This window comes from Pedobacter sp. AK013, assembly GCF_014205835.1.
Classification (GTDB): Bacteria; Bacteroidota; Bacteroidia; order Sphingobacteriales; family Sphingobacteriaceae; genus Pedobacter.
The window spans coordinates 1-41,785 of record NZ_JACHCQ010000044.1; the positions used below are offsets into that span (position 1 = coordinate 1).

Here is a 41,785-nt window from a genome sequence, read left to right on the forward strand (position 1 = left end):
GGGTTTGTTCGGCTTGATTCAAGGGAAGTTATAATTGTTGTAATACCACAAAGAAACAAATTATTTTATTCCCCCCAACTTTTCCGCTTGATCCTCAAGTGCTGTAAGCGGTTTTTAGCGTTAAATTATTTTATGCTCTTTTTGGTTACGATAAAATAGCCGATGATGAAAAGGGCTGAAGCATAAATCAAGCTTGTCCATATTTCTTGGGTAAAAACCGGGAAATCTAACGGATCAGCGCCTTTTTTTACTTTTGTCATCCTTAATGCCAAAGTTGGTAGAGAATAGGGGATCAGATAGGCATATTTCCAGCCTACATTTGCTGCAATAATCCCCATTATTGTTCCAACAAAACCAATTCCCATCGGTTTAAGGAAATCGCTCCATAGCAAACTTAATATAAACTGTAAGGATAGAATGCCTAGAGAAGCTAAAAATAATTTAGTGTAAGAGTTAATCAGGATATTTAATGGATTGTATTGATTAAAATTAAACTTAGGTACCAATACCTGTAATAAGTGACCAAAGGCATAGGTAAGTGTAGCAAATAAGAATAAACAGATAAATATTAATAATACAGCATAAAGGTATTTTGCAGCATAAATAGAAAATTTATTTAGGGGCTGGGCAAATAACATTTTCCAGGTATCGTTTTTATGTTCGATATTATTGACCGAGAAAGCCATAAATATTACATAGAAAGGCATAACCAATAAACCCATAACCCCTAAAGTTGATCCGCTATATTGCGCCCAAAGTATCATAGGAGGATAATGTAGCTTTAAGACATTTTCGGAGTTGGAATAAAAACCGAAAGTGATTAAGGAGCATATAATAACAGGTAATAGTATGGCTGCCCAAAATGCTAAGGTTTTTCTCGATTTGTAAAATTCTGAGACTAAAGAAATATAAAGAGCGCGCATGTTAGTTGGTTTTGGTAATATCCAGGAATAAGTTTTCGAGGTCTTTTCGCTGCTGATAAAGACTGCTCACCGTAAAGCCATTTTGGATCAGTAATGTATTGAGTTCCCCACTTTTTTCTGAGGAAGTAAATGGCACAGTAATGATCCGATCTGTTTTTGCTGTAATTTCATAGCCCGACTTTATTAAAAAAGAGCTTGCACTTTCAATCTTGTCTACTTCGATTTCGAGCATAGGTTTGCTCAGTAAATGAAGTTCGCTAATAGTACCCTGAAATAATAATTGGCCTTTGTTTATAATGCCAACATGAGTTGCTGTTCTTTCTATTTCTGCTAATAAGTGGCTTGAAACCAGTATTGTTTTCTGGTGTTTGGTGGCTAAATCGATCATCAGGTTCCGAACCTCGATAATACCGTTTGGATCTAAGCCATTGGTAGGCTCATCCAGTAGGAGTAACTCTGGATCTGAAATTAGTGCCTGCGCAATGCCTAGCCTTTGTTTCATGCCTAATGAATATTTGTTGGCTTTTTTATTTGATGCTTCAGCCAAGCCTACCAGCGACAGCATTTCATCAGCTTTTTCTTTTTTTATGCCTAATAAAATGCAACGGTTAACGAGGTTTTCTTTTCCTGTTAAGTGCCCATAAATGGCTGGTTGTTCTACCAAAGCACCTATGCGTTTAAGGGTTGCTATACGATTACTGTTTATCTCTTTCCCAAATATAAAAACCTGATCGGAGGGCGATTTTAACAGGTTCAGCAGGATTTTTATGGTAGTTGTTTTTCCAGCTCCGTTGGGGCCTAAGAAACCATATATACTGCCTTTGGGTACTTGTAAAGATAGGTCTTTTACAATAGCCTGGTTGCCGAAGTTAAAGTTTAAACCTACTGTTTCGATAGCGTAATTACCCATTATTTCTATTTGAAAATAGCACTTACTTGTTTCACAACAGAACCAGATGTTTTTGTTGGTTTTACAACTATTTCTGCATCATTCTGATTGGTGTTAACGGTAAGCGTTAAAATGATCATCATAAATACTGGTAATAATAAAAGTAAAAATGGTGATGTGTTTGCTAACTTTTTCATGATCGATAGTTTTATTTGAGCGGTTGAGAAAATACCATCAGTAATTACTGTTTGATTTTGTAAGTTGATTGTTGATGATGTTTTCATTTTGTTTTCGTTTTGATGACTCAAAGAAACTCAAGAAAAACAACCTGCTAAAATCTATTATACCAAGTGTTCAAGATTCTAGATCAACAGACATTTTTGGCGTTTGTCGATAAAATTTGCCTATTGGGCCGTTGGTAGAAAAAAAATGCCCGTTGGTAGATTGTGTAAGTAAATCGATAAAACTTTATTTATTTTGTGAGCATGAAAGAATATAATCCATATATCCTTCATAACTATTTAATATATTTCTAATGAAACAAAGTCGGGGGCCATTTATATTACACACTATTTTTTGGACAATTATTGTAATGATAATTTTTGGAGTGAGTATTTTTGATACTTCCATACATACAGGTAAAGACTATTTTATCAGTTATGTGGTATATGGGATAATCAATATTTCAATTTTCTACATTAATTATATTTTCTTAATTCCTGAACTCATCAAGAAGAGAAAAAAATATTTTATATATGTATTGGCATTCCTATTATTAATTGTGGTGTCTGTTGTGGCTAAAACAGCTATAGCCGTATTATATCCGGATGATGTATTAACTGCGATAAGCGCTAAAGGAAAACGTATAGATATACCGGTTCACAATTTTGTGATCATGGTTACGTTCTTATCGGGGTTTTTCTTGATCTGTAGTTGTATTATCAAATTTACTATCGATTGGTTTGGAAGCGAAAGGATTCAGCGTAATTTAGAAAGTGAGCGCCGAGAGATGGAACTCCAGTTTTTAAAGTCGCAGTTAAACCCACATTTTCTTTTCAACTCGCTCAATAATATCTATTCGCTGGCTTATCAGAAATCAGACAAAACCGCCGATGCGATTATGAAGCTTTCGGAGATTATGCGCTACATGATTTACGAGAGCAATACGCCAACGGTAGCGTTAAGTAAAGAAGTAGATTATTTAACCAGTTATATTGAGCTTCAAAAAATAAGGTTTAAAGACGGAGCCTATATCGAACTTACCTTGAATGGCGAAATTGACAATCAAAAAATTGTTCCTTTGATGTTAATTTCGTTTGTAGAAAATGCATTTAAACATGGCGTGGTAACCGATCCGGCAGAACCGGTAAAGATCAATATCATTGCCAACCAGAAGATTTTGCATTTTAGTGTAGTTAATAAAAAGAACCAGCAGAATAAAGATGCGCAGGGCGGAGTGGGTTTAACCAATGTAGAACGACGGTTACAATTGGTTTATCCTGATAGATATAAATTAAATGTTGTAAATTCGGCTACTCATTATACCTGTGAACTGATGATTGACATATAATCCGGCATTAACCTAAGCGGATCATAAGAAAATCATGAATTAAATAGATTAACCAAAATGAACTTAAACTGTATTGTTGTTGATGATGAGCCTTTAGCGCTTGATATTTTACAGGATTATATATCGAAAGTGCCTTTTTTAACGATGGTTAAAAGGTGCGAAAACCCTATTGAAGCGTTGCAGATTGTACAGGGAGGAGGGATAGATCTGGTGTTTTTGGATATTCAGATGCCTGAGCTAACCGGAATCCAGTTTTTAAAAATTGCGGGCAATAAATGCCACTATATACTAACTACCGCTTACCCACAGTATGCTTTAGAAAGTTACGACCTGAATGTTTCGGATTACCTGTTAAAACCAATTGCATTCGACCGTTTTTATAAAGCGGTAGAAAAAGTTCACAACCAGGTAAAACCGGTTGAAGCTCCAGCGAGTGTGGCACAACCTATTATTACGCCTGCGCCATTTTCCGGCTCTCCAAATCCGGTTCAGGATTATATTTTCGTAAAAACAGAACATAAGATTCAAAAAATCTATTTGCACGATATTTTATTCATCGAAGGTTTAAAAGATTACATTTCGATATTTACGAAAGATGAGCGTGTAATTACGCTGCAGAGTATGAAGAAAATGGAAGAAGCTTTACCTCAAGGTCAGTTTATCAGAGTGCATAAATCTTATATTGTGGCTGTTGATAAAATTGAAAGCATCGAACGTAGCCGCATTACCATCAATCAAAAAATTATCCCCGTTGGAGATACTTACCGCGATGAATTTTTTAGGGTGATTGGAAATAAGAATATTTAGAGCGGTTGACGATAAGCGTCTGTTGCTGATTAACCCATTTCCTTAAATCTATGAAGAACTATGTTGGCTAATGAAATATAAAACATGAGTATAGCCTTGATTTGTCATCCTGAGGGGTAATTTATCTTATAAAAATCAATATGGATGACAGCCCTCTCCGGGGTCGTCATTTCGAGCGGAGTGCAACGCAGTCGAGAAATCTGTCTCTATAGATTTCTCCATTTCGCTACCGGAAAAAACGGCTAGCTTCAGTCGAAATGACGATTTTTCTATAAGATCTGTTAATGGTAGCGGTTGACGATAAGCGTCTGTTGCTGATTAAGCCATTTCCTTAAATCTATGAAGAACTATGTTGGCTAACGAAATATAAAACATGGGTATAGCCTTGATTTATCATCCTGAGGAGTAATTTATCTTATAAAAATTAATATGGATGACAGCCCTCTCCGGGGTCGTCATTTCGAGCGGAGTGCAACGCAGTCGAGAAATCTGTCTCTATAGATTTTCTCCATTTCGCTGCCGGAAAAAAAAACGGCTAGCTTCAGTCGAAATGACGATTTTTCTATAAGATCTGTCAATGGTAGCGAAGTCGAAGGATCTTTTAAAGAAGAAGTTAATGTGCGAAATAGCTAACTGGACTACAAAACAGGAGCCTGTGCTATTGGTTGTCCTAAAACTTTCCTGATTTCGTTCTCTACTTCCAATGTGATGTCGTTAGGTGGTCTCAATCCAGGTTCTATCGGCTTTAAAACCGTCCATTTTAAGGCGTTTCCTGTGGTTAACGGAAACATACCAAAGCGGACAATTTTCCATGAATTTTCTATAGCCACGGGAACAATCAGCGCATTAGGCACTACCTTTAATATAGTAGCAATACCTCCAAATTGGAAGGTTTTCAACTGACCGTCTTTCGCCCGGGTTCCCTCAGGGAAAATAACAGTGCTCCAATTATTCTCTTTCATTCTACGGCCAAGTTTTATGATTTCAGAAATGGCCTGCTTGTTGTCTTTCCGGTTGATGTTTGCCCCACCGCCCAGACGCAGGTTAATAGATATAGATGGAATGCCTTTGGTAAGCTCAATTTTAGAGATAAATTTTGCACTGTGTTTCCTTAAGAACCAAATTAACGAAGGGATATCGTACATGCTTTGGTGGTTTGCAGCAAAAATAATCGGTCTATCCGTTGGCAGGTCGTATTCGTTTTTAAAACTGATCGAATTGAAAAGGAAAATCTGGCAATAAGTTAGAAAAAAATTAAGGATGTCTACAGAAATCTTATGCGCTTTGTAGCCAAAAAGCTTAAAGCACAGCCATTGTATAGGATGGAATATACAAAGGATCAATCCAAAGAAAATATAAAAAATAGGGCTTAAAATATATCCAAAAAACTTGCTCATCTGGTTGATTTAATAGGTGGCAAAGATAATAATAAATTATTCCGGTTTAATTAGCGATTATAATTAGGTAAGACAGGTTGAATAAATATTAAAGCTATCATATGTTTGCCTGAGCGCATTTATACACAGAGAAAGATTTCTCGACTACGCTGCACTGCGCTCGAAATGACGAAATCTAGGTTAATCATCGTGCGGGAATCTTAATATATGATTTTATAATTCACCATTCAACATCATTAGTTTGGCTTTTAAAATTGCAGCTACACTGATCGAATCTGTAATTTCACCATTCAAAACCATTTGATAAGCCTCATCAAAGGGCAATTTTTTTACCACGAGTTCTTCTGTTTCTTCTGGCATTGCGATACCTTGAATTAAACCAGTGGCAACATAGATTATGCTTAATTCGTCGCTTACGGAGTTGGAAAGATGCATTCTTTGTATCTCTTTCCAGTTTCTGGCACTCATTCCTGTTTCTTCCAGTAATTCTCTCCTTGCGCTTTCTAATGGCGCTTCCTCAAATGGTCCACCACCTTCTGGAATTTCCCAGCTATAGGCATTAATTGCATATCGGTATTGGCCAACCAACCAGGTATTGTAATCTTCATCTAAGGGGAGGATTCCGATGGCACGATTTTTAAAATGAACAGTGCCATAAATCCCTTGTCCGCCAGACGGATTAATGACCTGGTGTTCGGTTAAACGAATCCAGTTGTTATCGTATTTTATATCGCTCTCCAGCGTTTTCCAAGGGTTGATCTCTTCCATGCTGCAAGATAAGGAATATGATTATATCTTACTGGGGTTTTACAGGTGGAGGTGGGGGAGGAATTTTATTTACGGTAATTTTAGTGAAACGGTAATTCAGGCTAAAAGTGAAGTTTTGCGTGTTATTGGTCGAATAATTTTCCAGCCTGAAATTCTGACCTTCATTGTAAAAAGTATTGGTTCTGTTTCCTAAAATATCATTTATGGTTATGCGAAGATTTAACCGGTTACCAAAAAAGACTTTCCGGGCCGAGAAATTAGAAGACATAGAGCCTTTGTTCCGGCCTTGTGCATTGGTATTATTGGCATAATTTAAATTCGATTCGAAAGCTGTTTTAAGTGGCAATTGCATAGACAAACCAATTGCGCCTCTAAAACTCAAACCATCCCGGTTTAGCGAGCTATTTAATTGTGATTTATAATTGCTTTGGATTACGCTAAAATTTCCATTGGCCGATATCTTATTAGTAGGTCTATAATTCCCGATTAAGATAAGTGATAGCGAATTATTAGTGCCCACATTATCGTAAGTGCTCTCAGATCTCGCTGTATTGGAGCCTGGAATTAAGGTAACTGTGCGATAGCGCTCTATAACGCCCTGACTGGTTGAATAAGAAAGCCGTGGATTAAATGACCATTTCTGGCCAAATGCCCCAAAATTAATATCGAACTGATGTGTATAAGCTCGCGATAGATTGGGGTTTCCATATGAGATATTAAGCGTATCTACATTGTTTACCTGCGGGTTCAGGGTATTTTCTCTTGGCCGGTTAACACGGATACTATAAGTGGCTCCAATATTATATCTTTTGCGGTAAAACCTGTTTAAAGATAGGTTAGGGAAGATGCTTAAATAAGGTTTTACATTATAATTCTGACCAGTAGATAAATCGAAAGCTACATTGGTAAGTTCTGTTCTAACTCCTGTTTTAATGCCCCAGCCAACCTTACGGTAGTTATAAGATGCATAAGCAGCAGCTATGTTTTCATTATACAAAAACTGGTTAGATAATTTATTATTACGCACAAACTGTTGTGTTGCGAAATTAAAATTCTCGATTAACAAATCGTTATCGTTCTTTCTGTAGTTAAAAGCCAACCCAGCTTCAATGCGATCGCGTTTATTGAATATTGGTTTTTCGTAATCTAAAGTTACGTTCAGTCCCCTATTTCCGGTATTGTTATTGTTTTGCTGTAAAGTTGGGGCCGAGGCGCTGGGTTGCGCATAAGTGGTGCTATAATCCCTAAAATCGATACTCTTATTGGTGTTGAAATTTAAACCTAAAGATATTTTACCTCCGCTGGTATCCGTCTGAAGATCGTAATCTGCATTAAAAACAAAGTTATTACTGTTGCCATTACCCGTGTTATGCTGATTGCGGAGACGGTTTTCTATCCGTTCATTGCTTAAATAATGAAGATCAGTTGTGGAGTTTGAATTAGAATTGTTAAGGTTGTAATTGGTTGATAACCGTAAACTTTGTTGCGGATTAATGGTCCAATCTAAGCCCATTCTAAAATTCCCACCGTTGTTATGGTTGCGGTAAGCCCCATATTGGTCATAATAGAAAGTTGTATCAGGAAAAAAGTTTTCGCGGAAATTGTGGCTATCACCTTTGCCAACATTATAACGGTAAGCTGCGCTTCCATTTACGGCATAAGATTTTCCGCGGTAAGAAGCATTTGCATTGGTATTGCCATTACCTTGCAAGCCGTTCGAAATGCCTACATTACCGTTGAAGCCAACCTTAAAACCTTTTTTCATCACAATATTAATAATGCCTTCACCGTCGCCACTATATTTAGATGGTGGATTAGTAAGGACTTCTATCTTATCAATGGCATCAGAAGGAAGCACATTGAGCAGATCGGTGATGTTAGAGGTCATATAGTCTGATGGTTTCCCATCGATAAAAACCCTGGTATTTCTTTTTCCGGCAATGGTAGCATTCCCATCAATATCAACCTGCACCATGGGGACATTTTTTAATACATCTGTTGCAGTACTGCCTTCGGCCAATAGTGTAGAGCCAACATTGTAAGTTACGCCATCGGCACCAAATTCGATAGGCGGTTTTTGAACAGTAATGGTTACTTCCTGCAAAGAATTTTGATCAGAAGTTAGTTTTAATGCGCCAAGGTTTTTATCGAAATCTTTTTCTGTGATGGCTATTCCATTTACTTTTAGCGGGGCATAACCGACAAAACTCACCCTAATACTATAATTCCCTGTTTTCAGATTTTTAATGCTAAAATGGCCATCTTCATCTGTGGCGGATGTAACTATAGGTTGTTCAGATCCATCGATATAAACAGATATTATGGCTGATGGTATCGATAAGCCACCAACTTCTTCAACCACTTTTCCGCTGATTACGCCTTTTTCTGCGGCAAACGCAGCAACGGTGTTGAGTAAAATCAACAGGGTAAGGCAAAGCTTAGGTAAAAGTTTTTCCAATATCTGATTAATTAAAAAAGGTGTTTAGAAATATTTTTCTAAACACCTTGGTTATTAAAATGATCCCTCGTCAGGACGGTTATCCTGTTGATCGTCTTTCTTCTTTTTGGCACCGGTAAATGTGGTTTTTCCAAAGCGGTAAGAGAAGGTTAAATTTCCCATTGTCCCTTGAAACTGGCGCTCAAAATCAACAATTGTCGCCTTATCTTCGGTTGTCATGCTCCACCTTCTGGTGTTAAATACATCCCTAACATTGAAACTTAAAGATGCTTTTTTGTTCGGGAAGTCGTATTTGGCTCCACCGTCAACACCGTACATCGCGTTGCGTTTTCCCTGCGCCATCACTTCTGGCGCCCGGTAGTCGCCGCGTACCTGTAGCGATAAATTTTTAACTACCGTTAAATTTCCGGTCAGGTTGGCGTTCCAGCTAAAGCCACTGCTTGATGGGATATCAAACCTCGCATCTCCGGCAAACTTAGCCTGATATAAGTTTACGTTGGTCGTAAAATTTAAAGCCTTTGCCAGATCGAAGCGACCGATCAATTCTACTCCGCTGTTAATCTGGTGCGATAGGTTTTGAGGAGTTGAAGTAATAATCCCATTAACAGGTGTACTTCTTACGCGTTGGATCACATCATTGGTTTGGCGAAAATACAAACTCGATGTTAAGGTTACTTTTTTCCAGTATTTACTGTATCCCAATTCAAACGAGTGCACATCCTCAGGTAGTAAATTCGGGTTACCACCTCTATAGTTAAATGGTTCCGACACATCTAAAAATGGGTTGGTATCCCAAGGACGGGGACGGTTTACACGGCGTGTATAACTCAGTTGAAGCTGATTGTCGCCTTTAAATTTCTGGGTTAAGAAAACACTTGGGTATAACCTTTTATAATGGATATTTCCTGCGCTCGTTGTCAGAACATTTTTTGTGTATCCTTCTAAATAGGTGTCTAAGCGTGCATCTTCTGCTCTTAAGCCTAGTTGATAGCCAAAATCTTTAATCTGATTCTGATAATTCAGATATAATGCATGGACCTGATCTTTACTATGGAAGTTGTTGATCAGTCTATTGTCTCTCGTAAAAACATCACTTCCTGGAAGTCTAACCTGAGCAAACTGATCGTTATCACCTAAACGAATCTGACTGCGGTAGCCTGCTTCAATTTTTCCAGCCTTCCCAACAGGCAGCGCATAATCAGTTTGGATATTGTAATTAGTGTTATTCCCCGTATTATTAATCAGCTGTAAACTATCCACATTTACTGCAGAGCCATTTGCATAAGTAGTTGAGGTAAGGTAAGTCTGATCATTATTATTATCTCCGGTTGAATAGCCGAAATTAAAAGTTAATTCTTCTTTAGGTTTTTTGAACTTCTGGGTGTAATCTAAATTTAAATCATAACTCTTTCCGTCCCCTTTATTGGTGTTGTTTCTATTGCTGAGATTAACCGGATCCGAAGCTGCATTTAATTGCCTCACATCGATATATTCATTACGGTCGTTTTCTCTTGAATTAAAACCACCAGATAAACTGACCACACTTTTTGGCGTAATGTAGTAATCTATACCTGCTTTTGCATTATGGCCTTTATCTAAAGATAATGATCTGGTATGCTGATTAAGAAATGAAGTCGAGTTTGTTGGTGTTTTATAGGTAATGTCTTGAAAACCGCCTCCAACACGATTACCGTAACGATAGCCATAGTTTCCATAAATATTTACCTTGCTGTTCTGAAAGCTTAAATTGGTATTGGCATTATAGTTATCGCGGTTACCTGCAGTTAGTGCAACTGAGCCGTTAAAACCAAGTTTTGTATTTTTCTTCAGTACAATGTTAATGATGCCTGATTGACCTTCTGCATCGTACTTTGCCGATGGGTTGGTAATTACCTCAACACTCTCGATAGAGCTGGCTGGGATTGATTGAAGGATCTGCGCAACATTACCGCCTGCAATTAAAGATGGTTTTCCGTCAATTAATACTTTAACACCCGTAGAGCCACGTAAACTCACATTGCCATCCATATCAGTAGAAACCGATGGTACATTCTGTAATAAATCGCCTGCCGATCCACCTTCGCTGATTACACTCTGATCTACTGCGAAAATCTTTTTATCAATACCCATTTGCATGCCCTGTTTCTGGCCTGTTACGGTAATTTCACTCAGCACATTGCCTTTTGCCGGGTTCATTTTAATTTCGCCAAAATTTAAGGTACCTGTGGCAGTGGTAATGGCTATATTATCTCTAACCATGGTTTGGTAACCCACAAAACTTATTTTAAAAGTAAAGTTTCCTGTAGGGATATCGGTCATTACAAAAGTACCGTTTACATCGGTTTGTACAATTTTTGTATTTTTGGCCGTAGCCTTATCAATTAAAATGGCTGTAGCAAATGGAATAGTTTCTTGTGTTTTTGCGTCTTTAAGTGTCCCGGTAATTTTTGCTTTTCCGCTTGTTTGTGCGAAAAGACTAAATGATAAGCTTAAAAGTAAAAGGGTAATCTGTATTGTTCTCGATTGTAAAAGTCTCATTAAAAAATAAAATTTCGTGTGTTTTTGTAAAGGGAGACAAAGTAACGGCAACTAAGTTTAATTAATGAGCCGTAACTATTTTATTACAGCCATTTTATAGTAATATTTTTGTGGGTTAGCGTTCGGTTTGCGGTTGGCAATTGGCAGTTTTCAGTTTCTTGGAAAACAATGATGGAATATTACAGTTGAACGATCTTTCAAAATGTTACTTTTGTCCATCATATTGAGCATAGAATAACAGATGAAAAAAATATTAATTGTTGATGATTTACACCCTGCATTTAAAGCGCAGGCTATTGCTATGGGCTACGAGGTTGATGATGAACCACAGATCACCCGTCAACAAACATTAGATAAAATAAAAGATTATACCGGTATTGCTGTGCGGACGAAATTTAGGATCGATGCCGAGCTCTTTGCTGCTGCGCCGAATTTAAAATTTGTGGCCAGGGCCGGAGCAGGCTTGGATAATATCGACGATAAAATCGCTTTTGAAAGAAACGTCGAACTGATTAATGCGCCCGAAGGCAATTGCGATGCTGTTGGCGAGCATGCTACAGGTTTGCTGTTATCGCTGATGAACAATTTCCGCAGGGCAGATATCGAAATTAGAAATGGTGTGTGGGATCGGGAAGGAAACCGTGGTTACGAATTGAAAGGTAAAAAGGTAGGGATTATTGGTTATGGTTTTATGGGACAAAGCTTTGCGAAGAAATTAGCGGGTTTCGAGGTTGATGTAATGGCTTATGATAAATACAAAACCGATTTTTCTGATGCTTTTGCCCGTGAGGTAAGCATGGAAGAGATTGTGAAACACAGCGATGTGCTGAGTTTACATATTCCCTTAACAGCAGAAACCAAACAGATGGTTGATGATGAATATTTCTTCCATTTTAAAAAGCCCATTTTCTTTATCAATACCGCAAGAGGAGAGATTGTAAACACCACTGCAGTGCTTAATGCCATCAAAAACGGAAAAATTTTAGGCGCTGGATTGGATGTGCTGCAAACTGAAAAATTCCCTGCCTTAGGTGAACAGCCCTGGTATGATGAATTAAAGAATAATGATCAGGTAATTTTAACTCCGCATGTTGGTGGCTGGACCTTTGATTCGTACCGCAAGATTTCGGAAGTTTTAGCAGAGAAGTTAAAAGGGCTTAACTTTTAGCTGATAAGTTCTTGCAGGTTTATTAATAGCTTCTGAAGTTTAAAGGAAAGGGCATTACCCAATTTCAGAAGCCTTTGTTAATTAAACCTGATAGAACGGAAAGCCCGGAGCGTAGCGAGGACTTGAAGAGATGCAGGACTTTCGGAACCGAAGCACCGCCGAAGCCTGCTTTTCAAATTATTTATTACTTTTTAGGCAATCTGGCACATCTAAGCGGTAAGATTAACATTTTAGCATGTTTTAAAACCTGAAGGGTATTAAAAAAAGTTAATTTTAATTTCTTAAATTGGCTATACAATCTAACCAATTTTATTATGCCGAAAGATCATTTATATTCAACTACAGTTACCTGGACGGGCAATAAAGGCTCGGGTACAATGGATTACCGTTCATACGATCGCGATTATATAATTTCAGTAAAAGGCAAAGCCGATATTTCAGGATCGTCTGATTCTGCTTTTTTGGGCGATAAATCTAAATATAACCCTGAGGACCTGTTATTGGCTTCTATATCAAGTTGCCACATGCTCTGGTACTTACACTTATGTTCTAAAAACGAGATTGTGGTAATCGATTATAAGGATGAAGCCGTGGGGACCATGGAAGAATTGGCCGATGGTAGCGGTAGGTTTAGAGAAGTTACGCTGCACCCTCAGGTTTTAATAGCCGATAAGGCACATTATGAGCTTGCTGCATCGCTACATCATGAAGCCAATAAAATGTGTTTTATTGCTAATTCGTTAAATTTTCCGGTTAAACATGAGGCTGTTTTTAAAGCGGAGAACGGGTAACAGTTTTCAGTTGGTAGTTAATAGTTAACTACCAACTGAAAACTGTCGACTCAGATATTATTTTACTTCGTAAACATTATCTTTCGGCGTAGCATCTACATAAATGTCGTTCTCTAAGCTGACTGACTTTACTTTTTTAGTCGTGTTAAGCACTACGCTTACTTCTTTCTGGTTTGCTTTCCAAACCGCAGGTGTTTTGTGGATGGTGTCAGTTTTTCCATCGCTATAGGTAATTACCATATCAAATGGAATGGCAAAACCGCCTACATTTTTAATGGTTACCGTAGATTTTCCTTGTGCAGAAGTCACCTTAGCTATGGCTAAATCGAGATAGTTGTTGGTGAAAAACCAAATCTGGAAAAACCAGTTTAAATTCTGTCCCGCTCCTGCATTCATGGAGTTAAAATAGTCCCACGGAATAGGGTGTTTACCATTCCAGTTGCTCATGTAGGTATGCAGTGCTTTTTTGAATAGGTCATCTCCTAACATATCTTTAAGCGCCAAATAAGATAATGAAGCTTTTCCGTAAGAGTTATTCCCATAGCCTGAACCCGAAACCTGGTCGGACATTGAAATTACAGGCTGGTCCTCTTCTGTAGATTTATCGTTGATATATTTATTTACCCTGAAGTTTTTGTAAAATTTATCTGCCGCCTCTTTGCCATGTTCTGCAATGCCGATTAAATATTCGAATGTTGTGGCCCATCCTTCGTCCATATAGGCATAACGCGTTTCGTTAATGCCCATATAAAAAGGAAAGTAAGTATGTGCCACTTCATGGTCTTGAACCAATTGCGCAAATACAGGATCGCCAAATTGGGAATCGTTAACCATCATCGGATACTCCATATCTGCAAAACCTTGAAAGGCGGTGGTTTTTGCATAGGGATAGGGAATTCCTGGCCAATTGTTCGAAAACCAATCTAAGGCATTAAGGTTGTATTTAACCGAGTTGATAAAATCTGTTCCGGTAGTAGGGTTGTAGGCCGCCTGGGCACTTGCACGGCGATTGATCTTTTTATCTACAATTACACTTGCAGCGTCCCAAACGTAGTGGTTGCTCATGGCAAAAGTAACATCAGTAATGTGGTTTACCGCAAATTTCCAGGTATTCCAGTCTTTTTGCTGTGTTACTTTACCATCTTTCATTTCCTGCTCGGTAGCAATGTGGATTACTTCATCACCATTATATGATTTTTTTAAACGTGCAGAAATTTCAGGTTGTAGTACTTCATCTGGGTTCAGGAAATCGCCTGTGGCATAAACTACATAGTTTTTAGGAGCTTTAATCGCGAATTCGTAATCATTAAAGTCGTTGTAAAATTCAGCTCTATCGGTATGTGGAATGCGGTCCCAACCGTTATAATCATCGTATACCGATATGCGCGGATAGCTATAAGCCACAAAAAACGAGTTCGGATCAATCTGTCCCTCGCGACCGCTTTCTTTTGATAATGGGTAGTTCCACTCTATTTTAACCGTAATTTTCGATTTTGGCAACAATGGTCTGTTCAGCTTAACGTTTCCTACTGTTCCCCAATCTTTACTATCAACCTGATAAGTTTCGCCATCAACAGAAAAGGAGGTAATGTTTAAACCCGTACTTAAAAAGTCTTCACTTACTGCACCGCTTCTAGGGGAAGTTGGTTTGTGTAAGTTGTTTACAAAACGGATTGCAAGGGTTTTTAATGTGTCAGAACTGTTGTTGCTGTATAAAATTTCTTCATTACCGCTAACCACTTTGGTTTCGGCATCCACCTTAATATCCATGTTGTATTTACCATGGTTTTGCCAATAATTTGGGCCAGGTTTTCCATTCATAGCACGTGTACCCTTAGCATATGCTGCTTTAATATTTCTGGGCATATAAAGTTCCTGCGCCGAGGCCATATATCCGCCCAAACCGATTATCAGGGCAATAGAGAATAACTTTTTCATTTTTACGAATAATTTAAGCTAAAAATAGGACTAATGATTGAATTTTGTGTGAAGGAAAGCTGAATTTTGAAGTGTTTTATGGCTAATTACTGTGTTTTTGGTGGATTTAGCATATTCCTTGGTTGATGGATGATTGATCGAATGAGGGCGTAACGAGCTAAAAAATCACGACATAAAGTTAAAAATGCTGTAAATCTTAATCTTTTATTTGCTTTTGTAATTTCCACATTTTATCTTCGTTATTATTGAAGCAAGACTATGTAGCAAACCAACTATATAGTCTTGTTTGTTTTTTATAGCGTTTGAATAAATTAATAGAGCAATGACAGAGGTAACATACTACACCCAAGAGGGGTTGGATAAATTGAAAGAGGAAGTACATTATCTAACCACCACCGGTCGTCAGCTTATATCTAAAGCAATTGCAGAAGCAAGGGATAAAGGTGATTTATCGGAGAATGCAGAATACGATGCCGCAAAAGAGGCGCAGGGATTGCATGAAGCAAAAATTTCAAAATTGAAGAATACGTTGGCGAATGCACGTTTAATTGATGAGTCGAAATTGGATTTATCTAAAGTGCTGGCATTATCTATCGTAAAAATAAAAAATGTTAAAAACGGAGCTACGATGACCTATCAGTTGGTAGCAGAAAGTGAAGCTGATTTAAAAACCGGAAAAATTTCGGTTAAATCGCCGATTGCGCAGGGTTTATTGGGTAAATCGGTAGGCGAATTTGCAGAAATTGAAGTGCCTGCAGGTAAAATGCAGTTCGAAGTACTTGAAATTTCAAGATAAATGAATAGCGTTTGACGATAGGCGTTTTAATAATCGCTCGCCGCCAAACGCTTTACCCTAAATCCTATACCTCAAATGACTGTTTTTTCAAAAATCGTTGCGGGCGAAATCCCTGCACATGTTGTAGCCGAAACTGTAGAATATTTAGCTTTTTTGGATGTTCAGCCTTTAACAGCAGGTCATGTTTTGGTAATCCCTAAAATCGAAACCGACTATATCTTTGATATGGACGAAGATTTATATGTTGGCTTATGGATGTTTGCTAAAATTGTGGCGAAAGGTGTAAAAATAGCTTTCCCTTGCAAAAAAGTAGGTGTTTCGGTTATTGGGTTGGAAGTTCCGCATGCGCATATCCATTTAATACCGATGAATAATGTGAGCGATATGAACTTTAGCAAAGAAAAATTAAAGCCAACAAACGAAGAGTTGGCAGAGGCTGCCGAAAAAATTAGGCAGGCCTTACTAGCGGTATAAAAAAGGCCGGCTGTGAAAACATCAGCCGACCATTCTACCCGCCTAACCCAAATATTTTTATGGCGCCGGAGCAACTGTAGCACTCAGCTGTAATACAGGCCAGGTTAAACCTGGACCTTTTCCAATTACTATGCCCAGATTATCGCCTCTTTTTAAATCTGATATCCAGTAATATAAAGGCCATCCCTTATAGGTTAATTGTTTTTTGCTAATGGTGGCTACGGTAATTACGCCAACATCAGCTTTTGCAATAGCCGAAGGCACGCTTAGTACTTCAGATTCATAAACTGGCCAAATACCTTCTTGTGTAGTACTCTTTGTATAAGTATTTACGCTATTTTTATCTGGTGCAAAAGCGTATAAGGTGCGGCCTTTGCTATCAGTTAGGTAAATGGTGTTGCCAGTACCTACGGCATAAGTGCTGGTATAATTGGTGTTGTTCCCAAACAATTGTGCATTGGCCAACATTAATGAATAATCGGGCTTCGCTACAAACCATGTTCCGCCAACCCCGTCACCTTTAATTTGTCCGGCGGCAGCATCACCTGCATAATAGTAGAGCGGATAACCCCGGTAAGTGCTTTGCTTACGGCCATCAGTTCTAGTCACTTCACCAACTTCAGCTTTATTCAGGTTTAAATCTGTACTGGCATCGGCAGAATAATAAAGCGGCCAGGCTGTTTCGCAGCCACCAACACAGGTTGGCACACCTGCAGCATCAGATGCAAAAAAGTATAAGGTTTTACCATCTTTATCTGTTAGTACCGATCCGAATTTAGCATCGGTTGCCAATTGGATTCCTTTATTGTTGTTAACAGGTGGAGTTGTAGGTTCGTCTGAACTGTTTTTCTTGCAGGCAGTAAATACCATGGCTATACTCAATACCGCCAATAGATTTTTTTTTAAGTAGATTAGCATAAGATTTTTGTATTTAGTTTTGAATTAATAAATTGTTATGCCGCTATTACGCCACCAAGTTGTAAATGGTTGCTTGCAGGAATGAGATTTTTAACCGAAATGGACAAAATAAATAATTACCAAAAAAATATTTTATTAGGCAACCTTTCGTAATTTCTTACCGTAATATATTTTGAAAGGAGAGTTTGTGACCGCTAACCGCGACAGAGAAGATATTGTTATACAAAAGTATATTCAGGGCTGCATTAGAAATGAAAGAGATAGTCAGAAAGCACTATACCAACATTTCTACAGTTTTGCTATGGGTATTTGTTTGCGTTATGCAAACGATCGGTTGGATGCTGCGGGAATACTGAACGACGGCTTTTTTAAAGCTTTTAAGAATATTGATAAATATGAGCCTACAAAAGCTTTTTTGCCTTGGCTTGGACGTATAATAACCAATACAGCGATCGACTATTATCGTGCTAATCTAAAATTTGCTGATCACGTAGATATCTTGGATCATGAAAATATTGCGCAGGTAAGCTCTGTGTATGATAAATTGGCTTACCACGATTTATTGGCATTGGTGCAAAAGTTGAGCGCGGGCTACCGTACCGTTTTTAATCTGTTTGCCATTGATGGATATACGCATGAAGAAATTGCTGAAATGCTTGGCATATCGGTTGGTACATCAAAATCGAACCTGTTTAAGGCAAGGCAAAAGTTACAGGAAATGTTAAAAGATACAGCGTTAAAAACTTACCAGGTAAGGAATTCGGCTGTAGACAGGAACCTTTTAGAGGTAAGGTTAAACACAAATATGCAATGAAAGAGGGAAAAGATATAGATAAATTATTTAAGGATGGATTGGAAAATCCTGATCTTCCTTTTAATGATTTAGATTGGGATAATCTGGAGGAGAGATTGCATCCAACACCAAAAAGGAGGATAGTACCACTAATTTGGTTAACTGCTGTAGCTGGGATAGCCGCCATGTTACTGGTGGTATTTTTATTGGCTAAACCATCAGATAACGAAAAGGAAGTCAAGGCCGTAATCAAAAAAGATCAAAGAAAACAAAACAGTAATAAACCGGAAAATAATACAGATAACTTAACCGAAGTACCTACTAAACAAAACGATTCAACAGGAAACGGAGATTTAAGCCCATTGGTTTTAAATGCAAAAAGTATAGCCGATACAAATAAGCAAGAGCATGCAATTGGGTATGGTCACAAAACCATTCAAAAAGTAGCTGGCACCACCGATGTTAAGAGCAATATATTGGCCAATGTGGGCTACAAACCTGAGCTAAACTCAAAAACAGATCTTGTAACATTTAAAGATCAAGATTTAACGACCACTATTGCGGTAGGAAAACCTGAACAAATTAAAGCATTGGTTTTGAAGAAAAAATCGCGCTTTGTACTAAGTATTTTGGCCGCGCCTGATTTAACAAGTGTGCAAAAATCGGGCACAAGTAGTTTAAGCGGTAGTTTTGGGGTAGAAGCTACTTATGCGGTTACAAAAAGAATAAGTATTACCACTGGAGCTGCTTATGCAAAGAAAATTTACGATTCCGATTTTAGTTTATACAAGCCGAATAGCACTTATGTTTTCAATGTTACACCATCAAATATTCATGCCAATTGCGATGTAATCGATATTCCAATCAATGTGAACTATAAGGTTTTTGACGGACGTAGAAATTCTATTTCGGTAAGTATAGGCCTATCCAGTTATTTAATGTTAAAAGAGAAATACAGCTATTCTTATAATGGCGCTTATCAAGGCCCTCAAAATTACGAAGTGAGAAACCAGAACCAGCACTATTTAGGTATAGCCAACGTTGGTGTAGAGTTTCAACACAAAATAAATAATAATTTAAGCATCAGCGCTAAGCCTTTTATGAAAATTCCATTAACCGATATAGGTTATGGAAATGCTAGGCTGTCATCAACAGGCGTGGCCGTTTCGGTAAATATGAATTTATTTGGCAAAAAGAATTAAATAAGATTAAAATAATACGTCTTGAATTTCTGGTGTTTTATCGAAAACACTTTTTGCAAACGGACAAAGGGGGAGGATTTTTATCTTGTTTTCTCTGGCATAATTTACAGCGGCCATTACTAATTTTTTTCCTACGCCTTTGCCAGCAAAATCTTGATTTACTTCAGTATGATCAATAATGAATTTACCGGGGCCAGCCCAAACATATGCCAAAACGCCTGCTTGTATGCCCTTATCTAGAGCTTCGAACTGCCCTTTCTTTTCACTGTTAACCTGTTGTATTTCCATTAGGGCTTATTTCTTAATGTGTGGATTTTGATCTGGTAATGGCACGAAATCGGTTTCCCCAGGAACGGGTTTAAAACTTTGTTCCAACCACTTGATTTTAGCTTTTTCAATTAATTCTCTATCTGATGCAACAAAGTTCCAGTAAATAAAACGTTCTTCAGGAAAGGGCTCTCCGCCAAAAATGTAAACTGTGGTATTTTCGTGCATGGTAAATTCGCACAATTTGGCATCGTTAGCAATTAAAATTAAACGAGGTTCAAAAACATTCCCTTCACTTTCAATTGCACCATCTAAAATATAAAGTGCACTTTCGCCAAATAGGTAATCGCCAATGCTCACCTTTTGCTGCTTCGTACTTTTTAACTCTAAGAAATATAAGGGGCTATACACCGGAACTGGAGATTTATAACCAAAAGCTTCTCCCGCTATTAATTTAAAATTAACGCCATCTTGGGTCCAGCTTGGAATGTCTGCCCCTTCTACGTGGCAAAACTCAGGTTCCATTTGTTCTAAATCTTTAGGTAAAGCTACCCAAATCTGTAAGCCATGGAGCATTTTATCGGTATGGCGAAGGTATTCAGGGGTTCTTTCTGAGTGTACAATGCCACTGCCCGAGGTCATCCAGTTTACCTGCCCTGGTTTAATCACAATATCTGATCCTAAACTGTCTTTATGTGCAACTTCGCCCTCGAACAAAAAGGTTAAAGTAGATAAGCCGATATGTGGATGGGGTGGAACATCGAGGTTTTCATGATCATTCATTGCAACAGGCCCCATATGGTCAATAAAAGAAAAAGGGCCAACCATTCGTTTCTCTCTGAAAGGCAGCAACCGGCCAACCATAAAATTACCAATATTTGCTGGTCTTTCTTCGATAATAAGTTTAATGTTCGACATGGGATAATCAATTTTAATGTGGTGAATTTAAGGAAAAAGGCTGGGATTATATGATAAATATAGCATTGCCATTCTGAGCTTCAAGGCGACCAAATTTTGGGCTCAAATTTTTTGGAAAGCAGTTGCAGAAGCTTTTAGCTAACAGCAGTCCCGCTCCCGCTTCTGCCAATTTGAAGGAAATTGGCATCCCGCTTTGATCGGGTTTAGGTGGCCGCAGAAGTGCTACTTTTAAAGGTTAAATAAACCCAACCGACAGCGTTATCCCGACTTTTTCAGTTGGACTAAGCAATGGGCGGGGCTAGAGCAGCCGAAGTATTACAGGTACTGGTTTTCTAATCATCAAGAAAAGTGCTGTACTTCAGTAGGAGAGAAATTATTTCTAAATTCAATACTATGATGACACCTGACATCGCTGGTAGAACTCTCCATTTCGTTACATTTTAGGAGATGACAAAAACCTACTTATTAAAAAAGCATCCCTTTCGAGATGCCTTTCTAAACTTAAAAAGAAAAATGAAGGAAATTATACCAATTGCATTAAAGCTTCTTTACTAAAGCCTTTCAATTCTTCCGTGCGGTTATGTTTAATTTTTTCTACCCAGTTCGGATCTGCTAAAAGCGGACGCCCAACTGCTACTAAATCGAAGTCGCCCCGGTCCATTCTGCGTACCAGTTCATCTAGCGAGCTAGGCTGTGAACTTTGGCCTGCGAAAGCACCAAAGAAATCGCCATCTAAACCAACAGAACCTACTGAGATTGTAGCTTTTCCTGTTACTTTTTTAGCCCATCCTGCAAAATTTAAGTCAGAACCTTCAAATTCAGGTTCCCAGAAACGGCGCTGCGAACAATGGAAAATATCAATTCCGGCTTCGGCCAATGGTGTTAGCCATTGTTCCATTTCCTGCTCGTTTTTAGCCAATTTGAAATCATAAGCAGCAGGTTTGAATTGTGATAAGCGGATAATTAAGGCAAAATCTTCACCAACCCTTTTACGCACCTCTTTAATTACCTCAACGCCGAAACGGGTACGCTCTGCCAGCGTTTTGCCACCATAAATATCTGTACGGTTATTGGTAGCATCCCAAAAAAACTGATCAATTAGGTATTGATGTGCACCATGTATTTCAACAGTATCGAAACCCAGCGCTTTAGCATCTGCGGCGGCTTGGCCAAAAGCAGCTATGGTATCAGCAATGGCGGCATCTGTCATGGGTACGCCGTTTTCAAACCCCGGACTGTTAAAAGATGAGGGGCCTTCAAATGGTGCGCTGGGTAACCAACCAGAAGCATGATTTGCATGAATACCCTGGTGCCAGATTTGCGGTCCCATTTGCCCGCCTGCCTGGTGTACACTTTTAATCACGTTCTCCCAGCCTGCCAAAGCTTCGGCACCGTAAAAATGAGGGATGTTGGGATCTGCAGAAGAAGATGGACGGTTAATTACCGTTCCTTCTGATAAAATTAAACCCACTTCTCCAGCTGCTCTTCTTGCATAATACGCTGCAACCTCGGCCGTTGGTACACCATCAGGAGAAAAGGAACGCGTCATAGGCGCCATTACTATTCTATTTTTGATATTTAATGTTTTAAGGCTAAAAGGCCTAAATAAACTATCTGTGTTCATATGTTTCTAAATTATAATTCGGTATTGATGATTTCGCTTAATTTTTCTAAGCCTTCTTTATTGCGTTTGTAATAAGTCCATTGGCCCAGGCGTGTGGAACTGATTAAATCGGCACGCTGTAAAATAGACAGGTATTCGGAAATGGTACTTTGTGATAAGCCACTTTTAAGTTGGATTTGCCCAACGCAAACACCCACATTTTCAAAGTCGGGATTTGGCTGTTCCGGAAAATGTAGCTTTGGCTCTTTTAACCAGCTTAAAATCTGTAAACGCGTTTTGTTCGAAAGGGCCTTGAATATTTCTACTTGATCCATGGCACAAATGTATATCGACTTTTCCCGATATTCCAATTAAAAGGATAAAATTTACAATTGGATGTAAAATCCATTGATGAAAAGCGGATTGCGGTACGCACTAAAGCTAAAGATTCTTCGCTTCGCTACCATTGACAGATCCTATGGAGAAATCTATAAAGACAGATTTCTCTACTGCGTTGCCCTCCGCTCGAAATGACGACTTGTGAGAGGCAGAATGACAGAGAAAATAAAAAGGGGAAAAAGCCAAAAAAGAACGGGGATAAATCATACCGACCTATCCCCGTCATCTAAATTAACGCTCTCATATATATAAACAACCAAAAAGGTGATTTATTATATTTGATGTAAAATATTTTTTTATTTTTTTGCTGCCGGCTTTTTTACTGCTGCTTTTGCTTTCTTTTCAACTACTGGAGTTTCTTCAATTGCTTCAACTTTCTTCTTAACAGGTGCTTTCGGCTTTTTTACCTCGGCAGGTGCTGTTTCAGCCATAGCTTCTTTCTTCTTTGCAGGGGTCTTCGCAGCTTTAATTTCGGTAACCGGTGCTTCAATAATAGCTTCTTCTTTAACCTCTACTGCTGTGTTATGATTTTGTTGCAGGTAGTTTGCCAGGATCTGTCGTAAATATACCTCTGGTTTAGGCATATTGATGATGGTTCCAGGTTCTTTATCCTGGGATTGTTTAATATAAGCCGATTTAATTTTGCCCCAATCTTTAGAGTAAAGTCTGATAAACATCTCTACAAATTGTTCGTCTGTATATTTTTTAGGCAACCTGCCCAGCACTGCCTGAATTTTTTCTTCTTTTTTATGTAATACCGCCATCGATTTTATTTTGTACAAAGATAGCCGAATTTTGTCATTATCAGTTTTTTGCTTTTTTTGGCAAAATGGATAATCTAGCAGATCAAATTTGGTGGCCTAAATTGGGGTAGCCATTTCTGCTTCAGCCAATTCACTTCTTCTGTTTTTAACCAGGCGTTCGCGATGTTTTAATCCCCAATCTCTTAGTTCGTCAATTACTTTTTCAAGCGATTCACTATAAGGGGTAAGCTCGTAAGTTATAGTAACTGGAGTGGTAGAAAATACTCTCCTGACCACAAATTCATTTAATTCTAAATCTTTAAGTTCTTTCGATAATATTTTGGGCGTAATTTCTCCAAGTGATTTTTGGATCTCATTAAAACGCAGTGGTCCTTCTTGCAAGGAAATAATCAACGGAAGCTTCCACTTACCATTTAACACATAGAGCGCATCCTTTACTGCATTTAAACTTGCTCTACAGGTTTCTAGATTACGGTGTTCTTTTCTTGGTCCCATAATACAAAGGTATAAGGTTTCATAAAGGATAGCACTATCCTTTGGGATATTAGTATCTTTTGGATAGTAAAAACACCTGGGTTTGACTATTGTATAAAATAAGCGGTTACTTTTTCCATCCTTTCTGCATTTTTTTATAAGCCTTTTTACTGATTGTCGATTTCTTCTTCGATCTCGATTTTTTTTTCTTCTTTCGGGCATTAATATTGTTTACTAACGAGTTTTTAACACCCAGCTTATTCTTTTTCTTTTTCCCTTTTTTCTTTTCTTTCGCCATAACTAATTATTTACTGAATTAATTAACAGCAGATTGTGATTAAAAGTTCTGATAAAGCAATTGAGCTTTTTAACAAAGTAAATTGAGCCTTGAAGCAAAACTTTACCTTGATGATCGGCCTACCTTTGATTCTATAAAATTTAGAAAAATGAAAAAAGTATGGTTTATAACAGGTAGCTCTCGTGGATTGGGACGTGACCTAACAGCACAAGTATTGGCAAAAGGCGATTTAGTTGCGGCAACAGCAAGAAATACAGCAGCTTTAAATGATCTTGTAGAAAAATACCCCGATCAGATTTTTCCGATCACTTTAGATGTTACCGATTACGATCAGGTGTATTTGGCAGTAGAATCGGCTGTAGCCCATTTTGGCAGGGTAGACGTTTTGGTTAACAATGCTGGTTTTGGTATTATTGGTGCTGCTGAGGCTTTTACCGAAGAGCAGGTGCGCAGCCAGTTGGAAACAAATTTATACGCACCGATCGAAATCACAAGGGCTGTACTGCCATTTATGCGCAAAGAACGTTCGGGTAGAATTCTTCAAATCAGCTCAGTTGGGGGGCGTGTAGGGAACGCCGGGCTAAGCATGTATCAAGCTGCTAAATTTGGCCTGAGTGGTTTTGCAGAAGCTTTAGCTAAAGAAGTAGCCGATTTAGGTATTTATGTGACCAGTATAGAGCCCGGTGGTTTTCGTACCGATTGGGCAGGCGATTCGATGTCGTATGCGCCTGAAATAGAAGGTTATGAAAAAACAGTTGGGCAAAGGAGCGATTTTTTCAGAAGCGGAAATTTTGTAGCGATGGGCGATCCAAAAAAGGCAGCAAAGGTGATGTTGGATCTGGTAGAAAGCCCTGAACCACCCACTCATTTGGTATTGGGAAGCGAGGCTTTCGGTTTGCTACAACAAGCTGATAGAGCCAGAACAGCCGAAATGGAAAAATGGATGTCGGTAAGTTTATCAACGGATCATGAAGAGGCAGAGAATTTCCTGGTAACTGATCTGGGTAAATCTTTTACCTCAAAATAATTTCGGTACGTCATTCCCATCAAGATCCCCGTGTGCATGGGAATGACCGCCTTTAAACATAATTTTATAAATTTGATCAAGATGTCAAGCCAACAGAAACGACCCAATATCCTGTATTCGTGTTATGCCCAGAAAAGTAGTGAGGGCGAACAGTTTATTCCCAATCATTCTGTAGGACTGGTTATTGCCGGAACTTCTGAAATTTTTATTGGCGGAAAGAAATTCGTGTTTTCAGACGGCGATTTTCGTTTTTTCAGGCGGAATCAATTGGCCCGGTATACCAAATACCCGCCAGCAGGAGGAGAGTTTAAGTCGGTTAGCATTAACATCGACCAGGATATTCTGCATAACATTAGCAACGAATATGATCTGCACATGCAAAAGCCCAATCACGATATTAAAGGTCTGGCGTTAGAAGCCAACAGTCTTTTGAAAAATTATATCGATTCGTTATGGCCATATTTGAATGGAAACAACGGGTTTAATCAGGCTTTGATCGATTTAAAGGTTAAAGAAGCGGTAATGATTTTATTGCAGACCAACCCGGTACTAAAAGATGTACTTTTCGATTTTTCGGAACCTGGAAAAATAGATCTGGAAGCTTACATGAATGCCAATTACAAATTCAATGTAGATATTAACCGTTTTGCTTATTTAACGGGAAGAAGCTTAGCCACATTTAAAAGGGATTTTGAGAAAATTTTTAACCTTTCGCCCAACCGTTGGCTACAGAAAAAGCGCTTGAATGATGCCTATTATCTCTTAACCGAAAAAGGCTGGAAATCATCAGATGTGTACCTCGAAGTGGGTTTCAAAGATTTATCACACTTTTCTTTTGCGTTTAAAAAAGCTTATGGCATGGCGCCATCAAAGATAGGGGGGTAATTTATGCTGTTTCCAAAATACTAAAAAGATTGTATCATAAAGGCAATTTCTGAGCAGCTTTTGTCATGTTGATCTTGTCGAAACACCTTAAGGAGTAATTTAAAAGGTCCTTCGACAAGCTATCAATGACAGATTTCTTAAGAAGGTCGTCATTGCGAGGCACTAAGCAATCTCAATGCACACGTTAGTAGCGATCGTTGTAAGATTGCTTCGTCGGCTGAAAAAGCCTTCTCGCAATGACGATTCCTCGCGGCTTACAATACGATAAAAACCCTTATGTCACTTATATTGATTTTTATACAATAAATTAACCCTCAGGAATGACATATCTATAATTTATGATATAACCTCGTTACTAAACCTTTTTTGGAGGAAGATCAAATGCGATTGCTTCATGTTCGAAATGGCCGTTGTGTGCGCCATCGCAAAAAGGCTTGTTTTTAGATAAGCCGCAACGGCAGATCGAAAGTACTTCTCTACCTTGTAAGCCATAAGTATTTCCGTTTCTATCTACAATTTCGAAATCGCCCTCAATTTTAACAGAGCCGTTGTTGTTAATGGTAAGTTTTGTTTTAGACATGTATGTGTTAGTTTAGTACAAAACTAAGGCATATAAACCGGAATTTTCGATCAGTCTTCTATTTAGAAACATTCTCTTGTATACTTAAGCTTCTTTTTTAATCACGTAAGCAATCATATCTGTTCTGATCTCGAAACCCAGTTTTTGATAGAGTTTAATCGCGCCTTCATTATCATTTCTAACATGTAAAAAAGGTATTTCCGAACGGAGCAATATCCGCTTAATCTGCTCTTGTAAAATCTTAAAAGCATAACCCTTGCCTAAATGATCGGGATGGGTACAAACCGCACTTACTTCACGATAAGGGCTGGGATGAAATCGGTGTCCGGCCATGGCGGCCAATTTGCCATCAACAAATATACCCGTGTAATTGCTGAGTTCGATGGTTTTGGCTAAAAAAGGCCCTGGCTTGGTCAGCTCTACCAGGTCGATCATTTCTGTAACATGTTCCAGATCAAGATCTGTTATTCCTGTTGCACCTGCAGTTGGTATTTCTTTGCCCCGAAAAATAAATTGAAACATGTTGATCTGGGTTAACAATTTCCATTTCTCAGGTATGTCAACAGGTGTTTTTGAGAAAAATACGAAAAGGCTCTCTGCCGGGCTGATCTGATGAAGGATGTTCAGATTTTCCTGCGAATTATCTTTTAAGCCTGCAAATGCAGTGATATCTTCATGATAATATTTTACCTCATCAAGGCCTTTTGCAATATGGCTATGTCCGGATGTTAAGGCATAATAAATTGGATTATCCAATACGTGTTCCATCCGGCAAAGATATCAAATGCTAAATCAGGGGGAGGTAATTTTATCTAAAGGAGTTAAATCTTGCCTCATAGTTTCTTAGAAAATTCAGTCTATACTCGAACTAAATCTTTCATAAACAAATAATCATCTTCGGAAAGGCTGAGGTCTTTCGCGATTTTCGAAATTAGACTATATATCTTATTGTCAATTTCTATATCATACTCATACAACTGTGTTATAACTGTGTCGTAACAGAGGCCATATTCATGGTTAATTAAAAAATCATTTGCACTGTCTAGATCACGCTGAGGTAAACCCAGAATTTTAGCCCCCTCAATTAATGCCGCTAATTTCTTTTTCATATACCTACAGTTAATTTTTATGCAGATTAGCTTAAGACACTAATTATTTAAAAAAGTTTCTACCAGATGTGCGGTAATTTCAATTGTTTTGTCGCTTACATCCGGATTAAGATTCTCGCCGATCATAGCGCCGTGCACACCAGGCAAAATAACCAGTTGCGCATTTGTAATCAATCTCGACATTTTAACTACATGTTCGGGCCTGATCACATCCTTGTCAGCCACCATTAAAAGTGTATCGGAGGTAATTCCTTTCAGATCATCATCGCTTAGGTCGGTAAAATCGAGCATGCGCTGTTTGTCTTTTTCGAACATCGTCTGTAGTGCATTTTGATCTGGGTTTACTGCTAAAAAAGCTGTTTTCAGTGGCTCCGGCATATGGTCGATGGTTGCATCTCCAAAGCCATTATAAAAGCCGTCAATTAAGCCTTCGCGTCGATAATTGGCCGAAATAACAATGATTTTATTTACTACAGCCGGATGGTGAGCTGCTATATGTAAAGTTGTTGTTCCACCGTTACTGAAGCCCAGAAAATTGGCTTTTGTTATTTTTAGCTGATTTAATAAAGCGCTTACATCCTTTGCATCCTGTTCAAAAGATTCGGCCCCGTCACGGTCGCTGGTACGCCCATGTGCTTGAAGTTCTACTGCAACTATTTTAGTTTTTTGAGCCAAAAAAGGAATTAACCTGCCAAAGGTTGATTGTATGGTTGAGCCGCCACCATGTATCAATACCAGCGGAATTTCTCCCTCACCGTAAATTTCATAGTACATGTTAATACCATTTACCTTTTCATATCTGCTTTTTTATATGCTTCCATCAGTTTTGGTTTAAAAAATTGCTATACAAATCTAAATAAGCCAGTGGATAATAAGGTGTTGATAACAGACAAATTTAGGGTGGTTTGAGCCATTTGAAATATTACTTTTTAAGTTTTTTTACTTTTTTGGTGTAAGCTTCTAAAAATTGATCAATGCCAGCTGCTGCATATCCCAATAACCTGGAGTTTTCGCCCAGCTCGGAAGAAACTATCGTTGTTTTTTCTCTAATCTGGGTCATACAATAAGTATTTATTGCCTGTTGCATGGGTAATGTGATATATTGTTTGGCTCCTGCAATTTTGCCACTTAAAATAATCAGTTCGGGATTAAATAGTTGGATCAGAACGGCTATTCCTTTGCCCATATAAGTACCAACATTAGAGAGCAGCTGAATGGCATATTGATCACCTTTATTTGCTGCTTGAATAATCAAAGCGGGTTCAATTCTTTCGAGTTCTTCGTTAGAAAGTTTATTAAGCATCGAGTTTTTGCCCGATAAAATGCCTTCTTTTGCCATTTCTGATAAGGCATTCCCTGATGCTATGGTTTCGAGGCAGCCGTGTTTTCCGCAGTAACAGAGTGCACCATTCTCCACAAAAGGTATATGTCCCAATTCGCCAGAGAAACCACAGGTGCCTTGCCTTAGTTTTCCGTCCATTATGATGCCTAAGCCCACGCCCCAATCCATTAACAATACAAGTACATTCTTTTTGCCCTTTGCTATTCCGTGGGTGAATTCTGCCATTGATGAGCCATTCACATCATTTTGGATTACTACAGGCATATTTAGCATTTTTTCAAATGCAGTGCTTAAAGGAATGTTTTCGCCATCGCTTAGGAAATAACTATAATTTTCTCCTTTTTTCGCGTCAATTAAGCCTGGCATGCCAACACTGCAGCCAATAAACTCCTTAGCCCTAATGCCTGCCGATTTTAAGATGTCCTGAAGGTGTGCATGTAGGATATTGAAGAAATCAGTCCGGCTTTTTGATATAGGCACCGAAATCGTTTTAACATCTAAGACAAAATTATAGTTGTTATCAATAATAGCTATTTTAGTATGGAATAATTCAATGTCGATACAGAGAATCAGGATCTTCTTATCTTTTAAACGATAAAGATCGGGTTTTCGCCCACCAATAGATAAACCATATCCCTTCTTTTCTATCCAGCCTTCATCAATCAAGCCAATCAGTAGTTTCAGGATACTAGGCGTACTCATTTCCATGATCTCGCATAAAGTAGACACTGAAGATGGGCCTAAATTAAAAAGATACTTAATGAGCCTGTGTTTTTGAATCGATTGCTTATCGTTGTTGTGCAAGATTAGTTTATTTAATAGATTAAGATTCATGTTGTTAATTGCACTATTTAGATAAATATAGCCAACTTATGCTAAAAATTTATTAAAGTTTTTTTAATACGTAAAGAAATCAACGATGTTTTGTCTTTATAATAATTTCTTATTAACATTAACCTTATAATTTTAATCTAACCAGATCTATAATCCGGCTTTCCGGCATCCTAATGCCTTTGGAACCAAACTATCTACAAGTTTTTTATAACAGCAATAAACAGATGGAAACTAAAGAAGAACCACAAAAGGAACAGAACACCAGACGTGATTTTATCAAAAAATCGGCAATTGGCCTGGCGGCATTTACCATTGTCCCAAGGTATGTATTGGGCGGACAAGGGTATCTTGCGCCGAGCGATAAATTAACTAAAGCGGTAATAGGTGTTGGGGGAATGGGCAGAGGTCATTTTGGCTACGAGGGCACTCAGGTAGTAGCCATATGTGATGTTGATCAGAACCACCTTAAACAAGCTGCTACAATGCTGGATAAAGGTGTAAAAACATTTAGTGATTATAGAGAACTTATACAATTACCTGAAGTAGATATTGTACACATTGCTACCCCACCACACTGGCATGGTATAATGGCCGTAGATGCTGCAAATGCAGGAAAAGATATTTGGTGCGAAAAACCAATGACCCATACCATAGGCGAAGGAAAAAGAGTAGTAGAGGCAGTAAAGCAGCATGGTAGAATGTTTAGGTTAAATACCTGGTTTAGGTTTAAAGATACTTTCTATGGAATGGGTACAACTGTAAAACCGATTAAAAAATTGGTTGATAGCGGTATGTTAGGTTGGCCTTTAAAGGTAACCGTAAGTAAACATACCGGCTACGACTGGAAATTTTACTGGGTGGGTAAAGATCATTTAACGCCTCAACCAGTACCACCAGAATTAGATTATAATGCATGGTTAGGCCCTGCGCCATATAAACCTTACAATGCGCACCGTGTTCACCAAACTTTTAGGGGTTACTGGGATTACGATGGCGGTGGATTAAGTGATATGGGGCAACATTATATCGACCCAATACAATATTTTCTAGGTAAGGATGATACCAACCCCATTTCTGTAGAGGTTGATGCACCACAACAACATCCCGATGCTGTAGGCATTTGGCGCAGGATTACCTACACTTATGCCGATGGCTGCCAGATTATTTTGGATGGTGAAGGTAAAGATACCAATGTACCTTATATAGAAGGGCCAAAAGGTAAATTGTATCCGGGTTTTAAATCTGATATTCCTGATCTGGAACGTAAACTGGCGCAATTCCCTGATCCCGATCCGGAGATTGTAGAATTTTCGGAATCGGTGAGGACGAGGAAAAAATTCGCTTTAAATGAAGAGAACGGACACCGTTCGTGCAACATTGTAAATATTGGTCTGGCTGCCTTAAGATTGGGAAGATCATTAAAATTCGACCCGGTTAAGCAAGAATTTGTAGATGATGAGGCGGCTAACAGATTAATTAATCCAGTAATGCGTGCACCATTTTCTATTTAAAACATTCCAAAATACAAACCATCATGAACAAAAAAATATTATTGGTGCTGTTAACCATTATAATGCTTTCCCAGACATTATTTACGGTAATGGCCCTGGCCCAAGATAAAAAAGACGAGCGAACTACTACCACGCGTATTGCCGACCTGTTGGCACAATTACCTGCCCGAGATGCTGCCCAGCTAGCGCGCAATATGAAAGAAGTTGCCGATTTAGGTGAAGAAGGTTATGTAACCTTAATTACTGGTTTAACCGCTGCTGAAAAAGGAGACAACGCCCTTATTGAGTATGCGGTAGGTGGCTTTACTGCATATGCCACCAAAAGTGGTCAACAAAACTTAAGGAATATGGCCATTAGCGCCTATTGCAAAGCATTGGCTAAAGTATCGGATAAACAGAACAAAGCATTTATCATCAGTCAGTTCGATTTAGTAGGAAATGATGGCGCAGTATCTTGTTTAACAGATTACCTTACTGATGAACAACTGGCAGACGAAGCATCGAGGGCGTTGGCCAAAATTGGCACAACCTCTGCTACAAATGCATTGGTTAATGGCCTGAGTAAAGCAAATGGCAAAGCAAAAATTGCCATTGTAGAAGCATTGGGCCATATTAATGCTAAGGGAGCAGCAACAACCATTGCGCCCTTGGCTACCGGAGCAGATAAAGCATTAACCAAGGTAAGTTTGTATGCCTTAGCCAATATTGGCGATGCATCTGCCAAAGAAATTTTGGTAAAAGCTGCTGAACAGGCAGGTTATAAATACGACCAAACCAATGCTGTTGCCGCTTTATTGGTGTATGCACAGAAAAATATTGCAACAGATAAAACCGGTGTAGAGACAATAGCAAAAACAATATTAGAAAAAGCAACGGCTGATGATCAGGTAAACGAACGTATTGCAGCCTTAAAATTACTTTCGGCAACACAAACCGATCAACAGGCCTTGTTAGCTGCTATGACCGATAAACAGTTTGAATTTCGCGCGGCTGCGGTTAAATTCGCTGCTGATGGTGTAAATGATGCCAACAGTGCAGCCTGGGTAAGCCAGTTAAAAAAGGTGGATGCCCCAACTCAGGTTTCTATTTTAGACATGTTGGGCAATAGCAAAGCAAAATCTGCCTTGCCGGCCGTACTTAAACTAATTAAAAGTGACGATCAACAGGTAAAACTGACGGCAATTAATACAGCCGTAAAACTAGGTCAGGAAGAGGTTATAGACGACCTGTTGAAGTTAATGGATAAAGGAGATGCTGCAGATATTGCTAGCATTGCTAATGGTATTTTAAGAATAAAAGGAGAAAGTGTAGCCACTAAAGTTGGCGCTTATATCCCAAAAGCTAAACCAGAAGTTCAGGTTGCTTTGATTAATATTTTAGCCGCCCGTGCAGCAACAAGCCAAACTGAAGTAATTTATGCTGCATTAAACAGTAAAAAACCTGAAGTGAGAAAAGCAGCATTTCTTTCTTTAAAAGATGTTGCAGTAGCCGAAAATAAAGCACAGCTATTCGATCTTTTAAATAAAACCACCGATGCCGCAGAACTAAGTGCTGTACAAGATGCCATTATTGCCTCGGTAAAAGGATCAGCAGATAAAGAAGTGCAAACCAATGCTATTCTTCAGCAAATGAATAATACACCTGCTGATAAAAAAGTGCTGTTTTATAAGGTGCTGGGTAGCTTAGGTGGGCAGCAATCGTTAAAATCGGTATCAGAAGCTTATGCTACAGGCGATGATGTAACCAAAAAAGCTGTAATCGAAGCACTCTCTTCGTGGTCAGATTCGGGCTCGACCGATGCATTGATCGGTATTGCACGCAGCACGACTAATCCAGACTTTTTGGACCAGGCGATTGTGGGTTACTTGACTATCGTGAGAAATACAAAATATCCGGCAGAGCAACGTTTACTACTGTTGCGCAATGCAATGGCAGTCGCTAAAAGCCCGGCACAGCAACAACAGATTCTTAAGGATACTGAACAAGCTAAATGTTTTAACGCGATCGTATTTGCAGGTCAGTATTTAGACAATACTACTTTACAACAGGCTGCGGCAAACGCGGTAATGAATATTACCATGGCGGGAACTTATAATGGCGACATTGTAAAAGGCTTGTTAAATAAAACTATTGCGGTAATTACCGGAGGCAATGCCGGTTATCAGAAAGAAGGTATGCGTAAATATATTTCTGAAATGAAAGCAGGAGAGGGCTTTGTACAAGTGTTTAACGGTAAAGATTTAGCTGGTTGGAAAGGGCTTGTGGCCGATCCGATCAAAAGATCAAAAATGGATGAAAAAACTTTGGCAGAAGCACAAGCAAAAGCTGATGCCGAAGTGAAAGAAAGCTGGAAAGTAATTGACGGCGAACTACAGTTTCAGAGTCATGGCAATAACCTGGCTACCGTTAAAAAATATGGTGATTTTGAAATGCTGGTAGACTGGAAAATTATCGATGATAAAAAAGGAGAAGGTGATGCGGGCATTTACCTTCGAGGTACACCGCAGGTACAGATCTGGGATCTTGCCCGCACAAAAGTTGGTGCTCAGGTAGGTTCTGGTGGTTTGTACAACAATCAAACAAACGAAAGTAAGCCGCTTAAAGTAGCCGATAATAAATTAGATGAGTGGAATACATTCAGGATCATCATGAAAGGCGACCGAGTTACCGTTTATCTGAACGGACAATTGGTTACTGATAACGTAATCTTAGAAAATTATTGGGACAGAAGTTTGCCAATCTTTGCAGAAGAGCAGATCGAATTGCAGGCGCATGGATCGCCGGTAGCTTACCGCGATATCTATATTAAAGGAATTCCTCGCCCAAAACCCTTTGAGCTAAGTGTGCAAGAGAAAAAAGAAGGATACAAAGTATTATTTGATGGAACCAATATGCATAGCTGGACAGGTAATACCACCGATTATGTTATCGAAGACGGAAACATCGCTATCAGGCCAAAACCAGGTAAAGGATCTGGTGGAAACTTATTTACTAAAGAAGAATTCGCCGATTTCGTTTATCGTTTCGAATTTCAGTTAACCCCAGGCGCAAATAATGGCTTAGGGATCAGGGCTCCCTTAGAAGGTGATGCCGCCTACGTGGGTATGGAACTGCAGATACTGGATAATGATGCGCCGATTTATAAGGACCTGAAAGCGTACCAGTACCATGGTTCTGTTTATGGTACTATTCCTGCCAAAAGAGGGTTTTTAAAACCTACAGGTGAGTGGAACTATGAAGAAGTTATTGCCAAAGGATCGAAGATTAAAGTAATCTTAAACGGCACGGTAATTTTAGATGGTGATATCGAACCATTTAAGAAAAACGGAACGCCAGATCATAAAGAACACCCTGGTTTATTACGCGAAAGTGGACATATTGGCTTCTTAGGTCATGGTTCTCCAGTTCAATTCCGTAACATCAGGATTAAAGATTTGAGTAAGAGAGAGTCAGGCCAGAAAGAAACTGACATAAAAGCTGTCGCTAAAAAGAAATAAAGTTAAATTTAGTATTAAATACCTTAAATAATGATAGAGGATAAGGCAAATTCGAAAACCGAAAATTCGAGAAGAAACTTTATTAAAACAACAGCACTTGCCGCTGCCGGATTTATGATTGTGCCCCGCCATGTGTTGGGTGGGCCAGGTTTTTTGGCGCCAAGCGATCGCTTACAATTGGCTGGAATAGGTGCAGGTGGAAAAGGAGAAAGCGATATTGCCAGTATTGTTAAGGGAGGTAAAACAGATGTTGCTTTTTTATGCGATGTTGACGATAGAAGAGCTGCAAATTCCTTAAAAAACTTCCCGAAGGCAAAATATTACAAAGATTATCGCGAGTTGCTTGATAAAGAAGGCAAAAATATTGATGCCGTAACGGTATCTACGCCCGATCATACCCACGCGCAAATTGCCATGGCTGCTATGCAGTTAGGCAAACACGTATATGTGCAAAAGCCTTTAACGCATGATATTTACGAAGCCAGGATGTTAACCGAAGCTGCAAACCGCTATAAAGTAGTTACGCAAATGGGTAATCAGGGGGCTTCGGGCGATGGCGTAAGAAGACTTCAGGAATGGTACGATGCAGGCCGGATCGGTAAAGTTCATACCGTTTACTGTTGGACCAACCGACCAGTATGGCCACAAGGAATTTCGTGGCCAACCGGAAAAGCCGAAATACCAAAAGAACTCGATTGGGATTTGTGGTTAGGTAGTGCTCCATACAAAGAATATGTAAACAAACTGGTTCCTTTTAACTGGAGGGGATGGTGGGATTACGGCACCGGAGCCATTGGCGATATGGGTTGCCATTTAGTAGAACCTCCTTTTAGGGTGTTAGGTCTGGATACCCCCATCAGCGTAGAATGTAGCGTAGGAAGTGTATATGTTGATGAATTTAAACGTGCTTATTTACCAGAAAGCTGTCCGCCATCAAGCCATGTAATTTTAACCTTTGCCAAAACGGCAAAAACCAAACATGAGGTTCAGGTGCATTGGATGGATGGAGGTATTAAACCGGAACGCCCTGAAGAATTGGGACCTAATGAAAGCTTTGGCGATAATGGTGTGCTTTTTATCGGCACAAAAGGCAAAATGATCTGCGAAACTTATGGCAAAAATCCAAAGTTATTGCCTCTGTCGCGCAACGAATCAGATAGCACAAAAATCACAATTCCGCGTATCGTTAATCAGGAAGAAGGCCATTATACTCAGTTTGCCGAAGCGGCCATTGCTGGTTACGGAAAAATAGCACTGAGTTCGCCATTTGAAATTGCCGGGCCACTTACCGAAACTTTATTGATTGCCAATCTGGCTATTAGAGGTACAGATGTGCAGCGCAGAGATACTGCAGGTAAAATCAGTTATCCGGGCAGAGATATCAAAATGCTTTGGGATAAAGTGAATATGAAGGTGACTAATTTTGACGAAGTAAATCAATTTGTGAAACGCGAATACCGCAAAGGTTGGAGTTTGGGTGTTTAAGGTTTAATATGTCGACAGAAAATAAGAATTTAAGGGTATTAGTTGTAGGCTGCGGTAATATGGGTGCTTCCCATGCCACGGCTTATCACACTTTACCAGGTTTTGAGATATGCGGATTGGTTTCGATAGGGAAAAGTAAAGAAACCCTTAACGAAAAATTAGGGGAGCAATACGATTTGTATACTGATTTTTACGAGGCGCTTGCCGTAACGAGGCCAGATGCCGTTTGTATTTCTACCTATCCTGATACCCACGAAGCTTATGCTATAAAATCTTTCGAGAGTGGTTGCCATGTGTTTATCGAAAAACCACTGGCCGATAGTGTAGAGGGCGCAATAAAGGTAGCAGAAGCGGCTAAAAAAGCGAACAAAAAATTATTGGTGGGTTATATCCTTCGCTATCATCCCTCATGGGAGAAATTTACAGCAATTGCCCGAGAAATGGGAAAGCCCCTCGTAATGCGCATGAACCTGAATCAACAGAGTCACGGCCCCAAATGGACCGTGCATCGTAACCTGATGAAAAGTTTAAGCCCTATTGTAGATTGTGCGGTGCACTATATCGATATCATGTGCCAAATGACGCGTTCAAAACCTGTACAAGTGAGTGCCATTGGTGCAAGGCTTACTGATGATATCCCTGAATGGAATTACAACTACGGACAGCTGCAAATCCGTTTCGAAGATGGCTCCATAGGTTGGTATGAAGCGGGTTGGGGCCCAATGGTAAGCGATAATGCTTTTTTTATTAAAGATGTTTTTGGTCCGAAGGGATCAGTATCTATCATGGCAAAAAAAGCTGGTGCAGCCGGAAACTCTGATAATATTGATGCGCATACCAAAACCGAATCAATTAAAATACATCATGCCAATTTAGATGCTCACGACGAGTTCAGTAAAGTCGATGAATGGGTAGACCTTACGGATGAACCCGATCATCAGGAACTGTGCAACCGCGAACAACGTTATTTCTTAAAAGCGATTATAGAAGATATCAATTTAACCGATGCTACAGAAGATGCCATAAACAGTTTAAGGATTGCTTTTGCCTGCGATGAATCGGTAAAAACCGGTGAAATGATCCGGTTAACGTAGTCTTTCTCGTCATTTCTGTTTCCCCGACCGTCCTGCTGAACTTGTTTCAGCATCTATCATATGATGCTTGAGTCAAAAAAGCCTGGTTTTTTGTATCATTGACTCATGAAGTAAGAAATGGGATTGTGTTATGGAAGAACTTCATTAGTCTTAATGAAAAATCAGAACCATGCACGATAATGATGCAAAACGGCTTTCACTTTCTGTTTTGTCTGTATGATAACCTAAGGGGTAAAATATTATAATACAGGTTAAATCGAACTTTTAGTTAGGACATTTCTACTTATTTTTAATCTAAATTGCTTTGATTCAGATTTGTTTTTTTTCTATAATTACAGAATGAAATTTAAACTATTAATTCTCTCAATTCTTGTTTCTTCGTCTATACAGGCACAAACAAATTTGAACCCAGGTTGGGAATATTTTTTCAAAAACAACCGTACAGCAGCACGCGATTTTTTTACCAAAGCAGCGCTTAAACCTGCGTTTTCAGATGAAGCAAATGTTGCGCTTTCTATGATGACAGAAATGGACCGCCCGGCCAAAGAAGGTTTTAACTACTTAAATAAACTATCCAGTACCTCTAAAAATCCACAACCATATCTAATTGCGCTTTGGAGCGATTTGCCCAATAATGCTTCGAGGATAAAAACAGCCGACCAGTTGGAGTTTTATAAGAAATTGGCAGCGAGAAAAGATGTTGATGGCACCATTAATGCGTTAGCTTACGCATCGTTGGGTTCTCATTTCGAAGAGAAAAAGCAAAATACGGAAGCTGATCAGTATTTCAATAAGATTGGTGAAATCGAAAATTGGTTAATCACCGGCGAATATGAAAACATTTCTACCAGTGGTTTCGATAAGCAGTACGATGATATTTTAGCGCATCCAGAACTTAATTATGTTTTTACAGGTAAAAAGAACCGAAAATTTAGCTGGAGAACAGTACCTTATGTAAGGCATGATAAATGGTTCGATTTTACTTACTACAACACTTACGAAAATGCATTGCAGTTTGCCCAAACATTTGTTAATGCACCTGCAAGTACGACAGCACAGTTAAGGATAGGCGTATCCGGATCGGTAAAGGTTTGGGTAAACGATCAGCTTTTAATCAGCGAGTCTGAAGAAAGAAACAACGACCTTGATGCATACATTGTTCCAGTGAAATTAAACCAGGGCTACAACCGTGTTTTGGTGCAGATAGGAGAGAGTTATGCTGGCCGATCGAATTTTATGCTGCGGTTAACAGATACCAATGGAGCGCCTTTAAACAACCTTTCTACTACGAGCACACCGCAGGCATATTCAAAAGAAACAAACCCTGCTCCAGCTCAGCTAAAACCAGTTGGATTCAAATATTTCGAAGATGCCCTGAAAGCAAAACCACAGAGCTATTTAAATCAGTTAATGATGGCCAAGCTTTATTTGCGCTTAGGGAATGTGTTTGATGCGAGGTTGATCCTGGAGAAACTTAAAAAGCGATTTCCTGAGAGTACCTATCTCAACCTGATGATGATAGAACTGTTTGCTAAAGCCGATAATAGAACCGGTATCGAGACCCTCAGGGAAGAAATTAAAACACACGACCCAGAATGTTCGCTAGCCCTGGAGCTTGTATATACGGAGCATTTTCAACAGAATGATTATGTGCGTGCAAAGGAGGTTCTAGCTAAACTGGAAAAAAATTATGGCGAGGATGAGTCGGTGTTGATGAAAAAACTAAATATACTCGGACAAGAGAAAAAACAGCCTGAAATTATAGCCTTAGTTGAGAAAATTTATCCTCAATATTTAAGTTCAGCAGATATTGTTAATCTAAAATACCTGATCGAAGTGCAAATTAGGAAAAACCCTAAAGCGATTGATATTTTGCAAAAATATATTGATGAGAATAACGATTATAAGGCGGCTAAATATGTAGCCAAACTACATTTGGATAAAGGAGAAACCGATGCCGGTATTGATATTTACAAAAAAGAATTAGCGAACGATCCGATCGGATTTTCCATCTACACCGACCTTGCAGGTATTTACTATCAGTTGCAACAATACGATGAGGCAGAAAAATTATATTTGAAAGTACTCGAAATCGATCCTAACAATGCATTTGTATATTCTCAGTTAGGTACATTGTACAATGCAAATAAGCAGAAGGAGAAAAGTGTTAAGGCATACGAAAAGAGCTTACAGATCGACCCTAATAATTACACCGTTATCCAGTTGTTAAGAACACTTCAGGATAAAAAAGCGGTATTTGATTATTTCGAAAAACCCGATGTTAAAGCAATGGCTAGTAAGGCGCCATCTAAAACAGAATATCCAGATGGACAGGTTGTGGTTTTAAATAATGAAGTACAAAAAGTTGTTTATGAAAATGGCGGATCGGAAGAGAAGCACTTTTTTACAGCAAAAATACTAACTCAAAAAGGGCTGGAAAGCTTTAAGGAATACGCCATTCCATATAACAGTGATCAGAATTATGCTGTCGAAATAGCTGAGGTAATAAAAACCAATGGAACAAAGGTTCCAGCCGAAACCAATAACAACGAGTTGGTATTTACCAACCTCGAAATTGGCGATGTGATTAATATCCGATATAAAATCGAAAATTTCCATGTTGGAGCAATGTCTACCCACTTCTGGGATTCTTTCTATTTTAGCGATGGTCTGGATAATCTTAATATTAAATATTCATTGCTAATCCACCGCGATAAAGCATTCAAATATGTTTTTTCACAACAGGATATTGCTCCGGTTAAAACAGCTAAGGATGAATTTGATCTGTACATATGGGAAAAGAATAACCAGGAAGCCTTAAGGTATGAGGATAAAATGCCTCCGATGGATGATGTAACCAATATACTTTATTTATCATCTATTCCCGACTGGAAGTTTATTGCAGATTGGTATGACAATATTGCATCGGCTAAAGCACGGAGCAGTTATGAAATAAAAACAGTAGTAAACGATCTGTTTGCGGGTAAAAGTAATTTAGATGATTTAAGCAAAATCAAAATGATTTATAATTACATCGTTACCAATATCGCATACAGCTCCGTATCGTTCAGGCAGAGTGGTATTATTCCTCAAAATCCAGCAACAGTTGTTAATACAAGAATTGGTGATTGTAAAGATGTATCTACGCTTTTTGTAAGTATGTGCAAAGAAGCTGGAATTACAGCATCGCTGGCTTTGGCAAATACCAGAGACCGAGGACAAAACACACTATTGTTACCGAGCATCGAATTTAATCACTGTATTGCCAAATCTACAATAGGAGGGAAAGATTACTGGGTAGAGCTTACTTCCAGAACATTGCCTTTTAATACTTTCAGCAATACTTTCTTGGGATCAAATATCCTTGAAATTAATAAAACAAGTACAGCGCTAACCAAGTTTAATCCCGGTATAAGAGGAAAAAATATGATGGGTTATAAAACCGAGGTGAAGCTGGAAAATGCTGATATGGCGGTTAAAGAAACCAATTGGAATACCGGATCAATGTCTAGTTATATCAGAAGTGTTTTTAACGATTTGAGTAGTGCAGATCAAATTAAGAAAATGAAAGAGGAACTAACCGGTGTCTATCCCGAAAACGAAATCTATAACCTTAGCTTTACCAACCTCAATACCTCAAAATCTACTTCAGATACTGTTGGGACAGCCTGTTCATATAAATTGCTTAACGTAAGCAAAAGTGTAGCGGGCATGTCGATATTCTCTATTCCATGGTCAAACAAATCTTATGCAACAGCCTTACAGGTGGTTTCACCAAGGAAATTTGGTATTGATCTTACCCAGTTATTTGGTGTTGACGAGTCTAATCAAGAATTATCATTAGAACTTCCAACCGGAAAAGCGATGGTCCAACCTTTTAAAGCCGTTCAATTAAGTAATGATTTTGTCGATTTTAAACTAGAAAGCGTACAGCAAGGGAATAAACTCGTTTTAAAGCGAAGTTTTGCATTAAAGAAAGATTATGTTCCTTTAGATAAGATCGATCAGTTTAAGGCTTTTTATAAAGAAATGGCCGAGGCTGACGATCAGCAATTGGCAATGAAATAAACGATAAATTAAAAGAGATTGTGTTACAAAGTGGATTTTAGATGTTACCATGTTGAGCGCAGTACAGATTGGACTCAACATGGCAATCTATATTTATGATATAACGGATCAAGCGGAAAAGTTGGGGGGGATGTTTTTTTAAGCATATATTTTCGACAATCTGAATAAGAAGAATTTAATATCCCTTACACCTCTTGAGG

General features: G+C 38.7%; 36 protein-coding genes. 15 read left to right on the forward strand and 21 right to left on the reverse strand.

Features of this window, described 5'->3' with window-relative positions; genetic code table 11:
* Positions 1–125: 125 nt before the first annotated feature.
* The 3 genes from HDC90_RS22240 to HDC90_RS22250 are packed head-to-tail and all read right to left on the reverse strand — an operon-like array spanning position 126 to position 2,096.
* On the reverse strand, positions 126–923 hold the full coding sequence (locus HDC90_RS22240) for an ABC transporter permease (RefSeq protein WP_184470360.1): 798 nt from the start codon (positions 921–923) through the stop codon (positions 126–128).
* 1 nt (position 924) lies between these two features.
* Positions 925–1,833: an ABC transporter ATP-binding protein gene (locus tag HDC90_RS22245; protein WP_184470362.1), complete on the reverse strand. Its 909-nt coding sequence runs from the start codon at positions 1,831–1,833 to the stop codon at positions 925–927.
* 5 nt (positions 1,834–1,838) lie between these two features.
* Positions 1,839–2,096: a hypothetical protein gene (locus HDC90_RS22250; protein ID WP_184470364.1), complete on the reverse strand. Its 258-nt coding sequence runs from the start codon at positions 2,094–2,096 to the stop codon at positions 1,839–1,841.
* 251 nt (positions 2,097–2,347) lie between these two features.
* Here HDC90_RS22250 and HDC90_RS22255 point away from each other — a divergent pair, with 251 nt between their 5' ends.
* The gene (locus HDC90_RS22255; protein ID WP_255497812.1) at positions 2,348–3,382 is read left to right on the forward strand and encodes a sensor histidine kinase; all 1,035 of its coding nucleotides are present in this window, start codon (positions 2,348–2,350) and stop codon (positions 3,380–3,382) included.
* Positions 3,383–3,439: 57 nt separating this feature from the next.
* Entirely contained in the window at positions 3,440–4,189 is a 750-nt protein-coding gene (locus HDC90_RS22260) for a LytTR family DNA-binding domain-containing protein (RefSeq protein ID WP_184470366.1), read from the forward strand.
* A 638-nt stretch (positions 4,190–4,827) separates the two neighbouring features.
* On the opposite strand, the gene HDC90_RS22265 is transcribed toward HDC90_RS22260, so the two are convergent.
* The 4 genes from HDC90_RS22265 to HDC90_RS22280 form a co-directional block, all read right to left on the reverse strand.
* Entirely contained in the window at positions 4,828–5,586 is a 759-nt protein-coding gene (locus HDC90_RS22265) for a 1-acyl-sn-glycerol-3-phosphate acyltransferase (protein WP_184470368.1), read from the reverse strand.
* Between the two features lie 213 nt (positions 5,587–5,799).
* Positions 5,800–6,354: an NUDIX hydrolase gene (locus HDC90_RS22270; RefSeq protein WP_184470370.1), complete on the reverse strand. Its 555-nt coding sequence runs from the start codon at positions 6,352–6,354 to the stop codon at positions 5,800–5,802.
* A gap of 28 nt (positions 6,355–6,382) precedes the next feature.
* Positions 6,383–8,812, reverse strand: a complete 2,430-nt coding sequence (locus HDC90_RS22275; protein WP_184470372.1) for an outer membrane beta-barrel protein — start codon at positions 8,810–8,812, stop codon at positions 6,383–6,385.
* A 54-nt stretch (positions 8,813–8,866) separates the two neighbouring features.
* Positions 8,867–11,350: an outer membrane beta-barrel family protein gene (locus HDC90_RS22280; protein WP_184470374.1), complete on the reverse strand. Its 2,484-nt coding sequence runs from the start codon at positions 11,348–11,350 to the stop codon at positions 8,867–8,869.
* A gap of 241 nt (positions 11,351–11,591) precedes the next feature.
* Here HDC90_RS22280 and HDC90_RS22285 point away from each other — a divergent pair, with 241 nt between their 5' ends.
* Together HDC90_RS22285 and HDC90_RS22290 are read left to right on the forward strand one after the other, a co-directional pair.
* Positions 11,592–12,518 carry an NAD(P)-dependent oxidoreductase gene (locus HDC90_RS22285; protein ID WP_184470376.1) on the forward strand — a complete coding sequence of 309 codons (927 nt, stop codon included), beginning with the start codon at positions 11,592–11,594 and terminating at the stop codon, positions 12,516–12,518.
* Positions 12,519–12,832: 314 nt separating this feature from the next.
* Positions 12,833–13,309 (forward strand): OsmC family protein, encoded by a 477-nt coding sequence (locus HDC90_RS22290; RefSeq protein WP_184470378.1) that lies wholly within the window; start codon positions 12,833–12,835, stop codon positions 13,307–13,309.
* Between the two features lie 57 nt (positions 13,310–13,366).
* Here the strand turns inward: HDC90_RS22290 and HDC90_RS22295 are convergent, their stop codons facing one another.
* Positions 13,367–15,247 carry a M1 family metallopeptidase gene (locus HDC90_RS22295; protein ID WP_184470380.1) on the reverse strand — a complete coding sequence of 627 codons (1,881 nt, stop codon included), beginning with the start codon at positions 15,245–15,247 and terminating at the stop codon, positions 13,367–13,369.
* Positions 15,248–15,569: 322 nt separating this feature from the next.
* Between HDC90_RS22295 and greA the strand changes: the two genes are divergently transcribed.
* Complete coding sequence (gene greA, locus HDC90_RS22300; RefSeq protein WP_047798983.1) at positions 15,570–16,043, forward strand: transcription elongation factor GreA; 474 nt, start codon at positions 15,570–15,572, stop codon at positions 16,041–16,043.
* Positions 16,044–16,118: 75 nt separating this feature from the next.
* Positions 16,119–16,517, forward strand: coding sequence for an HIT family protein (locus HDC90_RS22305; protein ID WP_184470382.1), 399 nt, complete (start codon positions 16,119–16,121; stop codon positions 16,515–16,517).
* Between the two features lie 57 nt (positions 16,518–16,574).
* Here HDC90_RS22305 and HDC90_RS22310 read toward each other — a convergent pair whose 3' ends face one another.
* On the reverse strand, positions 16,575–17,435 hold the full coding sequence (locus HDC90_RS22310) for a hypothetical protein (RefSeq protein WP_184470384.1): 861 nt from the start codon (positions 17,433–17,435) through the stop codon (positions 16,575–16,577).
* A 172-nt stretch (positions 17,436–17,607) separates the two neighbouring features.
* On the opposite strand from HDC90_RS22310, the gene HDC90_RS22315 reads away from it, so the two are divergent.
* Complete coding sequence (locus tag HDC90_RS22315) at positions 17,608–18,249, forward strand: RNA polymerase sigma factor (RefSeq protein ID WP_221451931.1); 642 nt, start codon at positions 17,608–17,610, stop codon at positions 18,247–18,249.
* Positions 18,246–19,430 (forward strand): hypothetical protein, encoded by a 1,185-nt coding sequence (locus HDC90_RS22320; protein WP_184470386.1) that lies wholly within the window; start codon positions 18,246–18,248, stop codon positions 19,428–19,430. The genes HDC90_RS22315 and HDC90_RS22320 overlap by 4 nt, the downstream gene beginning before the upstream one ends.
* A 6-nt stretch (positions 19,431–19,436) precedes the next feature.
* On the opposite strand, the gene HDC90_RS22325 is transcribed toward HDC90_RS22320, so the two are convergent.
* The 7 genes from HDC90_RS22325 to HDC90_RS22355 form a co-directional block, all read right to left on the reverse strand.
* The gene (locus HDC90_RS22325) at positions 19,437–19,718 is read right to left on the reverse strand and encodes a GNAT family N-acetyltransferase (protein ID WP_184470388.1); all 282 of its coding nucleotides are present in this window, start codon (positions 19,716–19,718) and stop codon (positions 19,437–19,439) included.
* Positions 19,719–19,724: 6 nt separating this feature from the next.
* Positions 19,725–20,615, reverse strand: a complete 891-nt coding sequence (locus HDC90_RS22330; RefSeq protein ID WP_184470390.1) for a pirin family protein — start codon at positions 20,613–20,615, stop codon at positions 19,725–19,727.
* Positions 20,616–21,138: 523 nt separating this feature from the next.
* A complete protein-coding gene (locus tag HDC90_RS22335; protein ID WP_184470392.1) occupies positions 21,139–22,239 on the reverse strand; it encodes an NADH:flavin oxidoreductase in 1,101 nt (366 codons plus the stop codon).
* 11 nt (positions 22,240–22,250) lie between these two features.
* On the reverse strand, positions 22,251–22,553 hold the full coding sequence (locus HDC90_RS22340; RefSeq protein ID WP_184470393.1) for a helix-turn-helix transcriptional regulator: 303 nt from the start codon (positions 22,551–22,553) through the stop codon (positions 22,251–22,253).
* A gap of 360 nt (positions 22,554–22,913) precedes the next feature.
* Positions 22,914–23,381, reverse strand: a complete 468-nt coding sequence (locus HDC90_RS25390) for a hypothetical protein (RefSeq protein WP_221451932.1) — start codon at positions 23,379–23,381, stop codon at positions 22,914–22,916.
* A 96-nt stretch (positions 23,382–23,477) separates the two neighbouring features.
* Positions 23,478–23,876, reverse strand: a complete 399-nt coding sequence (locus HDC90_RS22350) for a helix-turn-helix domain-containing protein (protein WP_184470395.1) — start codon at positions 23,874–23,876, stop codon at positions 23,478–23,480.
* A gap of 106 nt (positions 23,877–23,982) precedes the next feature.
* The gene (locus HDC90_RS22355; RefSeq protein WP_184470397.1) at positions 23,983–24,153 is read right to left on the reverse strand and encodes a hypothetical protein; all 171 of its coding nucleotides are present in this window, start codon (positions 24,151–24,153) and stop codon (positions 23,983–23,985) included.
* A 148-nt stretch (positions 24,154–24,301) separates the two neighbouring features.
* Here HDC90_RS22355 and HDC90_RS22360 point away from each other — a divergent pair, with 148 nt between their 5' ends.
* Together HDC90_RS22360 and HDC90_RS22365 are read left to right on the forward strand one after the other, a co-directional pair.
* Positions 24,302–25,180, forward strand: coding sequence for an oxidoreductase (locus tag HDC90_RS22360; RefSeq protein ID WP_184470399.1), 879 nt, complete (start codon positions 24,302–24,304; stop codon positions 25,178–25,180).
* A gap of 81 nt (positions 25,181–25,261) precedes the next feature.
* Positions 25,262–26,065: an AraC family transcriptional regulator gene (locus tag HDC90_RS22365; RefSeq protein WP_184470401.1), complete on the forward strand. Its 804-nt coding sequence runs from the start codon at positions 25,262–25,264 to the stop codon at positions 26,063–26,065.
* A gap of 355 nt (positions 26,066–26,420) precedes the next feature.
* On the opposite strand, the gene HDC90_RS22370 is transcribed toward HDC90_RS22365, so the two are convergent.
* From HDC90_RS22370 to HDC90_RS22390, 5 genes are all read right to left on the reverse strand, one after another.
* A complete protein-coding gene (locus HDC90_RS22370) occupies positions 26,421–26,645 on the reverse strand; it encodes a CDGSH iron-sulfur domain-containing protein (protein WP_086548824.1) in 225 nt (74 codons plus the stop codon).
* 84 nt (positions 26,646–26,729) lie between these two features.
* Positions 26,730–27,413 carry a GNAT family N-acetyltransferase gene (locus HDC90_RS22375; RefSeq protein ID WP_184470403.1) on the reverse strand — a complete coding sequence of 228 codons (684 nt, stop codon included), beginning with the start codon at positions 27,411–27,413 and terminating at the stop codon, positions 26,730–26,732.
* An 89-nt stretch (positions 27,414–27,502) separates the two neighbouring features.
* A complete protein-coding gene (locus HDC90_RS22380; RefSeq protein WP_184470406.1) occupies positions 27,503–27,754 on the reverse strand; it encodes a MafI family immunity protein in 252 nt (83 codons plus the stop codon).
* Between the two features lie 39 nt (positions 27,755–27,793).
* The gene (locus tag HDC90_RS22385) at positions 27,794–28,528 is read right to left on the reverse strand and encodes an alpha/beta fold hydrolase (RefSeq protein ID WP_184470408.1); all 735 of its coding nucleotides are present in this window, start codon (positions 28,526–28,528) and stop codon (positions 27,794–27,796) included.
* 148 nt (positions 28,529–28,676) lie between these two features.
* Positions 28,677–29,930, reverse strand: a complete 1,254-nt coding sequence (locus tag HDC90_RS22390) for an ROK family protein (RefSeq protein WP_184470410.1) — start codon at positions 29,928–29,930, stop codon at positions 28,677–28,679.
* 224 nt (positions 29,931–30,154) lie between these two features.
* On the opposite strand from HDC90_RS22390, the gene HDC90_RS22395 reads away from it, so the two are divergent.
* From HDC90_RS22395 to HDC90_RS22415, 5 genes are all read left to right on the forward strand, one after another.
* Entirely contained in the window at positions 30,155–31,441 is a 1,287-nt protein-coding gene (locus HDC90_RS22395) for a Gfo/Idh/MocA family oxidoreductase (RefSeq protein WP_184470412.1), read from the forward strand.
* A 23-nt stretch (positions 31,442–31,464) separates the two neighbouring features.
* Positions 31,465–34,938: a family 16 glycoside hydrolase gene (locus HDC90_RS22400; protein ID WP_184470414.1), complete on the forward strand. Its 3,474-nt coding sequence runs from the start codon at positions 31,465–31,467 to the stop codon at positions 34,936–34,938.
* Between the two features lie 30 nt (positions 34,939–34,968).
* The gene (locus HDC90_RS22405) at positions 34,969–36,423 is read left to right on the forward strand and encodes a Gfo/Idh/MocA family protein (protein WP_184470416.1); all 1,455 of its coding nucleotides are present in this window, start codon (positions 34,969–34,971) and stop codon (positions 36,421–36,423) included.
* Positions 36,424–36,431: 8 nt separating this feature from the next.
* Positions 36,432–37,517, forward strand: coding sequence for a Gfo/Idh/MocA family protein (locus HDC90_RS22410; RefSeq protein WP_184470418.1), 1,086 nt, complete (start codon positions 36,432–36,434; stop codon positions 37,515–37,517).
* A 339-nt stretch (positions 37,518–37,856) separates the two neighbouring features.
* On the forward strand, positions 37,857–41,585 hold the full coding sequence (locus tag HDC90_RS22415; protein ID WP_184470420.1) for a tetratricopeptide repeat protein: 3,729 nt from the start codon (positions 37,857–37,859) through the stop codon (positions 41,583–41,585).
* The last annotated feature ends 200 nt before the right edge of the window (positions 41,586–41,785 follow it).

What these genes read in the sequence shown, in the direction of transcription:
- HDC90_RS22240 (WP_184470360.1), bottom strand. Translation starts at nt 923, where the DNA reads ATGCGCGCTCTTTATATTTCTTTAGTCTCAGAATTTTACAAATCGAGA.
- HDC90_RS22245 (WP_184470362.1), bottom strand. Translation starts at nt 1,833, where the DNA reads ATGGGTAATTACGCTATCGAAACAGTAGGTTTAAACTTTAACTTCGGC.
- HDC90_RS22250 (WP_184470364.1), bottom strand. Translation starts at nt 2,096, where the DNA reads ATGAAAACATCATCAACAATCAACTTACAAAATCAAACAGTAATTACT.
- HDC90_RS22255 (WP_255497812.1), top strand. Translation starts at nt 2,348, where the DNA reads ATGAAACAAAGTCGGGGGCCATTTATATTACACACTATTTTTTGGACA.
- HDC90_RS22260 (WP_184470366.1), top strand. Translation starts at nt 3,440, where the DNA reads ATGAACTTAAACTGTATTGTTGTTGATGATGAGCCTTTAGCGCTTGAT.
- HDC90_RS22265 (WP_184470368.1), bottom strand. Translation starts at nt 5,586, where the DNA reads ATGAGCAAGTTTTTTGGATATATTTTAAGCCCTATTTTTTATATTTTC.
- HDC90_RS22270 (WP_184470370.1), bottom strand. Translation starts at nt 6,354, where the DNA reads ATGGAAGAGATCAACCCTTGGAAAACGCTGGAGAGCGATATAAAATAC.
- HDC90_RS22280 (WP_184470374.1), bottom strand. Translation starts at nt 11,350, where the DNA reads ATGAGACTTTTACAATCGAGAACAATACAGATTACCCTTTTACTTTTA.
- HDC90_RS22285 (WP_184470376.1), top strand. Translation starts at nt 11,592, where the DNA reads ATGAAAAAAATATTAATTGTTGATGATTTACACCCTGCATTTAAAGCG.
- HDC90_RS22290 (WP_184470378.1), top strand. Translation starts at nt 12,833, where the DNA reads ATGCCGAAAGATCATTTATATTCAACTACAGTTACCTGGACGGGCAAT.
- HDC90_RS22295 (WP_184470380.1), bottom strand. Translation starts at nt 15,247, where the DNA reads ATGAAAAAGTTATTCTCTATTGCCCTGATAATCGGTTTGGGCGGATAT.
- greA (WP_047798983.1), top strand. Translation starts at nt 15,570, where the DNA reads ATGACAGAGGTAACATACTACACCCAAGAGGGGTTGGATAAATTGAAA.
- HDC90_RS22305 (WP_184470382.1), top strand. Translation starts at nt 16,119, where the DNA reads ATGACTGTTTTTTCAAAAATCGTTGCGGGCGAAATCCCTGCACATGTT.
- HDC90_RS22310 (WP_184470384.1), bottom strand. Translation starts at nt 17,435, where the DNA reads ATGCTAATCTACTTAAAAAAAAATCTATTGGCGGTATTGAGTATAGCC.
- HDC90_RS22320 (WP_184470386.1), top strand. Translation starts at nt 18,246, where the DNA reads ATGAAAGAGGGAAAAGATATAGATAAATTATTTAAGGATGGATTGGAA.
- HDC90_RS22325 (WP_184470388.1), bottom strand. Translation starts at nt 19,718, where the DNA reads ATGGAAATACAACAGGTTAACAGTGAAAAGAAAGGGCAGTTCGAAGCT.
- HDC90_RS22330 (WP_184470390.1), bottom strand. Translation starts at nt 20,615, where the DNA reads ATGTCGAACATTAAACTTATTATCGAAGAAAGACCAGCAAATATTGGT.
- HDC90_RS22335 (WP_184470392.1), bottom strand. Translation starts at nt 22,239, where the DNA reads ATGAACACAGATAGTTTATTTAGGCCTTTTAGCCTTAAAACATTAAAT.
- HDC90_RS22340 (WP_184470393.1), bottom strand. Translation starts at nt 22,553, where the DNA reads ATGGATCAAGTAGAAATATTCAAGGCCCTTTCGAACAAAACGCGTTTA.
- HDC90_RS25390 (WP_221451932.1), bottom strand. Translation starts at nt 23,381, where the DNA reads ATGGCGGTATTACATAAAAAAGAAGAAAAAATTCAGGCAGTGCTGGGC.
- HDC90_RS22350 (WP_184470395.1), bottom strand. Translation starts at nt 23,876, where the DNA reads ATGGGACCAAGAAAAGAACACCGTAATCTAGAAACCTGTAGAGCAAGT.
- HDC90_RS22355 (WP_184470397.1), bottom strand. Translation starts at nt 24,153, where the DNA reads ATGGCGAAAGAAAAGAAAAAAGGGAAAAAGAAAAAGAATAAGCTGGGT.
- HDC90_RS22360 (WP_184470399.1), top strand. Translation starts at nt 24,302, where the DNA reads ATGAAAAAAGTATGGTTTATAACAGGTAGCTCTCGTGGATTGGGACGT.
- HDC90_RS22365 (WP_184470401.1), top strand. Translation starts at nt 25,262, where the DNA reads ATGTCAAGCCAACAGAAACGACCCAATATCCTGTATTCGTGTTATGCC.
- HDC90_RS22370 (WP_086548824.1), bottom strand. Translation starts at nt 26,645, where the DNA reads ATGTCTAAAACAAAACTTACCATTAACAACAACGGCTCTGTTAAAATT.
- HDC90_RS22375 (WP_184470403.1), bottom strand. Translation starts at nt 27,413, where the DNA reads ATGGAACACGTATTGGATAATCCAATTTATTATGCCTTAACATCCGGA.
- HDC90_RS22380 (WP_184470406.1), bottom strand. Translation starts at nt 27,754, where the DNA reads ATGAAAAAGAAATTAGCGGCATTAATTGAGGGGGCTAAAATTCTGGGT.
- HDC90_RS22385 (WP_184470408.1), bottom strand. Translation starts at nt 28,528, where the DNA reads ATGTACTATGAAATTTACGGTGAGGGAGAAATTCCGCTGGTATTGATA.
- HDC90_RS22390 (WP_184470410.1), bottom strand. Translation starts at nt 29,930, where the DNA reads ATGAATCTTAATCTATTAAATAAACTAATCTTGCACAACAACGATAAG.
- HDC90_RS22395 (WP_184470412.1), top strand. Translation starts at nt 30,155, where the DNA reads ATGGAAACTAAAGAAGAACCACAAAAGGAACAGAACACCAGACGTGAT.
- HDC90_RS22400 (WP_184470414.1), top strand. Translation starts at nt 31,465, where the DNA reads ATGAACAAAAAAATATTATTGGTGCTGTTAACCATTATAATGCTTTCC.
- HDC90_RS22405 (WP_184470416.1), top strand. Translation starts at nt 34,969, where the DNA reads ATGATAGAGGATAAGGCAAATTCGAAAACCGAAAATTCGAGAAGAAAC.
- HDC90_RS22410 (WP_184470418.1), top strand. Translation starts at nt 36,432, where the DNA reads ATGTCGACAGAAAATAAGAATTTAAGGGTATTAGTTGTAGGCTGCGGT.
- HDC90_RS22415 (WP_184470420.1), top strand. Translation starts at nt 37,857, where the DNA reads ATGAAATTTAAACTATTAATTCTCTCAATTCTTGTTTCTTCGTCTATA.